The sequence below is a fragment of the Bradyrhizobium sp. LeoA1Lang genome (assembly GCF_055413685.1).
In genome coordinates this window covers 1-42,399 of the sequence record NZ_JBVAPG010000073.1, presented here as the reverse complement: position 1 = coordinate 42,399, position 42,399 = coordinate 1, and the positions used below count along the sequence as shown (strand labels likewise).

40 protein-coding genes, 1 tRNA gene and 1 pseudogene are annotated in these 42,399 nt (G+C 63.1%); 17 read left to right on the top strand and 25 right to left on the bottom strand.

Annotated features, from left to right (window positions below):
- Positions 1 to 104 (top strand): annotated as a pseudogene (locus ACZYOF_RS23685) (IS110 family transposase); the annotation flags it as partial.
- A 417-nt stretch (positions 105 to 521) separates the two neighbouring features.
- A complete protein-coding gene (locus tag ACZYOF_RS23680) occupies positions 522 to 1,220 on the top strand; it encodes a hypothetical protein (protein ID WP_463717287.1) in 699 nt (232 codons plus the stop codon).
- A 212-nt stretch (positions 1,221 to 1,432) separates the two neighbouring features.
- Here ACZYOF_RS23680 and ACZYOF_RS23675 read toward each other — a convergent pair whose 3' ends face one another.
- The 3 genes from ACZYOF_RS23675 to ACZYOF_RS23665 form a co-directional block, all read right to left on the bottom strand.
- Positions 1,433 to 1,960 carry a cupin domain-containing protein gene (locus tag ACZYOF_RS23675; RefSeq protein WP_463717286.1) on the bottom strand — a complete coding sequence of 176 codons (528 nt, stop codon included), beginning with the start codon at positions 1,958 to 1,960 and terminating at the stop codon, positions 1,433 to 1,435.
- 168 nt (positions 1,961 to 2,128) lie between these two features.
- Entirely contained in the window at positions 2,129 to 2,584 is a 456-nt protein-coding gene (locus tag ACZYOF_RS23670) for a carboxymuconolactone decarboxylase family protein (protein WP_463717285.1), read from the bottom strand.
- A gap of 25 nt (positions 2,585 to 2,609) precedes the next feature.
- Positions 2,610 to 3,026: a cupin domain-containing protein gene (locus ACZYOF_RS23665; RefSeq protein WP_394567735.1), complete on the bottom strand. Its 417-nt coding sequence runs from the start codon at positions 3,024 to 3,026 to the stop codon at positions 2,610 to 2,612.
- 89 nt (positions 3,027 to 3,115) lie between these two features.
- Between ACZYOF_RS23665 and pdxR the strand changes: the two genes are divergently transcribed.
- Positions 3,116 to 4,540, top strand: a complete 1,425-nt coding sequence (gene pdxR, locus ACZYOF_RS23660; RefSeq protein ID WP_463717284.1) for a MocR-like pyridoxine biosynthesis transcription factor PdxR — start codon at positions 3,116 to 3,118, stop codon at positions 4,538 to 4,540.
- An 88-nt stretch (positions 4,541 to 4,628) separates the two neighbouring features.
- Here the strand turns inward: pdxR and ACZYOF_RS23655 are convergent, their stop codons facing one another.
- The 10 genes from ACZYOF_RS23655 to ACZYOF_RS23610 all read right to left on the bottom strand — a co-directional run bounded on the left by ACZYOF_RS23655 (position 4,629) and on the right by ACZYOF_RS23610 (position 18,525).
- The gene (locus ACZYOF_RS23655) at positions 4,629 to 5,168 is read right to left on the bottom strand and encodes an arsenate reductase/protein-tyrosine-phosphatase family protein (RefSeq protein WP_463717283.1); all 540 of its coding nucleotides are present in this window, start codon (positions 5,166 to 5,168) and stop codon (positions 4,629 to 4,631) included.
- A gap of 139 nt (positions 5,169 to 5,307) precedes the next feature.
- Positions 5,308 to 5,841: a tetratricopeptide repeat protein gene (locus ACZYOF_RS23650; RefSeq protein WP_463717282.1), complete on the bottom strand. Its 534-nt coding sequence runs from the start codon at positions 5,839 to 5,841 to the stop codon at positions 5,308 to 5,310.
- A gap of 360 nt (positions 5,842 to 6,201) precedes the next feature.
- A complete protein-coding gene (locus ACZYOF_RS23645; RefSeq protein ID WP_130580348.1) occupies positions 6,202 to 6,516 on the bottom strand; it encodes a lipid-A-disaccharide synthase N-terminal domain-containing protein in 315 nt (104 codons plus the stop codon).
- Positions 6,509 to 7,297, bottom strand: a complete 789-nt coding sequence (locus ACZYOF_RS23640; protein ID WP_463717281.1) for a glycosyltransferase family 2 protein — start codon at positions 7,295 to 7,297, stop codon at positions 6,509 to 6,511. The genes ACZYOF_RS23645 and ACZYOF_RS23640 overlap by 8 nt, the downstream gene beginning before the upstream one ends.
- A gap of 81 nt (positions 7,298 to 7,378) precedes the next feature.
- Entirely contained in the window at positions 7,379 to 8,224 is an 846-nt protein-coding gene (locus ACZYOF_RS23635) for a phosphatase PAP2 family protein (RefSeq protein WP_394567741.1), read from the bottom strand.
- Positions 8,225 to 8,227: 3 nt separating this feature from the next.
- Positions 8,228 to 9,973, bottom strand: a complete 1,746-nt coding sequence (locus tag ACZYOF_RS23630) for an ArnT family glycosyltransferase (protein ID WP_394567742.1) — start codon at positions 9,971 to 9,973, stop codon at positions 8,228 to 8,230.
- 74 nt (positions 9,974 to 10,047) lie between these two features.
- Positions 10,048 to 12,162 carry a penicillin-binding protein 1C gene (pbpC, locus tag ACZYOF_RS23625; protein ID WP_463717280.1) on the bottom strand — a complete coding sequence of 705 codons (2,115 nt, stop codon included), beginning with the start codon at positions 12,160 to 12,162 and terminating at the stop codon, positions 10,048 to 10,050.
- 107 nt (positions 12,163 to 12,269) lie between these two features.
- Positions 12,270 to 17,477, bottom strand: coding sequence for an alpha-2-macroglobulin family protein (locus ACZYOF_RS23620; protein ID WP_463717279.1), 5,208 nt, complete (start codon positions 17,475 to 17,477; stop codon positions 12,270 to 12,272).
- Complete coding sequence (locus ACZYOF_RS23615; RefSeq protein WP_463717278.1) at positions 17,474 to 17,836, bottom strand: hypothetical protein; 363 nt, start codon at positions 17,834 to 17,836, stop codon at positions 17,474 to 17,476. The genes ACZYOF_RS23620 and ACZYOF_RS23615 overlap by 4 nt, the downstream gene beginning before the upstream one ends.
- A 29-nt stretch (positions 17,837 to 17,865) precedes the next feature.
- The gene (locus tag ACZYOF_RS23610) at positions 17,866 to 18,525 is read right to left on the bottom strand and encodes a class I SAM-dependent methyltransferase (RefSeq protein ID WP_463717277.1); all 660 of its coding nucleotides are present in this window, start codon (positions 18,523 to 18,525) and stop codon (positions 17,866 to 17,868) included.
- 478 nt (positions 18,526 to 19,003) lie between these two features.
- Between ACZYOF_RS23610 and ACZYOF_RS23605 the strand changes: the two genes are divergently transcribed.
- The 3 genes from ACZYOF_RS23605 (at position 19,004) to ACZYOF_RS23595 (ending at position 21,182) form a co-directional block, all read left to right on the top strand.
- Positions 19,004 to 19,080: transfer RNA gene (locus ACZYOF_RS23605), tRNA-Arg, on the top strand.
- Between the two features lie 411 nt (positions 19,081 to 19,491).
- A complete protein-coding gene (locus ACZYOF_RS23600) occupies positions 19,492 to 20,439 on the top strand; it encodes a hypothetical protein (RefSeq protein ID WP_463717276.1) in 948 nt (315 codons plus the stop codon).
- Positions 20,440 to 20,978: 539 nt separating this feature from the next.
- On the top strand, positions 20,979 to 21,182 hold the full coding sequence (locus ACZYOF_RS23595) for a hypothetical protein (protein ID WP_130580341.1): 204 nt from the start codon (positions 20,979 to 20,981) through the stop codon (positions 21,180 to 21,182).
- Between the two features lie 95 nt (positions 21,183 to 21,277).
- Here the strand turns inward: ACZYOF_RS23595 and ACZYOF_RS23590 are convergent, their stop codons facing one another.
- The gene (locus ACZYOF_RS23590; RefSeq protein WP_463717275.1) at positions 21,278 to 21,727 is read right to left on the bottom strand and encodes an arsenate-mycothiol transferase ArsC; all 450 of its coding nucleotides are present in this window, start codon (positions 21,725 to 21,727) and stop codon (positions 21,278 to 21,280) included.
- A 256-nt stretch (positions 21,728 to 21,983) separates the two neighbouring features.
- Between ACZYOF_RS23590 and ACZYOF_RS23585 the strand changes: the two genes are divergently transcribed.
- Together ACZYOF_RS23585 and ACZYOF_RS23580 are read left to right on the top strand one after the other, a co-directional pair.
- The gene (locus tag ACZYOF_RS23585; RefSeq protein ID WP_463717274.1) at positions 21,984 to 22,322 is read left to right on the top strand and encodes an H-NS histone family protein; all 339 of its coding nucleotides are present in this window, start codon (positions 21,984 to 21,986) and stop codon (positions 22,320 to 22,322) included.
- 220 nt (positions 22,323 to 22,542) lie between these two features.
- Positions 22,543 to 22,917, top strand: a complete 375-nt coding sequence (locus ACZYOF_RS23580) for a hypothetical protein (protein ID WP_463717273.1) — start codon at positions 22,543 to 22,545, stop codon at positions 22,915 to 22,917.
- 630 nt (positions 22,918 to 23,547) lie between these two features.
- Here ACZYOF_RS23580 and ACZYOF_RS23575 read toward each other — a convergent pair.
- From ACZYOF_RS23575 to ACZYOF_RS23560, 4 genes are all read right to left on the bottom strand, one after another.
- Positions 23,548 to 24,669, bottom strand: a complete 1,122-nt coding sequence (locus ACZYOF_RS23575; protein ID WP_394567748.1) for a helix-turn-helix transcriptional regulator — start codon at positions 24,667 to 24,669, stop codon at positions 23,548 to 23,550.
- Between the two features lie 182 nt (positions 24,670 to 24,851).
- Positions 24,852 to 25,214 carry a hypothetical protein gene (locus tag ACZYOF_RS23570; RefSeq protein WP_463717272.1) on the bottom strand — a complete coding sequence of 121 codons (363 nt, stop codon included), beginning with the start codon at positions 25,212 to 25,214 and terminating at the stop codon, positions 24,852 to 24,854.
- A gap of 169 nt (positions 25,215 to 25,383) precedes the next feature.
- Positions 25,384 to 25,617, bottom strand: coding sequence for a hypothetical protein (locus tag ACZYOF_RS23565; RefSeq protein WP_130580336.1), 234 nt, complete (start codon positions 25,615 to 25,617; stop codon positions 25,384 to 25,386).
- Between the two features lie 105 nt (positions 25,618 to 25,722).
- Entirely contained in the window at positions 25,723 to 25,899 is a 177-nt protein-coding gene (locus tag ACZYOF_RS23560) for a hypothetical protein (protein ID WP_165421239.1), read from the bottom strand.
- Positions 25,900 to 26,097: 198 nt separating this feature from the next.
- Here ACZYOF_RS23560 and ACZYOF_RS23555 point away from each other — a divergent pair, with 198 nt between their 5' ends.
- Positions 26,098 to 26,313: a hypothetical protein gene (locus ACZYOF_RS23555; protein ID WP_130580335.1), complete on the top strand. Its 216-nt coding sequence runs from the start codon at positions 26,098 to 26,100 to the stop codon at positions 26,311 to 26,313.
- 269 nt (positions 26,314 to 26,582) lie between these two features.
- Complete coding sequence (locus ACZYOF_RS23550; RefSeq protein WP_282526588.1) at positions 26,583 to 26,939, top strand: DUF6481 family protein; 357 nt, start codon at positions 26,583 to 26,585, stop codon at positions 26,937 to 26,939.
- Between the two features lie 178 nt (positions 26,940 to 27,117).
- Here the strand turns inward: ACZYOF_RS23550 and ACZYOF_RS23545 are convergent, their stop codons facing one another.
- Positions 27,118 to 27,363, bottom strand: a complete 246-nt coding sequence (locus ACZYOF_RS23545; RefSeq protein ID WP_130583056.1) for a pentapeptide MXKDX repeat protein — start codon at positions 27,361 to 27,363, stop codon at positions 27,118 to 27,120.
- A 321-nt stretch (positions 27,364 to 27,684) separates the two neighbouring features.
- Between ACZYOF_RS23545 and ACZYOF_RS23540 the strand changes: the two genes are divergently transcribed.
- The 3 genes from ACZYOF_RS23540 to ACZYOF_RS23530 are packed head-to-tail and all read left to right on the top strand — an operon-like array spanning position 27,685 to position 30,613.
- A complete protein-coding gene (locus ACZYOF_RS23540) occupies positions 27,685 to 28,707 on the top strand; it encodes a TRAP transporter substrate-binding protein (protein ID WP_463717271.1) in 1,023 nt (340 codons plus the stop codon).
- Positions 28,704 to 29,258 carry a TRAP transporter small permease gene (locus ACZYOF_RS23535; RefSeq protein WP_463717270.1) on the top strand — a complete coding sequence of 185 codons (555 nt, stop codon included), beginning with the start codon at positions 28,704 to 28,706 and terminating at the stop codon, positions 29,256 to 29,258. The genes ACZYOF_RS23540 and ACZYOF_RS23535 overlap by 4 nt, the downstream gene beginning before the upstream one ends.
- Positions 29,255 to 30,613 (top strand): TRAP transporter large permease, encoded by a 1,359-nt coding sequence (locus ACZYOF_RS23530; protein WP_463717269.1) that lies wholly within the window; start codon positions 29,255 to 29,257, stop codon positions 30,611 to 30,613. The genes ACZYOF_RS23535 and ACZYOF_RS23530 overlap by 4 nt, the downstream gene beginning before the upstream one ends.
- A 187-nt stretch (positions 30,614 to 30,800) precedes the next feature.
- On the opposite strand, the gene ACZYOF_RS23525 is transcribed toward ACZYOF_RS23530, so the two are convergent.
- Genes ACZYOF_RS23525 through ACZYOF_RS23515 form a run of 3 tightly spaced genes read right to left on the bottom strand, consistent with a single transcriptional unit; the run spans position 30,801 to position 35,313 of the window.
- Positions 30,801 to 31,700, bottom strand: a complete 900-nt coding sequence (locus ACZYOF_RS23525) for a hydroxymethylglutaryl-CoA lyase (protein WP_463717268.1) — start codon at positions 31,698 to 31,700, stop codon at positions 30,801 to 30,803.
- The gene (locus tag ACZYOF_RS23520) at positions 31,700 to 33,706 is read right to left on the bottom strand and encodes an acetyl/propionyl/methylcrotonyl-CoA carboxylase subunit alpha (RefSeq protein ID WP_463717267.1); all 2,007 of its coding nucleotides are present in this window, start codon (positions 33,704 to 33,706) and stop codon (positions 31,700 to 31,702) included. The genes ACZYOF_RS23525 and ACZYOF_RS23520 overlap by 1 nt, the downstream gene beginning before the upstream one ends.
- A gap of 2 nt (positions 33,707 to 33,708) precedes the next feature.
- On the bottom strand, positions 33,709 to 35,313 hold the full coding sequence (locus ACZYOF_RS23515; RefSeq protein ID WP_282531579.1) for a carboxyl transferase domain-containing protein: 1,605 nt from the start codon (positions 35,311 to 35,313) through the stop codon (positions 33,709 to 33,711).
- 320 nt (positions 35,314 to 35,633) lie between these two features.
- Here ACZYOF_RS23515 and ACZYOF_RS23510 point away from each other — a divergent pair, with 320 nt between their 5' ends.
- Complete coding sequence (locus ACZYOF_RS23510) at positions 35,634 to 36,284, top strand: TetR/AcrR family transcriptional regulator (protein WP_130583049.1); 651 nt, start codon at positions 35,634 to 35,636, stop codon at positions 36,282 to 36,284.
- 26 nt (positions 36,285 to 36,310) lie between these two features.
- Positions 36,311 to 36,811, top strand: a complete 501-nt coding sequence (locus ACZYOF_RS23505) for an Lrp/AsnC family transcriptional regulator (protein ID WP_282531581.1) — start codon at positions 36,311 to 36,313, stop codon at positions 36,809 to 36,811.
- Positions 36,812 to 37,005: 194 nt separating this feature from the next.
- Here the strand turns inward: ACZYOF_RS23505 and ACZYOF_RS23500 are convergent, their stop codons facing one another.
- Positions 37,006 to 37,314: an ETC complex I subunit gene (locus ACZYOF_RS23500; RefSeq protein ID WP_035691450.1), complete on the bottom strand. Its 309-nt coding sequence runs from the start codon at positions 37,312 to 37,314 to the stop codon at positions 37,006 to 37,008.
- Positions 37,315 to 37,537: 223 nt separating this feature from the next.
- On the opposite strand from ACZYOF_RS23500, the gene ACZYOF_RS23495 reads away from it, so the two are divergent.
- Positions 37,538 to 38,692: an OpgC domain-containing protein gene (locus ACZYOF_RS23495; protein WP_282531582.1), complete on the top strand. Its 1,155-nt coding sequence runs from the start codon at positions 37,538 to 37,540 to the stop codon at positions 38,690 to 38,692.
- Between the two features lie 161 nt (positions 38,693 to 38,853).
- Here ACZYOF_RS23495 and ACZYOF_RS23490 read toward each other — a convergent pair whose 3' ends face one another.
- Positions 38,854 to 40,665 (bottom strand): carbamoyltransferase family protein, encoded by a 1,812-nt coding sequence (locus ACZYOF_RS23490; protein ID WP_463717266.1) that lies wholly within the window; start codon positions 40,663 to 40,665, stop codon positions 38,854 to 38,856.
- Positions 40,666 to 41,019: 354 nt separating this feature from the next.
- On the opposite strand from ACZYOF_RS23490, the gene ACZYOF_RS23485 reads away from it, so the two are divergent.
- Positions 41,020 to 41,301 carry a hypothetical protein gene (locus ACZYOF_RS23485; RefSeq protein ID WP_130581761.1) on the top strand — a complete coding sequence of 94 codons (282 nt, stop codon included), beginning with the start codon at positions 41,020 to 41,022 and terminating at the stop codon, positions 41,299 to 41,301.
- Positions 41,302 to 41,465: 164 nt separating this feature from the next.
- On the opposite strand, the gene ACZYOF_RS23480 is transcribed toward ACZYOF_RS23485, so the two are convergent.
- Complete coding sequence (locus ACZYOF_RS23480) at positions 41,466 to 42,242, bottom strand: cyclase family protein (RefSeq protein ID WP_463717265.1); 777 nt, start codon at positions 42,240 to 42,242, stop codon at positions 41,466 to 41,468.
- Between the last annotated feature and the right edge of the window lie 157 nt (positions 42,243 to 42,399).

Genomic DNA, 42,399 nt, shown 5'->3' with positions numbered 1-42,399 from the left:
GAAAGGAAAAAATGGTCATTCGCATTGCGCTCGCCCGTAAGCTCCTGGTCCGCCTCAACGCCAAAGCACGCGAGGCGCGTGCCGCTTACGCCAATGCAACTTGACAATCCAGATAGTCGCTCATCCGCCGTGAGACGCGCGAAGTTAAATCACTGATTTGCCCGACGGGTTAAGCGATTTATTTCTTCGCCAAGGGATGGACAGACCTTTGGCTGATTTGCCCGTCGGGTCGTTTCGTCGCACCTTCGTGCCGAAATCGTCCTTGCGCCCGTAGCGAAGCAGCCACCACTGAGCCGCGATGCCAAGCTCGACAGCTCAACCGCATGTTCGACATAGCGTCAGGACAACTGACAATACGTGCTGCTGTTTGCGAATATGAACGGCTGACGTCCGCCACGCCCCATGGTACCGTCCCGATCGCTCGGATCGTGAGTTATGCCTTGTGTCGAGGTCATGCGCCGATGATCGGAGCCGCAATCCCCCACATACTTCGTCGATCTGAGGCGAAGCATCATTAGACGATGACCGCGTCGGCGTTCAGCGCCGGCGCGCAATTCGACGTTTGCAACGAAAGGCATATGCAGGTCGTCTCCAACTTTGCGGCAGTTCACGGCAGAGTCCTGAAACCGCCGCTTGATTTGAAGGAGGAACCGATGAAGTTCATTAACCTGAACATACTCGCCACATCCGCCGCAGCGATGAGACTCGCAAAGACCACGGCCCTTGCTGCGGTGCTCATGTCCTTTGCTCCCATGGCTGTCGCGGGAGACCCGATTGAAAAGAAGGGGACCACCCCCTACGTCACGCATTTTATTTTTCGGCCATTGATGACAATTGACACCGCTGAGCTCGGTAAAGCCACTACGCTGGAGGCAGTCGGGACCACGCAAAATATGAAGGGAGAGAAGATGCTGGACAAGATGTCAGCACGTTGCGTGGCGCTGAACGTCGCGTCCGGCGACAAGAAGTACATTGACGGCGCCTGCGTGCTGGCCGACAGCGACGGTGACAAGATTTTCTCGACCTTCGATACGCGCGATCTCGACAAGTCCCAGCCGAAGTTGGATTGCGGCACTCATATCATCACCGGCGGTACCGGGAAGTATAAGGGGATCACTGGGAGCGAACCATTTGCTTGCATCTCTATGCCTGCGCTGGCCGGCCCGGGTGACTATTTTGCGATGGACATCCCGCACAACACGTCGTGGGAAATCAAATAACACGGACCTCGATGCCCGGTGTCGACCACCGGGCGTCAATCACTGAACGCGCCTTGCCCGACAGCGGGGCTCCTCCTCTGCCGATACTCATCCGCGGGAGGCATGAACGTCCGATGCTGGCGCTGAGCCGAAGCAGACCTAGACTGACTCTCCCAAATGTCCGCTTTCAGAGACGGCGACCGGAGGCTTGCGGGTCGCGAAGGCCGGCGCACTCAATCGCGAAGCTCGTTCCAGTTGACATCCAGCCCTACCGCAGCATTTTCTTCCGGACTTGCCAACCAATACCCCTTTGCATGGACAAGTTCGAGGAAGCGCCGCGCGTGCTCTTCGGGCGACGTATCGGCGGCCGGAATCGAGATCTCTTGCAGAAATCGCGCCATCTTTGTTGTTGTCACGCAGATGATCGAAGCGGCGACTTGCGACGAGTTTCTCCAGGCGTGCTTGGTCCCGCCTGGTACATCGAAGATGTTGCCTGGCTCAAGCTTCTCCCACTGATCTGCCCGCAGAGCATCGAGCTTTCCGGACAGCACGTAAAACGTCTCTCGGTCGGCGTGACTATGCATCGGCACCACCGCCCCCACGGGCAAGGTGCATCGGATCACACAGTAATCTCCTTCATCATCGGAAAATTCCGTGAGATACTCGTTCGTCGGACGCAAGTGTTTCTGCGGGGAAAACACTTCACTTACATCGGTCGCGCTCGTCGACCGACGATTGTTGAGAGTGAGATTGTCAGACATCGTCAGAGACCTCTTGCATGACGCTGCAGAAGGACTGGCACGTGCCGCTCGATTGTCGACCGCAGCATTGCTCTGAGACTCACTACCACGTGTTGCAAACGCGTTTCGGCCGCGACCTACGTGGTTACATTTGAAACAGATTGCGCTCCGACGCTTGCACTCAACTTCTCAGGTTTCGAGTACCGCCTGTGGCGTGTTCCGGAAGCCGATGGCCAACCGGTTGTAGACATTCATCAGGCCGATCGCGATCGTGAGATCGACCAGTTCCTTTTCCTCAAAGACTGCGCGCGCGGCCTGGAACGCTTCATCCGGTATGCCGGTCTCCGACACACGTGTCACCGTTTCGGCCCAGGCAAGCGCGGCACGCTCACGCTCGCTGAAGAGATGGCCAGCTTCCGCCCAGGCCTGCACCAGCGCGAGCTTCTCGATCTTCACACCCTTCTTGATGAGGTCGCGGGTGTGCATGTCGAGGCAATAGGCACAGTTGTTGATCTGCGAAACCCGTAGGTAAACCAGATCAACCAGCTCGGCGGGAAGACCGCTTTGCATGATATAGCCATAGACGCCGCCAAGGGCTTTTACGCCGTTCGGCGCGACTTGGTTGTAATCGAGACGCTTGGTCATTGTTATTCTCCTTGATCTTCAGGTCTTATTTGACGGGTGTGGTCAGTGCCTTGTCGTCGGTATCGACGACGAAGACCGCGAGCAGCTTGGCCGGCTCGGTCTTGCTGGCATTGCGGCTGATGGGATGGCTGGCGCCGGGTGGTTCGGACCAACTCTCACCTGCCTTGTAGACCCGCGTCGTGCCATCGTTCACCTTCGACTCGATGCTTCCGGAAATGACGTAGGCATAGATGAACGACGATTTTGCGTGGGTATGCGGAGCCGAGGCTCCGCCCGGCGGATAGTCGACGACCACGGCGATCAGCGACTTGCCGGGAATGTTGGGTATCGTCTGCTCGAAGTTCGTCGTGACCTTGCCGCCGATATCTTGGGCCGAAGTGGGCGAAGCAGATGCAATGGCAATGGCAGCGGACGCTGCGCCGATGACAGTTCGTATCTTCATGGCTCTTCTCCTTCTCCTCGATTAGATGTCGTCCTCTTGGGTCGGAAAAAAGCACCAAGAACGCACAGAAATCGTGTACTACAGGGCACGTGACTAGGCCGCTCAAATTGGAGCTCGACCGCTCTGCGAAGGCGTCGCTGGCTGAGCAGATCCGAAAGGGTATCGGCGCGGCGATCGAGAGTGGCGTGCTCGCACCCGGCGCGCGCCTGCCGTCCTGGCAGGACCTTGCGGCGCAGCTTGGCGTCGCCCGCGGCACCGTGCGCGCGGCTTACGAAAAGCTGTCCGCAGCGCAGCTCATCGTCGCATCGCGGGCCACCGGAACCCATGTCGCGGAGCGGCCTCGCGCAGCCATCCGCTCCGAACAGCCCCCTGATCCGGGCTCGTTCATGGAGATGTACCTGGAAATGACCCAGGGACCGGCCATCTTTCAGATGGGGGTCCCTGCAAAGGAGACATTTCCGGCCACGCTGCTCGCGCGAATCCGCGCCCATGCCATTCGCACTGAGGCGCGCGCAGCACCTATTTACCCGGACCCTCGCGGCGAACTTGAACTACGGCGGGAAATCGCCGCCTATCTTGCCATTGCCCGTGGCATCGAATGTTCGGCCTCGCAGGTCATCATCACCGGGGGATATAGCGGCGGCCTGGGATTGGCGCTCCACGTGCTTGGCCTCGATGGACAGAAAGCCTGGACCGAGGACCCCGGCTTCCCGTTCACCCGTCGAGGCCTGGAGCTCGCAAGATTATCGCTTGTACCAATACCGGTCGACGACAGCGGCATCGATGTCGACCATGGGCTGCGCCACGCCTCGGACGCCAAGCTGGTTGTCGTGACCCCCGGGCAGCAGGCGCCGCTCGGGGTTACTCTCTCGCTGGAACGCCGATTGCGTCTGCTCGATTGGGCCGCTCAGGCAAGCGTATGGGTGGTCGAAGACGACTATCTGAGCGAACTGCAGCTCAAGGGGCGAGCCGCGCCGGCGCTCGCCTCACTTGATCGCGCTGGGCGCGTCATCCACATCGGCTCCTTCAGCAAGACCATCAGTCCCACGTTGCGGCTCGGCTTTCTCGTCGCGCCCGTTTCGCTGTTGTCCCGCTTCGCGGAGGTCGCCGCGTGCCTTGCGCCGCCGCCCGGGCCGTCCGTGCAACTCGCGACCGCCGAGTTCATGCGCGAAGGCCACTACCTGCGCCATCTTCGGCGCACCAAGCGAGCCTACTCCGCTCAGCGCGACGCCTTGCTGGAGTGCCTGCGGCCGCACGTCGAAGCTGCCAGCATCGCAACAGCGGGATTGGCTGTGCTGCTGCGATTGCCCGACGGCGCGCCAGACACATCCATCGCCAGGGAAACGCTTGCGTTTGGAATGGCACCAGCGCCTTTGTCGACCTGGTACGCGCGGCCGGCTTCCGGACGATCGGGGCTTCTTCTGGGCATCGCGACGGTCCCAACAAAGCATCTGGCGAGATCCTGCGACCGTCTTTGCGGAATCATCGAGCGCTTCGGCTCATGCCGGTCTTGAATCGCGTTTCCGCCGATAGCGAAAGATGGTTGCCATCCCCGGGCACGAAGAAGCGCTGCGAACGGCGAGAATGGTGTCCCGCACCGAGCTACGCCTTCCGAGCCATATTTGGGCCCGACGCATGATCATCGAAGCTGACACCTTGGCCAAGCTCTTTCAGTCGCTCGCGCAGGCTGATTTCATCGAGTGACCGGAAAGGGAGTTGCATGAAGGCCAGTATCTGTCGTTCAAGACCACCAAGCGTGGCGGCGAGGGCCGTACGCCGTTCGCGCTGGTCGGAGTACCTCGCAGGGTCGGGATAACGCCAGTCGCCGGTTACCGGACGGCCCGGCCAATGCGGCAGCGGCTCTCCGGCCTCGATATCGCACAGCGTGAACACAAAATCCAAAGGCGGAGCGTCGGCCTTCGCGAACTCTTTCCAATGCTTCGGATGCAATCCCTCAGGGCGGTATTCCGCGACCCTCAGAACGTCGATTGCCAGTTCGTCGAGCTGGCTGGCCGGGCGCAACCCGGCGCTAAAGCCAGTGAAGCGTTCGCGCCCAATGCGGTTCAACACCGCTTCGGCGAAAATGCTACGCGCCGAGTTCCGATTCGAGAGAAAGAGCACATTGTAGCGGCCGTCTGCCATGCCAAGGCTCCATCGAGTGTGAAAAACAAATCGAGAGCTGGTCTTTGAGTTCCTGGCGGCAGATACGTTTTTTCGCTCGCGACCGACGTCACGCAGATGATTGGCGCGCCACATTGGGGCTGGCTCTTGAAATTTCTCGTTATTTTACGCCGTAACGCGACATCTCGTCGGCAATTTCCGGCTTGATACGTTTCGCCACCGTTATGTCGAAAGAGCCGCGCGGTTCGTCCCCCTTCAGCAGCCTCGCCTTTCCGCGTCCAAACAGGGCGTACGCTAAATTCGCGTCGATCTGCAACGCGGCGTCGTAATCCGCAATTGCCTTATCGAGATCGCCCATCTTGAGATAAACGAATCCACGACTGTCCAACATCCCGGCGCTCCCCGGGTTCAGTCGCAGCGCCTCATTGCAATCGGTTAGCGCGGTTTGTAAATCGTCTCTGATTGCGCGAGAGTAACAACGACTGTTAAAGGCTACGAAGCAGCTTGGTGCGACTTTGATCGCTCTGCTAAATTCATCGATAGCACGATCATACTTTCGCTCGGCTCTGTAGATTTCGCCCCTTCCCACGTGAGCCAAGGCATTGTTCGGATAGAGCTTGATTGCAGTATCGAACTGGGCGGCTCGATCGTTATCCTTCTGCTTATGAGATTCGACCCCGCTATTGTAGATCATCGCGCTTTTGTGCCAGGCCTCATAGGTTGGACCGGAAGGAGGCGGCGCCATACAAGCCGAGGTGGCTGTCGAGCCCAAGTTTTTTCGGGATGCTTCGGGCGAAGTCACCAAATTACCAGCGGCGGCTATACCGGAAAATCCGACCGCTCCGACAAATCCGACGATAAGCCATAGGGTAGCTGCGCGTAGAAGCGCTCTTGATTTCATAACCGACCTAAAGGATTTCAAAGCTTGCGCTTCGTTATCTCTGTAATGTGACGCTACTGCCGTGGACACAAGCGTGCCTCATCGCGTCCTTGAGTACACGGCCTGGCCAGGCTCCGTCAGCGATCGGCATGGCTCCGTGGAATGAGGAGACCATTACTCCGACGTCACGGACGGACGGTTCAGCATGATGAAATAGAGATTGCGGATATAAACCAGCAAGCCCAGCGCCTGACCAGCGATGAAGACGGGGTCGCGGCGGTAGAGCGCGTAGACCAGAAGCAGCGCGCCACCGCCGACCGAGAAGAACCAGAACGCCACCGGGATCACGCTCTTGCGCGCGCGTTCGGATGCGATCCACTGCACGACGAAGCGCATCGTGAACAAGCCCTGCGCGATGAAGCCGAGCACAACCCAGGCGTCGAATTTCACGACGAAGACGTCATGCAGGTAGTTCAGCAAGTCATTCATTGGGCGTCACCTTGGTCGCTTCGGTCACTTCGGTGACCTCGGTCACTTCCGTGGCCACGGGCGTCGGCCTCTTACGGCGGATCAGCCACCAGACGCCGGCGAGATCCATGATCCCTATCCAGAGCCGGTCGAAGAAGCCGTAGTTCGAGACGCCGGAATGGCGGGGACGGTCGACCACGTCGACATAGGCGATCTCAAAACCCTCGCGGCGGACCAGCGCCGGCAGGAAGCGATGCAGCCCGTCGAAATAGGGCATCATCAGGAAGACCTCGCGCGGAAATGCCTTCAATCCACAGCCGGTGTCGCGCGTGCCGTCGCGCAGGATCGCGCCGCGCACGGCATTGGCGATGCGCGACTGCAATTTCTTGAAGCCGGTGTCCTTGCGCCCTACCCTCTGGCCGGCGGCAAGCCCGATGCGGCCGCTGCCGCTCTCGACCGCGGCAATCAGATCCGGCAGGAAAGAAGGATCATTCTGGCCGTCGCCATCCAGCGTCGCAACGATCGCGCCGCGCGCGGCACGGACGCCGCTGCGCACTGCCGCCGATTGCCCCGAAGAGACCGCATGCCGGAGCTGGCGCAGGTTGGAGCGCTCCTTCATGGCCGCGCCGATCCGCGATGCGGTCGCATCGGTCGAACCGTCATCGACATAGATGATCTCGTAGACCCAGCGGCGGCCGAGCGCGGCGGCGATCTCCGCAATCAGCGGCGCGATGTTCTCGGCCTCGTTGCGCACGGGCACAACGATGGAGACGGCCACCGCGGTCTGGTCGGAAGGAGGCAATTCGGCACTCTTGGCTGGATTTTTGGCTCTCTGGACGGCCTTACGGCCGGAACCGCCTGATACGGCGGGACGGCGCCGCTTTTATGGGGCGGAAGCGCCCCCGGCAACCCTTTTGAGGCGGTCCAGCGAGGGGCCGGCAAGCGGGTAGATCGTGCCATCACGCTGAATCGCAAACCCGAGCCGCCGGGCCGCAAACCAGTAGCGCACCGCCATGGCGCAGATCACGCCGACCAGCGCGCCGCCGACCACGTCGCTCGGGTGATGCGCCAGCAATACCAGGCGGGTGGCGCAGATCACGAGCGCATAAATCAGCATCACGAACCGCGCCCGCGGCCACAGTGCCGAGATCGCAAAGGCCAGCGCAAAGGCGGTGGTCGCATGCCCGGAGGGAAAGCTGGCATAGGCCTCGCTGCCGGCGAAATGCGAGAAGTTGAAGGCGTTGGGCTCGCCGCCGACAAACGGCCGGCCGCGCCCGACGATCCATTTCAGGAGGTCGCCGACCAGCACCGGGAACAAGACCGCGAAGAACAGGAACTGCAGCCGCGTTCCCATTCCCAGCAGCAGGGATCGCCGAATGCCGTGCAAGGCCGGCGCAATGATCACAACCAGGATCAACAGTCCGGCCACGGTCCACAGCACATAGGCATCCTTGCCGAAATCGGTGAGGATGCGGACCCACCACAGGCTTGCAGTGCCGCGCGGCGGCATCAGCTTGATCTCGGGCACATCGAACACAAGCATCAGCAGAATGATGGCGGCGCCGATGATCGCGATCAGCGACAGCCCGTGCCGCGCCGCGCGCCGGCCGGCCTCCGTCCGACGCGAATGCGACGGCGCACGCACAAGCTGGGCAAGCGACCGCCCCGTCAGCGTGGCCAAGCGCGCCGGATAGCTTGCGGATTCATGGCGGACGACCGGCGCCGGCATTTTCTAGTGTACGTCCTCGGAACGGTAGATGCCGATGGAGATCGGCCTGCCCTGCGAGATGTTATAGCCATCGATGCGCATCGCCGCGTTGTAGCGCAAACCGATCGCTTCGGCCCGCTGCACGAAATTGCGCTCGGAACGCGCCTCCACCAGCGCAAACCGGCATGCGCCCTGCGCCAGGAAATCCGCGGCACCCGAACCGTCGGTCAGGACGATCGAGGTGTCGGTCGAGAACACCAGGCTCGGCTCGTGGTAGCCGGCCGAGGCCAGCTTCGGACCCGGGCAATTGGCGTAGCGCAGGAGGTACCCGACCTCGCCGCTCGGAAACAGCGGCTTCAAAGACGGCACCACCAAGCCATAGATGGCGATCGCAAGCAGCATCGCCGCGATCACCGCATTCAGGAACGAGCGCTCGGCGCGGCTGTCCTCGAACATCCACCAGGCGGCCAAGCCGAAGATCATCGCACCCGCCAGGAACGGCCAGGCTGGGAACGCGGGCTGATGGGTCAGCTTGATCGCACCGGCGACCGCAATCACGGCAGCGATCGCGGGGATCGCGAACCACCAGGCCGAGCCGCGGATCAGCCAGACGGAGCGCGACAGCACGCGCCGTTCCAGCGCACCGACGGTCAGGATCGCGATCGCGGGATAGAGCGGCAGCACGTAATGCGGCAGCTTGGTGAGCACCGCCTCGAACACGATCCAGGACGGGATCAGCCAGGCCAGCAGAAACTGCGCGCCAGGCTCGCGTCGCGCACGCCACACCGCCGGTGCCGCCATACCTGCCAGCGGCGCACCCGGCCAGAACGTGATCCAGAACAGGACGAGATAGAGCCCGGGCGGCGCGCCGTGGGATTCCTGCGCGCCGAGCTTGCTCAGCATGTCGCCGCCGACGGAATCGGCGAAGAAGGTTTCGCCGGCGCGCAGGAAGATCAGGACGAACCACGGCAGCACCAGCACCAGGCACCACATCAGGCCCCAGACTGGGCGCATGCGGGAGAACCACTCCAGCGAGCGGTCGAGGATCGCCAGAGCCACGATGGCGAGCCCGACGAACATCAGGATCAGCGGCCCCTTCAGCAGGATGCCGCCGGCCAGCGCAGTCCAGAAGATCACAGGCCCTGACCACGGCGGATGCGCGGGATCCTCGCCGCGCTGCCAGGACAGATACACCCGTGCCAAAGCCCCCATCGCGGCAGTGACTGATAGCAGCAGCATCGCGTCGGTCTTCGCCAGGCGCGCCTCGGCGCCGAGCAGCACGCAGCTCGCCATCATCAGCGCCGCCAATGCCGCGCCGCGCCGGGTGACGAAGGCAAGCGCGGTCCAGTAGGTCAGAAGCACGGCGCCGATCGCGCCGATCAGTGACGGCACCCGGTAGAGCCAGATCCGTGTCTGCGCCCGCGGCATGCCGAGGGCGGAGGCCGTTTCAACGACTGCGGCCTGCAACCAGTAGATGCCGACCGGCTTCTTGTAGCGGACGTCGTCCTGGAACCGGATGTCGACGAAATCGCCGCTCTCGACCATTTGCTTGGTCGCCTGCGCAAAGCGCGCCTCGTCGCGGTCGATCGGCGGGGTCGCGAAGAAGCCGGGCAGGAACAGGACCAGGCAGCACAGCACCAGGAACAGAACCGAGCGCCGGTGATTGGCGGTCGCAAACTCGAATGCGAGCGCCAGCCTGCGGCTGGAATGCGCAGGTTTTACAGGCTGTTGCCCTGCTCCGAAACGCCTGACATTGACGGTCTCAACCATGGGCTTCGCATACGATGAAACCGTAGGCCAAACAACCGCACAGGTTCCGTTTTGTCCCCTGTGTGGGCTCTGGGTCACTGCACCCGGATAACGACCGTATCGGCGGCTCCGGTCGCGTCGATCACGGTCAATCGGGCAAAGCCGGGGCCCGGTGGCTCGATCAGGCGCTGGCGACGGCTATCGAGATCGCCAACCGCGACCCCGTTGACCAGCATGGTTAACGGCAGGACGCCGCCGGCGACCTTGACCGGCATCGGCGCGACCTCGCCGCCTACAGCGCGATCGACATCGATGCGCGAGCCGTTGATCGGGAACTGGATGTGCGGCGCCTGATCGCTGCCCGTGCGCACGAGTTCCCCCATGGGACGGAAACGGCGGAGCGGCAGCGGCAGCTTGGTGTTGCTGGCGACCAGCGTTCCCTTCGGCGCCTTCGGCAGCGCCGCAGGAATCCTGCCGGTCCGCGCAAAGGCGTCGAACAGGATCGGCGCCGCCGCGCCGCGCCCGATCAGCCCCGGCACCGGCACGCCGTCGGGACGGCCGACCCAGACGCCGATGGTGATGCGGCCATCGAAGCCGACCGACCAGGCGTCGCGGTAGCCGTAGCTGGTGCCAGTCTTGAAGGCGATCCGGTTGTGCACGCCGTTTTCCGGCGGCGGCGTGCCGATCAGGACATTGCCGACCTGCCAGGCGGCAACCTGGTCCATCAGCCGCATCGGCTCGCGCTCGTCTTGATCAAGCATGATCTCGCGGAGCGGCTTGGTGGTGCCGAGCCGGGGGAAGCCGGCATAGAGCTGCGCCAGATCCTGCAAGGTGATGCCGACACCGCCGAGCCCCATCGCCAGTCCTGGCACTTCGTCTTTCGGCAGCACGAGGCTGGTGCCCGCCTGCTTCAGGCGCGACGACAAGCGGCTCGCGCCGACGCGGTCGAGCAGCGCGATCGCGGGCACGTTGAGCGACAATTGCAGCGCTTTGCGCACCGACACGGTGCCCTGGAAGGTCATGTCGAAATTTTCGGGCGCGTAGGAGCCGAAGCGGATCGGGCGGTCGTCGATCAGGCTCTCGGGGTGCACAAAACCGTCCTCGAAGGCGAGGCCATAGATGAATGGCTTCAGCGTCGAACCGGGCGAGCGCACCGCGCGCGTCATGTCGACCTGCCCTGCCCGGCGCTCGTCGAAATAATCGGGCGAACCGACGCGCGCGAGGACGTCGCCGCTCTCATTGTCGACTGCGACGATCGCGACCGAGACGTTCGGCCCTTGCGCGACGGCACGATCACGGGCGAGAGATTCTAGATTCTTCTGCAGCGTGGCATCGAGCGTCAATCGGATGAGGCGCGCATCCTTCATCGTCGCAAGCGCCTGGTCGGCCGAATGCGGCGCCAGGATTGGCATCGGCTTGCGATATTTCGGCACGGCTTCCGACTTGGCCTGCGCCGCGTCTTCCGCCGACAGCACGCCCTCCTCCACCATGCGATCGAGCACGCGGTCGCGCCCCTCGCGCGCGGCTTGCGGATAGCGATCGAGCCGTCGCCGCTCCGGCGATTGCGGCAGCGCGACCAAGAGCGCCGCCTCCGCCAATGTCAGCCGCTTCGGCTCCTTGCCAAAATAGGCGATCGATGCCGCGCGCACGCCTTCGAGATTGCCGCCGAACGGCGCCAGCGCGAGATAGAGGTCGAGGATCTCGTCCTTATCGAGCTGCTGCTCAATCTCCACTGCGCGCACGATCTGGCGCAGTTTTGCGTAGAGCGAGCGCTCGCGCCGCGGCTCCATCAGCCGCGCGAGCTGCATCGTGATGGTCGAGCCGCCCGAGACGATGTGGCCGGAGGTGACGAGCTGCAACGCGGCGCGCGACAGCGCCAGCGGATCGACGCCGCGATGGGAATAGAAGCGCTGGTCTTCGTAGCCGAGCAACAGCTTCAGATAGGTCGGATCGACTGATGTCTTCGCATCGACCGGCAGCCGCCAGCGGCCGTCCACCATCGCGTAGGCACGCAGCAGCTTGCCATTGCGGTCGACGATGGTGGTGGAGACTTTTCGCGCCTCTGCGAGCGGCAATGGGCCGAGGGAAATGGCCCAGGCGGTGAAGGCGGTTGCAGTTACAATGAGAATAGCCGCAGCAAAAACTGCGATACGTAGAACCCGCCGCTTACCACCACGGGCGTCATGGCCGGGCTTGTCCCGGCCATCCACGTTCTTTTCCGCGGCAAGCGTGGATGCCCGGGTCAAGCCCGGGCATGACGATGGGGTGTGCGGAGACGCCGTCCCCTTCATGGCACCGTCCCTCGTCCGGCCGCCACTCATTTCGCTGCCCGCACCTCCACAGTGCCGGTGCCGGTGCGGCCGTAGCGCGAGGGATTGTACATGTCCTCGACATAGGCCTGCGGCAGCACGTATTTGCCGGGCGAGACCGCGCGCACGACATAGGCGACCGTGAACACCGACTTGGCGTCGGCGGCCCGGTCGATCGCCGCGGTGAAGCGGTCGTCGCGGAACTCGGTATGCTTGGGCTCCTCGCCGTCCTCGATCCAGTCGAGCGTGCCGGAGTCGCCGGAGGACACGAGATGCGGATTGTCAATCTCAAGGCCTGCCGGCAGATAGTCCGACACGATGATGTGCCCGTATTCCGGCTTGGCTTCGGTGATCTTCAAGACGACGGCGAAACGATCGTTCTGCTTCGCCTTGCTGACGTCAGCCGGCTTGCCGTCGAGCGTGAAATAATTGCGCTCGATCTTGAAGCCGTTGGAAGCGGCCGGCTCCGGCGTCACCGGCGAGCCCGACACGGAGACCACGACCTGCACCGGCGCTTCACCGGTGTTGGTGATCTTGATCGGCTTGCCGGCCATCGCCTCAGCCTTGTAGCTGCGGAACACCGCCGTCTTGACCGGCTGGCCGTCGACGTCGAGGCTCAGCGTTTCCTTGGCGAGCGCGCGGGCGGCGAGCACCAGCCAGGCGTTCTCCTGGGTCGAGGTGTAAGGCGTCAGCCCCCGCGCCGCCTCGACGCGCGCGACCGCGCCGACCATGGTGGCGCGCGGCGCATTGCCCTCGCCGGCGAGCGAGACCAGCGCAGCGGCATCGCGCAGCGCCGAACCGTAATCCGTGCGGCCGAACTCAAGCGCCGGCTTTGGATTGAGCGAGTCGAGCGCAGCGGCATAGACCCGCTCCGCCCTCGCCCGGTCGCCGACCAGCGCCAGCGCGGCTGCGAGCTGCGATTTCGCAATCGGAGTTGCGAGGTTGTTCAGCTTGGTGTCCGCGAGGTAGCGCAGGTCGCCGATCGGGGCCGCACCATTGCGGGCGAGCACGTAGAGGCCGTAAGCGAGATCGCGGCCGCCGTCCTTCTCCGGCTCGTTGGCATTGACGACGGCGTTACGGATGCGGTCGAGCGCGTTCTTGAACAGCACATCCGGCACCACAAAGCCCTTCTCGCGGGCGCGGGTCAGGAAGTCGGTGACGTAGGCATCGAGCCAGGCGTCGTCGCCGCCGGCCGACCACAGGCCGAACGAGCCGTTCGAGCCTTGGCGGGCGAGCAGCCGTTCGATCGCATCCTTGATGCGCTGGTCGACCGCGGTGTCCATCGCCAGATGCGCCCCGGCGGCGAGATCGTTGACATAGAGCAGCGGCATCGCGCGGCTCGTGATCTGCTCCGAGCAACCGTACGGGTAGCGGTCGAGCGCCTTGAGGATCGTGGCGGCGTCGAGCGCAGTCGACAGGCTCGCCGACACCGACACGCCGCCGGTGCCCTGCACGAGGTCGGTGAACATGTCCGACGTCAGCGTCAGGCTGTCGCCCTTGGCCAGCGTGCGAACGGAACGGCGTGCCAACACCTGCGTCGCCGGCTTGACATCGAGCGCGTAATGGCGCGCCAGCGTCAGGCCATTCGGGCCCATGATGTCGACATCGAGATTGCCGGCGCCGGCGCCGCCGGCGTCGAGTGCCAGCGACAGCGAAGTGCGCTGCTTGGCGGCGAGCCTCACCGTGGTGGCGGGATTGCCCGAGAGCTTCACCGGGCCGGAAGCCTTCACGTTGATGATGTAGTCGCCGGCTGCGCCCTCGACATTGTCGATATCCATGCTCATGGTGCCGCGGTCGCCATTGAGCAGGAAGCGCGGCAAAGTCGCGGTCAGCACCACGGGATCGCGCACGGTGACATCGGTGGTGGCGCGGCCGAGCTTGGTGGCGCTCCAGGCCACCGCCATCACCCGCGCGGTGCCGGCGAATTCCGAGATGTCGAAGCTGATCTCGGCGGTGCCATCGGCGCCGACGGTGACGATGCCGGAATAGAGCGCCAGCGGTTTCTGCGTGGGCGGCGAGCCCTGCAATTCGGCGCCGCCGGAATCGCCGCCGGTCCTGATCTGGCCGCGCGTGCCCTGCATGCCGTCAATGAGCTGGCCGTAGAGGTCGCGGATTTCGGCCGTCAGGCGACGCTGGCCGAGATAGTAATCGTCAGGCGCTGGCGGCTTGTAATTGGTGAGGTTGAGGATGCCGACATCGACGGCGGCCACCACGACCTTGGCGTCCTCGCCGGGATTGAGCCCGTCGAGCTTGACCGGAATCTTCAGCGCCGAGCCCGGCCGCACCAGCGGAGGCGGCGAGAGCGTCACCGCGAGCGTGCGGGCCTTCTTGTCGATGCCAAACCATTTCAGGCCGATCGCACGACCCGGCATGCGCTGCGCGGCCGTATCGAGCGGACGGCGCAAGGTCGTCATCACATAGGCGCCGGTGCCCCAATCCTTGCCGACAGTGAGCCTGACCTGCTGGGTGCCTTCCTTGACGTCAGCGGTCTGCGTCGTCAGCAGGCGATCGCCGAGCACGTTGACGGTCAGCCGCCCCGCCGAGCGGGCGCTGACGGTGACCAGCATGGTGTCGCCGGACTGGTATTCCGGCTTGTCGATCGAGGTTTCCAGGAGGTCCGGTGTGTCGGCGCTGCCGTCGGAATACCAGCCGACATCGAACTGCACCGAGGTCAGCGGGCCGTCGGCATCGTTCGACTTGACGTCGAGGCGATATCGGCCCGGCTGCGGCGCGAACGACAGCCGCGACGGCTTGTCGGCAGCGAGATTGACATCGCCATCGGCGACGCGGCTCGTCGACTTGACCGGTTCATAGTCCCAGGACGAGCCCTGGCGATACCATTGGTAGCGCGACTCGATCTTCAGGAGTTCGTAGCGCAGACCGTTGCGCGCGAGCTGCTTGCCGTCGGGATCGACGAACACGACGTCGAACTCGGCCTTGTCGCCTTCCGCCACGCTCTTGTCGCCGAACGACGGCTTGATGCCGATCAGCGAACTCGCCGGCGCCACGGGGAGCACGATCTTGCGCTCAACCGAGCGGCCGCCGGTCTCCGCCATGCGGATGAATATCTGCGCTTCCTGCGGCCGGGTCGAGGTCGGCGCCTTCTCCAGCTTCACCGGGAAGACGGCCGCGCCCTTCGCGTCCGACTCCGGCAGGTTCTCGATCGGGGTGCGCTCATTGCTGGCGCTCTGCTCGTCGGCGACGCCGAACTGGTAGCCGGAATAGCCGGGACGTCCCGAGGCTGCCGTCGTCACCAGCATGTCGCCTTCGAGCTGCAGCCCGGACGCCGGCGCGCCGTAAAGGAAATGACCGTCGACCTTAAGTTCCACTGGAACTTCAGCTTTGATGACCTTGTCCTTGGCGGTCAGATCGAATTCGATCCGTTCGGGAATGTAGTCCTCGACCATGAAGGTGGTCTCGCCGACGGACGCTCCCTTCGGATCGGTGAAGGCACGCACGCGCCAGGTGCCGGTCGGCACCGCCGAATTCAGCGCAACGGCCATGCTGCGGCCGCCGGCGCCCTGGTCGGGCAGCACGGCGCGGCGGAATTCGACACCGTCGGGACGCTCGATCACCAGCGTCAGCGGGCCGCCGGTCATGGCGTTGCCCTGCCCGTCCCGCAAGAGCGCGGTGAGATAGACGGTCTCGTTGGAGCGGTAGACGCCGCGCTCGGCATAGACGAAGGCATCGGCGCCCGCGGGCACCGCGCGACCCGCGACGCCGCGATCGGTGAGGTCGAAGGCATTGCTCTTCAGGCTCAGGAACGCATAGTCCGACTTCTCGCTCATGACGGTGAGCAGCGCCGGCGACAGGCCGCCCTCGCCGCGCGCCAGCCCGGCCTCGAACACCACATGGCCGGTCTCGTCGGTCTTGCGCGTGGCCAGGATCTCGTTGTTGCGAGCGACCAGCTTTACCTCGGCCTTGGCAACCGGCTCGGTGGACGCCAGCGAATTGACGAAGACATGGATGCCGTCATTGCCGGAGAACGCTGTCAGCCCCATGTCGGAGACGATGAACCATTGCGTCGCCAGCGTGCCGTCATCGTCGCTGCTCGGCCCCTTGGCGGCGGCGGTCATGACATAGACGCCGGGCTGCAGGTCGCCGAGCGCCTGGTCGACCGGGAACGCGGTGACGACGTCCTGGTTGAGCGTGGTCGCGGTCGCGAGTTCGCCGGACCAGACCTTCATCCCGCGCTGGTCGCCGAGATCCGAGAGCTGGTAGCTGCTCAGCGTGCGCTGGAAGTCGCTGTCGATCACCGTGTTGATCAGGTTGCGGTCGCCGATCCGGAACACGTTGATGGTCACGGCCGGAGTATTGACGCTGACCACCGGGATGCCGCGCTGGCCGGTGCGCGGCAGCACATAGGCGCGGCCGGTGAAGCGCACGAACGGCTTGCGGTCGCGGACATAGATGTTGAATTCGGCCGACTTCGGCAGCACCTCCTTCACCGTCGACGGCAGGCCGGCGCGCAGGTTGACATTGTAGCGCTCGCCATGCTTCAGCCCATCGACACAGAGCTGCTTGCCTTCGGTGGTGAGCGCCGGCTTGTCGGTGCCGGCAAGCGCCACGAACGGCGCGAAATCGACGCGCTTGGCCAATTCCTCGGAGAACTGGAAGCAGGCGCGCGGCGTGGCGCCATCGGAATCCACGCTGTAGTCGAGCAGCCGGAAGCCATGCTCGTCGCGCATCTTCTCATACTGGCCGCGGACTTCGGCGACCTCGCGCATGTCGAGCGACATCCGGAGCGCATCGAGCGCCGGCCGCCACAATTTGCGCTCCGAGAACGCCCGGCCGAGCACGGCCAGCGCATCGGCCTCCTCCGCCTGGTTGCCGGCACGCTGATAGGCGATATAGGCGGCGGTCGAGGCGCGCTCGAGCAGGAAGGTCTGCTCGCTCGAGCTCGACGTGCGGATCTGGAAGATGGTGCGGGCAAGCCGCAGCCAGTTGCCGCTGTCCTCCGGCGTGGTGGCGGCGATCTGGCCGAGGATCTGCAGGCCCGTGCGGAAATCGGCGCGCCTGAAAGCGGCATCCGCATCGGTCTTCAGCGTCGCCGTGCTCTTGGCGACCGGCCCCGCCTCGCTCTTGATCTGCGCCTCCAGCTTGATCGCGGAATCGGCGAGGTCGTCGCGCTTGAACGCCTTGTCAGCCGCCTGCGCCGTCGCGAGGCCAAGCGCCAGCGCTGCGCAAAAAGCTGCGACACGAACCAAACCAATCATGACGGATCTCCCGGGGCGGCAGCCGAATGCCGCGTGACGAATAAAAGGGCGCGAAAAGGTGACAGACTGATGGCGCGGAAACAAACGTAGCGAAGGAGTCGCAAACAGGCATTGCCAAACCAGTCATTATCCCCGGCCGGCGGAGCGCCGGCGCGGCAGGCGGTGACCGTGGACCGCAACCCGCGCTCCACCCGCACGCCTTTGTCGCCCGATATCAGAAAATGGTTCGGATCGGGTCGCCGAAAAATCGGATCTTTCGCATCGGCAGGCTGGGCGGCCGCCCAGCCTTGGAGCATGATCCGGAAAAGTGGAAACCGGTTTTCCGAAAAGATCATGCTCAAACAAAGAGAGAAGATCATGATCCAATTCCGTCTAATCGGATCATGATCTAATGTCGAAGGAAGCGGAACTGCTGCGTGCCGTGCTCGCGCGGATCCGGGCTGCGCTCGGCGATGCGATAGCCCTGGTGCGCAGCGAGGAAGGCTTGCGCCGGAATCCAGTTCCTCGCGTACCTGACGAGCTTGTCCTTCGACGTCGGCAGCGCTCCCGGTCCGTTGTCGCTGAGGAACGATGTCTGCACCTCTGCTTTGGGGTCGGCGTCGCTGATCGGCACCCGATACCATGCCATCGCCGCCGGCTGCGTGGCGCACAAGGCCCGGATGGTCTCAGTTGCTTCCGGAACGTATTGGATGGCGCCGTTCGAGTGCATCAGCTCGATCTCTCCGAGCCAGTCAGCGGCTTCATGGATGTCGCTGAAGAACATCAGCCGATTGGTCGCCAACTGACGCGCGCGGCGCGCCATGGCCGGCGTTTCCACCACTGCCCAGCGGATGTCCGGCGCCTGCTTGCGGGCGAGCTTGTAATGCAGGCCGGCGCCGCCTCCGAAATCGAGCACTGACTTGATCCCGGCCACCAGCGGCCAGTCGCCGGTAGGATCGTAAGCGATGGTCTTGTGCAAGATCGTCTCGACCAACTCCTCGCTCTCATAGCCCTCGATGACTTCGCGAGGCGGGAACAGCTTGCGTTTTACTCTCTGTATCAAGGTCATCGACGCCTCCCGTCCAAGCTTTTCTCGGCAGTGCCCACCTCCCTACTGTCAGAAACATTTGGAAACAATTCGACCGGGTGCGAATTCCGGTCGCGCCCCTCGCCTGGCGCAGAGGAAGAGGCGTGTGCGAGCCTTGCGGTGGACGCCACGTCGGTAACTGATGCAGCCAGCCGGGCCACAGGGACTCAGGCTTCACAATGATACCGACGGCTAAGGCAGCGGAGGCTCCCGGTCTTGAGGTCCGGGCGCTATTTTCCAGCAAATGCGTGGACACCGCCATTCGGCCCTGTCGGTTCGCCCCGAGTGGTCGTATTCCGGGGCTCGGGAGGCCCGCCTGCCGGATTTCAAGAAGGCTGGCAGTGGCCCCCAGTCGGGACCCCAGCCTTATGTTTTTCCTGTTATTTTCCGCTCTGCCATGCTGGCGACAGGCCTATGATTATATTAAAGAAAGGCCAGATGGCCGATGCCGCGCCAAGACGGTCCCATAGCTCAACTGGATAGAGTAGCGGATTTCTACTCCGCGGGTTGCAGGTTCGAATCCTGCTGGGATCGCCACTTCATTTTGGTCCGTTCCGGACACATGGGTTACGGTTGGTACCGGAGACAAGGGTAACAGTTTGGTCGTCTTGCGTCATGTGGGGCACGTTTCGATGCGACCGCATCGCGCTTTCCTTGATATCAGGGTCAGACCTAGTTTTAGGGTTGCGGCATCTGAGGAAGCAGCCAATAGTTGAGAAAACTGGGGGCCATCCATGGGGCAACAACAATTTGAGTTCACCGCATTTGCCACGAACCGTCGCCGAAAACGAAACCCTTATGGTTCTCGCGATCCCGGGTTTTGAAGGCTCGGCTGGCACGCAATATCGATTTCTTCGGAGCGCGCGCCAATTGCGCGACCACGAAGACGCGCCGCCGCCGGCCTGTGACTGACATTCGGTAAGATTCCACTCGCGTTTAGGGGGCAAGATGGATTTTCTGGAAGCTTGGCGTCAACGCGCCACGCAAGTCACATCCGGCTGGCGGGACGCCACGCGCGTGGCCTCCGGACGCGTCCGTAACTCAATAGCAGCCGGGCTGAGCGCGACCGCCTCTGTTGCCGGCGAGGCGTATACGGCCGCGCTCGATTGGAAGAACAACAGCGAATTCAGCAATTGGCTGGCAGATCACCTGAGCAACCAGTACGCGACCGTCGCCAGCAAGGCTATGGATGCTGAGTATCTTCGCACACACATCGGCGGCGGCTGGCACAGGCTCTACGATGGTGGCCACACCCTTGCGGGTAGTTGGAAGGCCGTTGGCACGGCGTTGCCCGACCTTGGCGCGCTGGACCAACTTGGCACCTGGGCGAACGAATATTGGAAAGACTTAATCACGGCTCGCGGTATGCCGATCGTAATCCTCGATCATGCCGATCAAGTCAGCGAATACTTCAAGCACTTAGATTGTGTAAACGTGGCTCAGCTTGTAGGTGGCGACATTTGCGGCGTGTCAATCTACTGCAACTGGAACGACCCGGCCAAATTAGTCGCATCGGCCACGGCTACTCAATGCAGCGGCATTGTCTACGCCAACGTAGTGGCCCCGCTTGTTGGTTTAATCGCCCTCGGGCGAGCCTATTTCCTGGTTAGGGAATCTGAGCACGATGATCTCCAAGACCTGATTGAGCCAGCATTGAAAGGTCTGGCGCGGAGCGGCGCTACCGTTTTGCTAATCACCGTCATACCGGGTGGCTTCTTGGTGCACCTTAGTAGCGGCATCGTGATTAGCCTCGCCCATGGTTACGTTTGGGACAAGGGCCGCGAGAACAAAGAGGCGATTTTGACAATGATGAAGGGCCGCCTCGCTAATTTACAAAATGGAGTGCCCGGGCTTCGGGGCCTTCCGCTCTTGCCCCAAAACGATGGGGCGGCCTAGAATTGGTCCCCAATCCTGCTCGGCGGCGCCCGGTCGGCACAAGCAAGGCGGCGCGGCAATCACTGCCCTGCTCGTCCAGGACGGCCGGCGAGTTACGCGACCAGGCACCCAAGCCTATCATTTCAAATGTAGCGCGAGGGCGGCGCACCCGCTCGACTTTCATCATGGGATACTCCAAGGGAAGGCTTGCTTGCCTCCTGTTGGGAGCATCGCCCCGAGCCTGCACCTGCTGGTCGTTCGAAGTTCTTTCCCAATCCGTTACCGGACGGGGCTGTTCGATCCGCAAGGGCAACGCGTTCGCGGACAGGTAGAACCATCGTCCCGGCCTAGCCGGCGAACGAAGCCGCGGGATCCCGGGAAAAGGTCGGCAGCGGGGCTCCCACGCAAGGGGATCAGCCCGGTCGCTCCTGAGATATCCGGTCGCTGCAACGCGGAATCTCAGCCTTAAGTAGTGGCAGTGGTTTCCCGGATATATCGCGATCACAGCTCAGCGTAGAAGGTATCCAGAGAATGCACGCGTGCGTATGGGAGTTGCGTAATTGCGGCAGAAGCTCCGGATTTCCAGGAACCAACGATCACTATTAGAGCTATTTTCACCCGATCTACTCGAACAGCTCGCCGAGTTGGAATGGTTGAGAGAGCAGGTCAGGCAAGCGGAAAAGCTGAATCCGCAGCAGATACTGACTCAATTCAAGGCTTACCGGCAGCAGAAGGCGACCAAGGCCAGGCGGACCGCGCACTAGTCTTCCACACCCACGACGGCCGGCAGATCGATCTCCGTTTGGCTGCCTTCGACGACGGCTGCGCTACGCCTGACGATGAAGACGATCCGCGCCGTTCAGGACACGCGCGCGTCCGAAAGCGAGCCCAATAGATCTTCAACGAGGTGGTCGATCAAGGCCAAGGCAATGGCAGGCTTGGCGACGTCCACGTCGTCCACATGCCAGTATCTCACCCTGTCCGCCATCTCCGGAAAACGCCGTTCGATGAGCGGCCGATGCTCTGCTTCCTTCAGCGCGATGATGAGATCCGCGCTCTCCAGGTCAGGCAGGGTACAGGGTTGAGGGTACCGCAAGTTTCCGACCGGCCGGACGCCCCTGGCCTGGAGACCATCGAGAGCGAAAGGCGACATTGGGCCGACATTGTTGGGCGATCCCCTCTCCGCGGCCCCTTTCGAGAAGGCGCGCCAGTTCAACTCGGCCAGCCCTGCGCGGTGATTGAACAGCTCCTCTGCAAACCGGCTGCGGTAATAATTGCCTGTGCACAGGAACAACAGATGATGAGCCATCGCGAAAGAATCATGAGCTGAGAGAGGGCGCCGCTACGCCGATTGATATCGATGGTCGCTTTGTTGCGCAATTGCGCGACGGCTGCAGAGCGGTTCGCAAGGTGCGAATTTGATCATCAAATCATCTTGCAGACGATGATGCACCCTTACACGGATTCGTCATTGTTGAGGCACGTTTTGTCGCAGCGTACCCGGCGGGATGCGGGTGGATAATGAGCGATCATTAATGAGGTTGGGATCGTGATGGAGTCATGTCATGAGACGAACCGAACTCAAGCGGATGAGTTCTGACCGCCTGTGGACGTTGCGTGTCGAACTCGCTGACGTCCTGCGACTGAAGATTCAGTCGATGAAGGCGCAGTTGGAAGATCGTCTGAAGAAGCTGCGGACTCCCACTTCGGCGCGCCGGCCATATCCGGAGATACAGCCCAAGTACCGCAATCCTGCTCAGCCATCAGAAACCTGGGCTGGTCGAGGCAAGAAGCCGCGATGGCTGGTCGCGCAGCTAAGGTTGGGAAAACGGATCGACGATTTCAAAATCAAGGTGCGGAAAAAGAGCCGGATCGCCGTCCGCCTGGCGCGCATCAGCAGGTAGTGTCCGCGTGCCGAGGAACGAAACCGCGGGCGTTGCGTCGAATCCCAGCTTCCGGTCGAACGCCCCCTACCCCCACCGGCCGGAGGAAAACCTCCAAGGTTGGCGGCCCCAGCGCACCTGGGGCCGTTTGATGAGGTGCACGCTCGGGCAAAGACATCTTCCGGGGCAACGCTCTGCGGCTCGCGCGACCGTTGGAGAGGCACGCGGGAGGCGCCTTGGCATGGTTAATCCCTGGTTGCCGAATTTGGCAAAGGTCTTGCTAATCGCTGCTCCGACACTGCAGCCCCGACGGGGCTGCGCCGAGTTGGATCAAGCGGGAGCAATGCCCATGGGTGCCGCGTCTCAGACTGGGAATTCCAGCATCACCGCGTTACGTGACGTCCTCGTCATCCAGACAATGCTCGAGGATCTGCAAAGGTCTGTCCGGATCCTCGATTGCGATATCGCGACGGAGGAAGCCACCGGAAGGGTCAGCAACGCTGCGGACCCGCGATATCCGCTGCTCGCCAAAACGCTTTCGACGCGCCGGGACAATCTCAAATCGACCATCCGGGCGCTGAGCGACCGCTTGGGCCAACTGACGTCGATGGCGTAGCTACCCCCTGTTTCACGCCCCCCACCCGCAACCGGGTGAAAGGCGGGCCGCCGGTTATGGGGCGGCCAGAGGGAGAGACGGGCAGGTTTGCGCCCAGCGCCTTGCTGCCATCGCCGGCATGCCTTAAGGCGGCTCGCAGATTCCCGTCCGCGATTCACTGGAACTCGATGCGAAAACTGCTTGTCACACTCTCGGCCGCCCTTCTGGTGGGGGCCTGCCTGCTCGTACTCAGGAACGAACTGCACGCAAGGCCCGCCACGCAGTGCGGCTTCTGGGGCGAGATGGAAGCCGGAATGTCCTGCCGGTGAAATTCGCCGCCGTTCGCGGCCTTGGAACAATGGCCGAAATTGGGGCAGAGCTGACGCGAGCGGCGAAGATCAATGCCGCCGCGTGGTTTGGCCCCGCCAACCACGCCCCGAGCAAAACCCGGGCGCGCCAATTCCCAAAACTTGGTCTCGTTGCCATCGTCGGAGGTGAGGTGTTGCTGGCGCCCGCCTCACCCGACCGTCGGTCAACCTGATCTCTTCACCGGTCGCGGGCGCGCCGACATTCCCCAAATGGGAACTGTCCGATGATTTTCTCTGGCGTTCGAGGGCGATATGGCCGGTCTGCCGAGTCTTGCGCCGGCAACTATCTGAGTACCAGCCGCGCCAATAGTGCCGCCAGTTCGCCCTGCCGCGACACGCCTACCTTGGAGAATACGCGCTTGAGGATGGTCCGGGCGCTCTCCTCGGTGATGCCGAGCTTGTCGGCGGCGTCGCGCGGCGACTGGCCGGTACCGACCAGCGCCGTCACCCTCGCCTCGCCCAACGTCAGGCCGAGCACATCGCGGATCAGCGAGGGGTCCGGTGGGCTGCTGTTGTCGGGGTCGACGACGAGGATAAGCAGCCTGGCCTGGGTCAGGAACTGGTTGATGCTGTTGGCCGCCATCGAGACCGGCAGGACATAGAGCGCAAGCGGCCGTCCCGACGTCCGCCGGTGCACGATGATCGGCTTTTCGCCAGCCAGAACATCCTCGGGGCGGTACGCCGCGAGACGTTTCATGGCCGCGGAGGCCGGCGAATTCAGCGCCAACGATCCCGCGGCAAGCTTCTCCTCCACGATCTCGAGACCATCCCCGAGCAGCGACTCCGCCTTCGGGTTGGAGAAGATCACGCGGCCGACCGAATCGAGCACAAAGACCCCGGTTCCCAACCTCGCCAGCGCTGCGCCGAGGCCAAGCTTGCTCAGTTCGGAGTCCATCAGGCGGATACCAAGGCGAAGCGACCGCTCGACGTGGCGGCCGAGTTGGGCCACGAGATCAAGCTCGGCGTCGCTATAGGCGGGCTTGCCGCTCGCGCGCTGGATGCTCATCGCCACCTCGATCTTCGCATCCGGCGAGACCGTTGCGGCGGCGAAATATTTCAGGCCGTGTTTCCGAAGCAGCTCGGAATAAAAGGGGTCGGTTGCGATGTCCTCGTCGGAGACGACGTCACGGTCGGTCAGGACGTCACGATTGAAGAAATAGCCGCGCTCGCGCGCACGGATCGCGCGGATATCCCGAAAAGTCCACTCGCGCATGTATTCTTCCGCGATCACATCGAGCGAGGCGGATTGGATGGCGCCAAAACTTCCGTCGTCCCTGCCATAGAGCAGGATAGCGCCGACATCGTCGAGGCAATCGGCAATGCTCTGCAGGGCCACCGGCCAATGCGACGGTTCCGCCGCGGATTGATAGATGGCGTCGATGGCCTTCAGCAGGTGATGCGACATTGGAACCGACAAACCGAACGACGAGTGAACGCGCGGCAATCAATCACGAGGATTGAATGCCCCGCACAATACATTTGGATGTCAGGAAACGATAACGGGCAAGTCCGTACGATCACGGCCTTTGCACGGGTAACCGCAACCACTGACGACCCATCGCGCTTCGTCGTCCCGTAAGGCGCCGATCACCGCTTATCGAACGGAATATATTGCTGGTACTGCTTCGGCACCGAGCTGCGGTAGCGGGCAGGCACGGTTCCGGTATCGATCGAATGCTCAATCTCCTGCTGCCGCGTCCGTTTCTTTGCGGCGGTCTTTTTCTTCTTGGGCGCAGCCTTCTCGGTGGTGGACGGATTCGTATCCGGCTGGGTGGCGGCTGGCGTTGTCGTGGCGGCCGGCGCCGTGGTCGCGGCAGGTGGTGCCGTGTTCGCGGCCGGCGCGGCGGTGTCAGTTCCGGTCGCCGGGGCGGTCTGAGCCAGTGCGTAGCTGGAATAGGACATCAACATGAGCGCCGCGGTGGCCGCGGCAAGGCTGGAAAACTTTTTCATCTGAAAACTCCAATAGTGTCGAACGCCGGGCGCTTCGTCCAATGCGCGGCATTTGACCACGAAAGCCCGCCTCGCGCCAACGCGGAGGGTCCGCGCGAATCTCAGGTGACAGCGGTTATGTTGCCGCGGTCACACTCGATGCGCGCTGACCTGTCAGTCGACGGGGAGCCTAGCCGGGCGACGGCTGTTCCGCGTGCGCACGTGCGCGCTCCGGCCTTGCATCCCTGGTGCAGGTCGTCATGACGAAGGCGATGCGGCTGCATTGCCACCCCGGCCCGAGCGCCGCGCTCGCCACCGTCTCCTGAGAAAGGCTGCCGGCCGAAAGCAGCGCCACGCCAAAACCGATCACCACGATGACGGCCAGCAGCGCTAGTCCCTTGCGGCTATAGAGTTGGTGGATCATGCGATCGTTCCTGTTCAGTTGGCGCGGAGCATACGACCGAGTCGCCCCTCTCCCTGTGATCGGCATCACAATTGCCCGCGGCGTTTTAGCGCTGGCCCCTGCGGCCTATTGCGCCGGCTGGATCACGTTGCAGTTGGTCCGTCCCGACATCAGGCAGTCCTGCATCTTGCTCGCCGCCGTCAGTTCGCGCGCCAACCAGAGGCCGGCTGCCAGCATGGCGGCCGCAATCACGAGACCGGCAATCGCGCCGCGGCGGCTGCCGCCTTCTCTCGGGTCTGTCATGATCGTGTCGGTTCCCACGCCGTCACTGTGAAAGAGATCGTGGTTGCAGTAGCTGCTTCGCAAGTAGCCATATGATCACAACAACTTCAGATCAAATCTGCAAAGTCTGGGCATAAGTGTCGCAAATCCGTTGCGCGCGTCCACGCGCTGTTCAAGAAGTAGGCGCCTTCCAAGAAGCGCGTGTGTGCGGAGCGTGCCATGGGTAAACAAGAAACGGGCTACGACTATCATCGATACAAAAAACTGCTGGTGGAAGCGGTCGACGAGAGCAAGCGGCTCGAATTGATCGAGCTTCTGATCCGCGAGAGGGCCCGCGACAAGCTCGAAGCGCAGCGGACGTCCGATCGCGTGGCCATCACGGCGCAGACGGTCGCCAGGGTGCTGGGAACCTCCCGTCAGCGCGACAACTTCTAGCTCGGCTAGAATTTTAGGGCAGTTCGACGCAAATTACCGTATTGCCCATGGCAATCACCGGCTCACTTCTGCTGCGCATCTCGTAGACCAGGAATGTGGTTGCCGCGCCACTCGTCAGCTTTAATCTCAGCAACTTGCCGCTTACGGATGGCTCCCCTGTTTGGCATGCCAATTGGACGCTGGCATTTTGCGCTGGGTTCACTTATGTGCTGCGCGAACCCGATTTTCGTCATCCCTCCAACAGCAGTGAAGATAACAAGGCTCTCTAGATGAGCGGCTTCAAGGAACCGAACTTTTCCGACCGCCAGAAGGCGGCGCAGCAGGCCCGGCAGAACATTCTGGATAAATTCCGCACCCGCCCCGGGCCCGATGATCCCACGGTGCAGGCGCGCGCCGCCGAGCGCGCGGCGATCGCGGCCGGCCGGGAGCAGGCTCGGCTTGCGCGCGAGGCGGCCAAGGCCGAGCAGCAGCGACTCGAGCAAGAGGCTGCCGCCGCGGAAGTGGCGCGAATCGCTCGCGAGAAGGAAGAGGAAGCCACGCGGCAGGCCGCGATCGAGGCCGAACAGAAGGCCAAGCGCGACGCGCGCTACGCCGCCCGCAAGGAACGCGGCAAGAAAAAGAAGTAACTCGCCGCATGCGAGGTGAAGCGGAGACCTCGTAGCCCGGGTGGAGCGTCAGCGTAACCCGGGACCGCTCGTAGACCTTAATGAAAATGTCCCGGGTTGCGCGTTCCGCGCCACCCGGGCTAGCACCTTGGCATAGTGCCCTCGCCGCGCGCCGCGCGCGGTGAAGACGAGACGGCGATCAGTTCTTCTTCATGCCGTCGTCTTTCTTCATCGCATCGTCCTTCTTCATCATCCCGTCGCTTTTCTTCATGCCGTCATGCTTCGACATGGCATCCTTGGACATGGCATCCTTGGACATCGTGTCTTTCTTCATGGCGTCGTCCTTGCCCATCTTGTCCTGAGCAAAGGCTGCGGGCGAGAGCGCGACGCTGACGGCAACGAGAGCGGCGGAGACGCCGAGGCCGATACGGGTCGAGAAGGTCATGGTGGTCATCCTTGCTGAGGGTTGATCATGGAGCGACGTCTGCCGCTCTGACCTCGACGCGGCCGGAACGGCCCTTGTTACCCCCTCACAAAGTCTTGAAGGGGCGTGCGGACCGGAGTTGCCCGAAAATCAGGCACTCGCAGCCATCGGCCGCAGTGTGCGGTGCAACAATACCGCCCCTGGTGTGACGGTTGGCGCCAATGCACCGGGCCGCCTCAAACTATCAGACTAGAGAAAATTCTGGCAAAGTTCGCCTAAATGCGGCCCTCAAGTTCCGCCTTATCGCCAATCAAGAACAGCCTTTCCAATGGGAGAAACTTTATGCTCACTCGCCGCCACCTTTTTGCCTCGGCGCTTGCCGCGCCCGCGGTCCTGCGCTTCGGCATCGGTACCGCCCATGCCGCGACCACGCTGAAAATCTCGCACCAGTTCCCCGGCGGGACCATCGACAAGGGCGATTTCCGCGACCGGCTGTGCCGGATGTTCGCCGCCGAGGTGGCGAAGCGCTCGGGCGGCGAGATATCAGCCGAAGTTTATCCGAATTCCTCGCTGATCAAGACCAACGCGCAGTTCTCGGCCATGCGCAAGGGCGCGCTCGACATCAGCCTCTACCCGATGCCCTATGCCGGCGGCGAACTGCCGGAGACCAATATCGGCCTGATGCCGGGCCTGGTCACGACCTACGACCAGGGCCTGCGCTGGAGGAAGGAGCCGGTCGGCAAGGCGCTCTCCAACTTCCTGGCGGACAAGGGCATCATCCTCCTGACCTGGGTCTGGCAGGCCGGCGGCGTCGCCAGCCGCTCCAAGCCGATCGTGGCGCCCGAGGACGCCAAAGGCATGAAGGTGCGCGGCGGTTCCCGCGAGATGGACATGGTGCTGCAGACGGCCGGCGCGGCCGTGCTGTCGGTGCCTTCCAACGAGCTCTATGCGGCGATGCAGACCGGCGCCTGCGACGCCGGCATCACCTCCTCCACCAGCCTGATCTCGTTCCGCCTGGAAGAAGTCGCGAAATCGCTGACCTCGGGCGCCGGCACCTCCTACTGGTTCATGCTGGAGCCCCTGATGATGTCGAAAGCGATCTTCGACAAGCTGCCGAAGAAGCAGCAGGACATCATCCTTGCCGTCGGCGCCGAGCTCGAGGCCTTCGGCAAGAAGGGCGCGCAGGACGACGACGTCGAGGTCGCCAAGGTCTACGAGAAGGCCGGCGCCAAGGTCAGCGCGCTTGACGCAACCACCGTCAACAAGTGGCGCGACATTGCGCGCGATACCGCCTGGAAGGACTATGGTGCTAAAACCACGACGGCTGCCAACCTGTTGAAGCTCGCAAGCGACGTCGCCGCATGATGCATGGTCCGGTCGCGGATCAAGCCGAACGCCAGACCGCCGTCACGGGCAATGTACTCGTGGCGGCGCTGTCACGCGGGCTTGGCATCTGCAACAACATCATCGTCGTCTTCGCGTCCATCGCGCTGATCGCGGCTTGCGTGATCCTGAGCTACAGCGTGCTCGGCCGCGCTTTGTTTCACAGCCCGAACTACTGGCAGGACGAGGCTGCAGTTTTCCTGCTGGTCGGCGCGACCTTCATGACGGCCGCCTATGTGCAGGGCCAGCGCGGCCATGTCAGCATCGAGGCTTTCGTCGGGCTGATGTCGCCGCTCGCCAATCGCATCAGGCTGTGGCTGGTCGATGTCGCTAGCCTCGCCTTCTGCGCCTTCTTTGCCTGGAAATCCTGGACATTGGCGCATGAAGCCTATGTCGACGGCCAGGTCTCGAACTCGATGTGGTCGCCGCCGCTCGCGATTCCCTACGTGCTGATGGCGTTTGGCATGACGCTGCTGTGCCTGCAGCTCCTGCTGCAGATCATCATTCCCCTGATCGGTGGCGCACGCCGATGACTGTGCTTGGCATCGGCATCAGTTACGGGCTTGCCACCCTGTTTGCGATGTTCTCGGGCATGCCCATTGCATTTGCTTTGGGCGCGGTCGCGGTCGTGTTCATGGCGATCTACATGCCGACCGCCTCGCTCGATACCGTGACGCAGAACGTCTACGAGGAAATGGCCTCGATCACGCTGCTGTCGATCCCGCTGTTCATCCTGAAGGGCGCGGCGATCGGCAAATCCCGCGCGGGGCAGGATCTCTATTCGGCCTTGCACGCATGGCTGCATCGCGTGCCCGGCGGGCTTGGCGTGGCCAACGTGTTCGCCTGCGCGCTGTTTGCGGCGATGGCGGGATCCTCGCCCGCGACCTGCTCGGCGATCGGCTCGGCCGGCATTCCCGAGATGCGCAAGCGCGGCTATTCTGGCGGTTTTGCCGCAGGGATCATCGCCGCCGGCGGCACGCTCGGCATCCTGTTGCCGCCCTCGATCACCATGATCCTGTTCGCGGTCGCGGCGGAGAAATCGCTGGGACGCCTGTTCCTCGCCGGCATCGGGCCGGGCCTCTTGCTGGTGACGCTGTTCGGCGTCTACGCGGTGTTCCGTTTCCGTAAAGAGTATGCGGCCGCGCGTGCCGCCTATGACGCGACCGGCGCGGACTCCGCGATCCTGCAGCGCGACGAGTTCACGATGGCCGACCGCTTCAACGCGCTGCCCCGGGTGCTGCCGTTCGTGCTGCTGCTGACCGGCGTGATGATCGCGCTCTATGGCGGCTATGCGACGCCCTCGGAGACCGCCGGCCTCGGCGGACTGTTGGCGCTCGGGCTGATCGCGGTGATCTATAGCGTCTGGAAGCCGAGCGACCTCGAGCCGATCCTGAAATCCACCATCCGCGAGTCGACCATGCTGATGATGATCATCGGCATGTCGCTGCTCTATTCCTACGTGATGAGCTACCTGCACATCTCGCAATCGGCGGCGGAGGCGATCGTCGCGATGCACTTGCCGCGCTGGGAATTGCTCGTCGCGATCCTGCTCATGGTCGTCGTGCTCGGCTTCTTCCTGCCGCCGGTCTCGATCATCCTGATGACCGCGCCGATCATCCTGCCGCCGCTCCGCGCCGCCAATTTCGACATCATCTGGTTCGGCGTGGTGATGACCATCGTGATGGAGATGGGCCTGATCCATCCGCCAGTCGGGCTGAACATCTTTGTCATCCGCAACGTCGCGCCGGATATTCCCTTGAGGGAGGTGATCTGGGGCACGCTGCCGTTCGTGCTCCTGATGATGCTGGCGGTGCTGCTGCTCTGCTTCTTCCCGGGGATCTCGACATGGCTGCCGGATCTCGTGATGGGACCGGAGGGCGTGCGGTAACTCTCATCCGTCATTGCGAGCGAAGCGAAGCAATCCATTGCTTCCACGGACGCAAGCGGCGAGATGGATTGCTTCGCTTCGCTCGCAATGACGACGGTCAGTTGTAGGGTGGGCAAAGCGAAGCGTGCCCACCACTTCTTGCGGAGTGCGGATGGTGGGCACGCTTCGCTTTGCCCACCCTACGAAGTTAGCGTTTCTTCTTGGCGTTCAGCGCATTGGCGACACGGCTCACTGGTGGACGGCCGAGCAGGCGGCTGACTTCGTTCGTCGCGGCGAGCAACCTCTCCATGTCGACGCCGGTTTTGATGCCCATGCCTTCGAGCATGTAGACGACGTCCTCAGTTGCGACGTTGCCGGTCGCGCCGGGGGCATAGGGGCAGCCGCCGAGGCCGCCGGCGGCGGAATCGATGACGCGGACGCCCTCCTCCATGCCGGCGTAGAGGTTGGCAAGCGCCTGGCCGTAGGTGTCATGGAAATGCATCGCGAGATTTTGTGCCGGTACCTCGCCCGCGACCGCGCGCATCAGGTGCCGCGCCTTGACCGGCGTGCCGACGCCGATGGTGTCGCCTAGCGAGATCTCGTAGCAGCCGAGGTCCCACAACGTCCTGGCGACGTCGACAACGGCCTGTGGCTTGACCTCGCCGTCGAAGGGGCAGCCGAGCACGCAGGAGATATAGCCGCGCACCTCGATGCCATCGGCCTTGGCGCGCGCCAGCACCGGCTTGAACCGCTCGATCGATTCTGCGACCGAGCAATTGATGTTGGCGCGCGAGAAACCTTCGGAGGCCGAGGCAAACACCGCGATCACCTTGGCGCCGGCGGCTTGCGAGGCCTCATAGCCCTTCTCGTTCGGCACTAGCACGTGGAATTCGCCGGGAAGATGGCTCACGCCGCGCAGCACCTGGTCGGAGCCGACCATCTGCGGGACCGCCTTCGGCGACACGAAGGCGCCGACCTCGACGATCGGCAGGCCGGCGCCGATCAGGCGCTCGATGAAAGCGATCCGATCGGCGACGCTGATCGGCGTCTTCTCGTTCTGCAGCCCGTCGCGCGGACCGACCTCGACAATACGGACGCTGTCGCTCATCACGCGGCCACCGGTTCGACTTCGGCGAGCTCGACGCCCTCGCCGACGATATCGCCCACCTTGCATTTCAGCTTCTTCAGCACCCCGGCATACGGCGCGCGCAACGTCTGTTCCATCTTCATCACTTCCAGTGTCAGGATCGCCGCGCCCTTCTCCAACGTCGCGCCCTCCTCGGCGAGCAGGGCGACGACGGTGCCCGGCAGCGGCGCCACGATCTTGTCCTCGCCGACATGCTCCTCGGTCTCGCCGCCGAACGGATCGACCCAGTGCAGGTCGAAGCGGCCGTTGCGGGTGCGCAAGTAGAGCTCGTGACCTTCGATGACGGCGACGACACGGGATTTCGTGCCGTCGAGCGTCAGATCAAATCCGTCAACCCCGGACGGCGCCAGCGCCAGCGCGAACTCGCGATCGCCGACCGACACCGTCGACGGCCCGTTGCCATAGCGCAGCGTCACCTTCTGTTCCGCGCCCTGCCCCTGCCGGAACGAGAACACCCGCTGCCGTTGGCCAACCGGCATCCAGCCAAACGTCTGCCACGGCGAATGCGCCCCTTTCCGTGCAGCCTTCTGTTCCTCATTCAAGATCGCAGCCACTGCAGCGCACAGCTCGAACGCACCGGCGGCCCCACGTTCTTCCGTCAGGCTCTTCAGTTCGCGCTCGATGAAGCCGGTATCGATCGCATTCGCGACCACGGCAGGATGCGTTACCAGCGCCGACAGGAACGGGATGTTGGTGACGATGCCGCGAACATCGGTCTCTTGGAGCCCGCGATTGAGCTTTTCGATCGCGACCTCGCGCGTCGGCGCCCACGCGATCACCTTGGCCAGCATCGCGTCATAGTATGGCGAGACGTTATCGCCGCTGCGATAGCCGGAGTCGATGCGCAAGCCGTCACCCTCTTGCGGCGTGCGCCAGGTCTTGATGCGTCCGACCGAGGGCATGAAATTCTTCTGCGGATTTTCCGCATAAACCCGCGCCTCGATGGCGTGACCGTTAAGTTTGATTTCGTTCTGGCTCAGCGGCAGCTTTTCGCCGAAAGCGACCCGGAGCTGCCATTCGACGAGATCGACGCCGGTGATCAGTTCCGTGACGGGATGCTCGACCTGCAGGCGCGTGTTCATCTCGATGAAGAACACGTCCTTGCCGTCGGAGACGAATTCGATGGTGCCGGCGCCGACGTAATTGACGGCCGCGGCCGCCTTCCGCGCGGCGGCGCAGACGGTCTCACGCTGGGTGGCATTCAGCGTCGGCGACGGCGCTTCCTCGATCACCTTCTGGTGCCGGCGCTGCAGCGTGCATTCGCGCTCCCATAGCGAGAGCAGATTGCCGTGGCTATCGCCGATGATCTGCACCTCGATGTGGCGCGGATTCTGGACGTATTTCTCGATCAGCATGCGGTCGTCGCCGAACGCCGCCTTGGCCTCGCGCTTGGCGCTGACGATCGCAGCCGACAGCTCGGCCGCCGAATTCACCACCCGCATGCCGCGGCCGCCGCCGCCGGCGGAGGCCTTCACCAGCACCGGGAAACCAATACGCTCGGCGGCGTTCGCCAGCGTCGCCTCGTCCTGGGCCTCGCCATGATAGCCCGGCACCAGCGGGACATCAGCCTTCTCCATCAGCGCCTTGGAGCCGGACTTCGAACCCATCGCATTCATCATCTCGGCGGTCGGGCCGACGAACACCAGCCCTGCCTCGAGGCAGGCCTGTGCGAATTCAGCGTTCTCGGACAAGAAGCCGTAGCCGGGATGAACAGCCTCGGCGCCGGTCTCGCGCGCCGCTTCGATCACGCGCTGGATGTTGAGATAGCTGTCGCGCGCCCGTGCCGGACCCAGCAGCACGGCCTCGTCGGCGAGCGCGACATGCAGGGCGTCACGGTCGGCTTCGGAATAGACCGCGACGGTGCGCAGGCCCATGGCCTTGGCGGTGCGGATCACGCGGGCTGCGATCTCGCCGCGGTTGGCGATCAGCAGGGTGCGAAAACGCCGGTAGAGCTTTGAGCGGTCCATCGTCACATCCTGAACAGGCCGAATTTCGTCGGCTCGATCGGCGCATTGGCGGCGGCCGAGAGACCGAGGCCGAGCACGAGACGCGTGTCGGCGGGATCGATCACGCCGTCGTCCCAGAGCCGCGCGGTGGCGTAATAGGGATTGCCCTGGCTCTCATATTGCGCGCGGATGGGCGCCCGGAACTTCTCCTCTTCCTCCACCGACCAGGTGTCGCCCTTGGCCTCGATATTGTCGCGCCGGACCTGGCTCAGCACCATCGAGGCCTGCTCGCCGCCCATCACCGAGATGCGGGCGTTCGGCCACAACCAGAGAAAGCGCGGGCTGTAGGCGCGCCCGCACATGCCGTAATTGCCGGCGCCGTAGGAGCCGCCGATCACGACGGTGAATTTCGGCACGCCGGCGGTGGCGACCGCAGTGACGAGCTTGGCGCCGTCGCGCGCGATGCCGCCGGCCTCGTATTTCTTGCCGACCATGAACCCAGTGATGTTCTGCAGGAACACCAGCGGGATGCCGCGCTGGCAGCACAACTCGATGAAGTGTGCGCCCTTGAGCGAGCTCTCGCTGAACAGGATGCCGTTATTGGCGATGATGCCGACCGGGAAGCCCCAGATATGGGCAAAGCCGCAGATCAGCGTCGTGCCATAGAGCCTCTTGAATTCGTCGAATTCGGAGCCGTCGACGATCCGCGCGATGATGTCGTGAACGTCGAACGGTTTGCGGCCGTCGGAGGACACCACGCCATAGATCTCCTCGGCCGGATAAAGCGGCTCCCGCGGCTCGCGCATATTGAGCGCGGCGCGCGCCGGCGGCTTCAACGTGGCGACGATACGCCGGGCAATGCCGATCGCGTGCGCATCGTTCTGCGCGTAATGGTCGGTGACGCCGGATTGCCGCGAATGCACGTCGGCGCCGCCGAGCTCCTCGGCGGTGACCACCTCGCCGGTGGCGGCCTTCACCAATGGCGGGCCGCCGAGGAAGATCGTGCCTTGATTGCGCACGATGATGCTCTCGTCCGACATTGCCGGCACATAGGCGCCGCCGGCGGTGCAGGAGCCCATGACGATCGCGACCTGCGGAATGCCCGCGGCCGACATCTGCGCCTGGTTGTAGAAGATGCGGCCGAAGTGGCGCTCGTCCGGGAATATCTCGTCCTGCATCGGCAGGAAGGCGCCGCCGGAATCGACCAGGTAGACGCAGGGCAGATTGTTCTGCCGCGCGATATCCTGGGCGCGCAGGTGCTTCTTCACCGTCATCGGATAATAGGTGCCGCCCTTGATGGTGGCATCATTGGCAACGATGATGCATTCGCGGCCCGCAATGCGCCCCACCCCGGTGATCACGCTCGCCGAATGCACGTCGCCGCCATAGAGGCCATTGGCCGCGAGCGGCGACAATTCCAGGAACGCGGTGCCGGGATCGACCAGGAGGTCGACACGGTCGCGCGCCAGCATCTTGCCGCGCGAGGTATGCCTGATACGGGACGCCTCGCCTCCCCCGCCCGCAACCTGGCTGAGCTTGTCGCGGAGCTCGGCCACCAGGCCGCGCATCACCTCGGCATTGCCGGAAAATTCCTGGGATTTGGGATCGATCGTGGAATGAAGCTGCATGTTGCGCTTTTCTGCCGCGTGTTTCGACAATCTTCAAACTAGAATATCGCGCCTTGTCGCGCGATAGGCTCCGCCGCCCAAGCCTGATGATCCCGTCTTGCGGAAATTGACCATCACCGCCGGGTTCGAGGCCATGAGTCCTCCTATCGTCTTGGGTTTTTATAACGAACGATCATACGTTTTTTTATCGCCGTCTCAAGAGGCTCGATCTTGAGCAAATGCCTACGCTATAGCACGTTGTTTTCACTTGATTTTCCGGCTATAAACATACGATCGTTCGCTAGTTTCCTTAACTTCCCAACGCTCCTGCGAGGGTTCCGATGGCGCGCACGATCGGCTCACACGGCCCAACGACGCTGGAGGCGATCCGGAAAGCTGGAACGCGCCTGATCTTCGAGCATGGCTACGAGGCCATGAGCCTGCGTCAGCTCGCCGCCGAGGTCGGCATCCAGGCGGGATCGCTTTACAACCACATCAGCACCAAGCAGGAATTGCTGTTCGACCTGGTGCAGCACCATATCAACGAACTGCTGCGACAGCTCGATCTTGCGCTCGACGGCAAGACTGGCGCGGTGGAAAAACTCCGCGCCTTCGTCGCCTTCCACGTCAGCTATCACATGACGCGCAAGCGTGAGGTCTACATCGCCAATTCCGAGCTGCGCAGCCTGGAGCCGAAGAATTACGCTGCGGTCATCGCCTTGCGCGAGGCCTATGAGCGGCGCCTTGCCGACATCCTCGAAGAAGGCGTTGCGCAGGGCGTCTTCGACCTGGTGGACGTCCAGGTCGCGACCTTTGCGATCCTGGCGATGTTGACCGGGCCCTGCACCTGGTATCGCCCGGGCGGCCGGCTCTCGAAGGAAGCCATCATCGCCACCCATGAAAAGCTGGTGCTGTCGGGCATTGCGCCGCAGGCAGCCGCTCCCCCTGCCCGCTCTCCCCGCAAGGCCACCCGGCGCGTCGCCGCCGAGTGACTCGCTCGTCAACGCACGAGGCATCCATGACAGAGCTCGACGAGATCGACCGGAAGATTTTGTCCGAGCTGCAGCGGGACGGCCGGCTGCGCTACAACGATTTGGCGCAACGGGTCGGCATCTCCGCGCCGGCCTGCCTGCGCCGCGTCCGCGCGCTGCGTAGCCGCGGCGTCATCAGGGACGTCCGCGCGAGCCTTGACGAGCGGACGCTCGGCTATGAGGTGGTGTCCTTTGTCTTGATTCAGTTGACCAGCCAGAACCAGGTTACGCTGGAGGCGTTCGAGGCATCGATCGCCCGCCTGCCGCTGGTGCAGCAGTGCTGGCGCATTTCGGGCGAAGCGGACTTCCTGCTCAAGTGCGTGGCAACCGGTGTGCAGGGCATGCACCAGCAGCTCCTGCAATTCTCGGCGATGGCTGAGGTGCGCACCATCAGGAGCTTTCCAGTGCTCGGCGTCTCCAAGGACGCACCGCTGCCGCTCCCCGACATTCCGACGGCGGCCGATCCGGCAGGGTCGCGCGACCGGTGACCGCGCCCTGGGCCGAGGCTGTCTGGGCTCCTTCCCCCTGAAAGGGGGAAGGCTGGGATGGGGGTCAGCCCCGGGCACCGGTGCCAATGGAGAGAGAATCCCCACCCGGTTTGCGCGTGTCACGCGCAAACCGACCTCCCCTTTTCAAGGGGAGGTGAAATGCAGCCAGAGCCCGCAGGACCCTGTTGCGGGCTTCAGTGCGTCCAGGGCTCGCCGCGCCGGAACGAGAAATTGTCGGCATAGGCGATCTGCCGGTGGAGGGATTCCTTCGGCTCGAGCACCTGGTAAGGGATGCCCTTGCGTTCGCAATAGGCGATCGCCTCTTCCTTGGTCTGGAAGCGCAGCGTGAGCTGCTGCTTCATGTCACCGGACGAGGTCCAGCCCATCAGGGGCTCGACCATCCGCGGCTGTTCCGGCTCGTAGTCGAGCTGCCATTCCCTGGTCTTGGCACGCCCCGATTGCATCGCGTTTTTGGCGGGCTTAAAAATGCGTGCTGTCGTCATGGATCGTCGAACCTTCGGGGATTGTGCGACATGGAGCGTGTGGAGGGAACGCCCGGGATAGTATAAAAACACCTTTCACGGATGTGATGGGTGATTCCTGAACCCGGATGTTACCTTTCCGTCTGGTATAGCCATTCTACCGCGCTGTGACAATCTGGCCGCGGATGGGCTCGAGTGCCTCGCGGCGCGGCCTTCTCGAAAGCATCACTTCGAAGCGGGACCCATGAAAATCAACGCCACCCTGCCCGAAAAGGGACGCGACCTCCGGCTCGACCTGTTTCGCGGGGTCGCGAACTGGGCGATCTATCTCGATCATATCCCCGACAATGTGGTGAATTGGATCACCACGCGGAACTACGGCTTCAGCGACGCCGCCGATCTCTTCGTCTTCATTTCCGGCTATACCGCCTCCTTCGTCTATGCCCGGATGATGCTGGAGCGCGGCTTCGTCGTCGGCGCGACCCGGCTGACCAAGCGCGTCTGGCAGCTCTACGTCGCCCATATCATCCTGTTCGTGATCTACATCGCCGCAATCAGCTACCTGGCGTTGCGCTTCGGCGATTCCAACCTCATCAACGAGTTCAACGTCGCCGGCCTCGTCGATAACGCGACCGAGACCCTGCGCCAGGGCCTGTTCCTCAAATTCAAGCCGGTCAACCTCGACGTGCTGCCGCTCTACATCGTGCTGATGGGCCTGTTCCCGCCGGTGCTCTGGTTCATGCTGCGGCAACCGAACCTGACCATGCTCGCCTCGATCGCGCTGTGGCTGGTATCGCGCCAGGTGGGATGGAACCTGCCGGCCTATCCGGCCGGCGTCTGGTATTTCAACCCGTTCTGCTGGCAGGTTCTGTTCGTGTTCGGCGCCTGGTGCGCGCTCGGCGGCGCGCGCAAGAATGCCGACATCATCAACTCGCCCTACACGCTCTGGTTCTGCATCGCCTATATGATCTTCGCGCTGATCATGACCATGGCCGGCCGCTTCCCGGATTTCGGCGCCATGTTCCCCGACTGGCTCTATTCGGCCTTCAACCCGAACGACAAGACCAACCTTGCGCCCTACCGCTTCATCCACTTCGCGGTCATCGTCATCCTCGTGATCCGCTTCATCCCGAAGGACTGGTCGGCGCTGGAGTGGAAGGTGTTCGATCCGCTGATCGTCTGCGGCCAGCAGTCGCTCGCGGTGTTCTGCGTCGGCGTGTTCCTGTCCTTTGTCGGGCATTTCGAGCTGTCGATGAGCTCGGGTTCGCTGCTCGCGCAGATCTTCGTCAGCGTCACCGGCATCGCGATCATGACGATCGTGGCCTACTACATCTCCTGGTCGAAACGGCAGGACAAGCCGCTGCCGAAAACGCCGCCGACGCCGGCGAAGGCAACGTAGCGCCATCCTCTCCCTCTCCCCGTTCTCCACGGGAAGAGGGTTGGGGTGAGGGGCCGCTTCCGCGAACACGGTAGCAGATGGATTCGCGGAGACTCCCCCTCACCCGGATTCAAGCTGCGCTTGAATTCCGACCTCTCCCCGCAAGCGGGGCGAGGTAGATCTCAGGCCGGCGGCGGGGCGGTCGAGGCGACGATGCTCGCGACATCGCCATAAGTCCTGACCAGCGGCGCGACGACCTTGTGCATCCGGCCCTTCGACACGATCGTGTCATGCAGGATCAGGTTGTCGACCCCGGTGGCGAGGAAGCAGTTCACGGCGTCCTCCGGCGTCTCGATGATCGGCTCACCCTTGACGTTGAAGGAGGTGTTGATCAGCACCGGCACCCCCGTCAGCGCCTCGAACTCCTTCAAGAGCCGGTAGAGCCTGGGATTGGTCGCCTCGCGCACGGTCTGCACGCGCGCCGTGCCGTCGACATGGACGATCGCCGGAATCTTGTCGCGCCACTCGGGACGGACGGGCTTGGCGATCAGCATGAACGGCGAATCCTCCTCGCCTTCGAAGATCTCCGTCATCCGCTCGGCCAGCACGAGCGGCGCAAACGGGCGGAACGCCTGCCGGTGTTTGACGCGGCTGTTGAGGATGTCCTTCATGTCAGCCCGGCGCGGATCGGCGATCAGACTCCGGTTGCCGAGCGCACGCGGCCCGAACTCGGACGGCCCCTGGAACCAGCCGATCACGCGCTGGTCGGCCAGCAGCTTGGCGGTGTCGCGGCAGATATCGTCGCTGCGCCTGATGTCCACCTGCACGCGCACCAAAAACTTCTGCAGCGCGGCCGCGACCTCCGCCTCGCTATAGGGCCTGCCGACGTAAGCGTGCTCCATTACGAAGTTGCGCCGCTGCTTCAGGATCTCGAGCCAGCCGTAATAGGCGCAGCCGATCGCGGTGCCGTCGTCGCCGGCCGCGGGCTGGATCCACACATTTTCAAAACCGGCTTCCCGCGCAATCCGTCCGTTGGCCACGCAATTCAGTGCGACGCCGCCGGCGATACAAAGGTTCTTCGCGCCCGTGGTCTCGCGCAGCCAGCGCGCGCGGGCGAGCAGCACGTTCTCGGTGTCGTCCTGCACGCGCCAGGCGATGTCCTCCCAGTGACGCATCGCCGGGTTCTTCTCCCAACTGCCGCTGTCGAGCAGATAGGGTTCGTGGAATTCGCTCGTCCAGGGCGGCACATACAACTTGCCGTCGTTCATATCGAGGAGATGCTTGACCTGCTCGCGGCGGCCATAGGGCGCAAGGCCCATCAGTTCGCCGCACTTGTTCCAGTCGCCGAACACGTAGGACGAGACGCGGCTGTAGAGCGCGCCGAGGCCCGGCATGTTGTAGAATTCGTCGCTGAGCATGCCGCGCGAAGGCTCCATGAAGACCTTCTTCAGGCATTCCAACTTCTCGCCCGCGAAGTGGTAGTAGCTTTCGGATTCGCGCGCCAGCGGCGACGCCGCATCAGCATTCGGATATGTCTCCATGACGTCGGACTGATAGTTGCCAACGCCGTCGACCACCATCACCACGCCCTCATCGAACGGCGACACCGCAAATGCGCTGTAGGCATGCGCCAGATGGTGGGAGACCGATCGCACCTTGCCCGAGGTCGAACGAAACAGCGGATGTTTGGACGCCTCCTGCCGCTCGGGATACGGAAGAAAGCCGGCCATGTCCTGATAGATCAGACGCTCTTCCAGCTCCGGCACCGGCAGGATGTAGCAATTGCTGACGACCAGATCGACGTCATCGAGCGTGATGCCCTCGGCCTTGAGGCAATAGTCGATCGCCTCCTTGTGGAATCCGGATGCGTGCTTCTCGCGCGTGATCCGCTCCTTGGCGATCGCAAAGGCGATCGCTCCGTCGCGCAACAGGCAGGCGCTGACGTCATGATCGTAGGTGTTGAGGCCGAGGACATAGGTGTGCTGCTTGGGCATGGGGACTCGTCAGGCGGGAATCATCGCGTGGCTTAGGAGCGCGATCGTGTCGACATCAAGTTCTCTGCGGGATTTTGTCGAAATCTTTTTCGTCTTGGTTCGGTAGCGCACAAATCACTGGGTACGACGAAGATGAACAAGATGAACGATGGATGAACAGCAGGACAAACGATGCATTTCTGCAAGCGGGACCATAACTTGACCTTACCCGACCCGCCCAATAGAGTTTTTGCGAAGCGCAAGAACGTTCGACAAAATTTTGTCTTAGTGCATCTGAACTAGTGGCTGTCTCAAACGTCTAAGCAAGACAGTTCGGATTGTTTGGATGTATGGAAGTGACCGGGAGATTACTGAATGGTTAAACGCTACAATTTCCTGACGCGCTGCCTTGCCGCGGTGGCATTGCTGTTCGTCTATGTCGCCAGCACCTCGGCGATTTTGGTCGGCGCGACCACCTCGTCGGCGCAGGCGCAGTGGCGCGGGCGCGGCGGCGGTTATCGTGGCGGATATCGAGGCGGCGGATGGGGTTATCGCGGCGGCGGCTATCGCCGTGGCTGGTATCCCCGTGGTGGCTACGGCTACTATGGTGGTCCACGCTGCTGGTGGACCCCGCGCGGCGTTCGCGTCTGCAGGTAGTAGCGTAAGTCCGACGTTACTGCACTGGATCGAAGGAAAAAATCAGGTGCGTCGGAAACGGCGCACCTGATTTTCTTTTGGCAAGGAAGCTCTGGATTCTTGTTTTGACGCGTTTTCTTCACGCGAACCGGTATCCACTTCGCTCGAAAACGCTTGCGCGCGGCTCAGCTCTCGAGGATCGCGACCGCACGCGTCCAGCCGGCCGAAGCGCGCTCGATCTTTACCGGGAAGCACGACACCATGAAGCCGGTCGAAGGCAACAGTTCGAGATTGTGCAGCTTCTCGAGGTGGCAATAGCCGATGTGACGGCCGGCCTTGTGCCCTTCCCAGATCAGGCTGGCGTCCCTGGTGTCGGCATACTTCTTCGCGGTGTAGACGAACGGCGCGTCCCAGCTCCAGCCGTCGGTGCCGGTCAGCCGCACGCCGCGCTCCAACAGATACATCGTCGCCTCATAGCCCATGCCGCAGCCCGAGACGACGTAATCCTGCCGACCGAATTTCGCGCCGGCGCTGGTATTGACGACGACGATCTCGAGTGGCTGCAGCGTATGGTCGATCCGCTTGAGCTCCTCCTCGACGTCTTTGGCGGTCGCGACATAGCCGTCCGGCAGATGCCGGAAGTCCAGCTTGACGGCGGGCTGGAAGCACCATTCCAGCGGCACCTCGTCGATGGTCCAGGAGCGCTCGCCGCGATTCATCGTGGGATGGAAGTGCCAGGGCGCATCCAGATGCGTGCCATTATGGGTGGAGAGATTGACCTGCTCGACCGCCCAGCCCTGCCCGTCCGGCAGCTCTTCCGCTCGTAACCCCTGGAAGAATTCCAGCATGCGCGGCAGGCCCTGCTGGTGATCGATATACTGGATGGTCGGGTGGTTGCCCGGCGGATCGGCCGGCACGTCGTTCTGCAGGGGAACGGAGATGTCGATCAGTTTGCGTGCCATGGGGGCTCCTCGGTTTCTAGTGAGCAGTGAGTAGATTCCATGGGGCGGTGAGCGCGCCCTTTCCGGTAGGTTTGGGTTTCCACACTCGAACCATCGGAGAGTCTGATGCAAGCATCGACCAAGAGCACGCCCACCGCCGGCCATTGTGGCACGATTT

What these genes read in the sequence shown, in the direction of transcription:
- ACZYOF_RS23680 (WP_463717287.1), top strand. Translation starts at nt 522, where the DNA reads ATGACCGCGTCGGCGTTCAGCGCCGGCGCGCAATTCGACGTTTGCAAC.
- ACZYOF_RS23675 (WP_463717286.1), bottom strand. Translation starts at nt 1,960, where the DNA reads ATGTCTGACAATCTCACTCTCAACAATCGTCGGTCGACGAGCGCGACC.
- ACZYOF_RS23670 (WP_463717285.1), bottom strand. Translation starts at nt 2,584, where the DNA reads ATGACCAAGCGTCTCGATTACAACCAAGTCGCGCCGAACGGCGTAAAA.
- ACZYOF_RS23665 (WP_394567735.1), bottom strand. Translation starts at nt 3,026, where the DNA reads ATGAAGATACGAACTGTCATCGGCGCAGCGTCCGCTGCCATTGCCATT.
- ACZYOF_RS23655 (WP_463717283.1), bottom strand. Translation starts at nt 5,168, where the DNA reads ATGGCAGACGGCCGCTACAATGTGCTCTTTCTCTCGAATCGGAACTCG.
- ACZYOF_RS23650 (WP_463717282.1), bottom strand. Translation starts at nt 5,841, where the DNA reads ATGATCTACAATAGCGGGGTCGAATCTCATAAGCAGAAGGATAACGAT.
- ACZYOF_RS23645 (WP_130580348.1), bottom strand. Translation starts at nt 6,516, where the DNA reads ATGAATGACTTGCTGAACTACCTGCATGACGTCTTCGTCGTGAAATTC.
- ACZYOF_RS23635 (WP_394567741.1), bottom strand. Translation starts at nt 8,224, where the DNA reads ATGCCGGCGCCGGTCGTCCGCCATGAATCCGCAAGCTATCCGGCGCGC.
- ACZYOF_RS23630 (WP_394567742.1), bottom strand. Translation starts at nt 9,973, where the DNA reads ATGGTTGAGACCGTCAATGTCAGGCGTTTCGGAGCAGGGCAACAGCCT.
- ACZYOF_RS23620 (WP_463717279.1), bottom strand. Translation starts at nt 17,477, where the DNA reads ATGATTGGTTTGGTTCGTGTCGCAGCTTTTTGCGCAGCGCTGGCGCTT.
- ACZYOF_RS23615 (WP_463717278.1), bottom strand. Translation starts at nt 17,836, where the DNA reads ATGATCTTCTCTCTTTGTTTGAGCATGATCTTTTCGGAAAACCGGTTT.
- ACZYOF_RS23610 (WP_463717277.1), bottom strand. Translation starts at nt 18,525, where the DNA reads ATGACCTTGATACAGAGAGTAAAACGCAAGCTGTTCCCGCCTCGCGAA.
- ACZYOF_RS23600 (WP_463717276.1), top strand. Translation starts at nt 19,492, where the DNA reads ATGGATTTTCTGGAAGCTTGGCGTCAACGCGCCACGCAAGTCACATCC.
- ACZYOF_RS23590 (WP_463717275.1), bottom strand. Translation starts at nt 21,727, where the DNA reads ATGGCTCATCATCTGTTGTTCCTGTGCACAGGCAATTATTACCGCAGC.
- ACZYOF_RS23585 (WP_463717274.1), top strand. Translation starts at nt 21,984, where the DNA reads ATGAGACGAACCGAACTCAAGCGGATGAGTTCTGACCGCCTGTGGACG.
- ACZYOF_RS23580 (WP_463717273.1), top strand. Translation starts at nt 22,543, where the DNA reads ATGGTTAATCCCTGGTTGCCGAATTTGGCAAAGGTCTTGCTAATCGCT.
- ACZYOF_RS23575 (WP_394567748.1), bottom strand. Translation starts at nt 24,669, where the DNA reads ATGTCGCATCACCTGCTGAAGGCCATCGACGCCATCTATCAATCCGCG.
- ACZYOF_RS23570 (WP_463717272.1), bottom strand. Translation starts at nt 25,214, where the DNA reads ATGAAAAAGTTTTCCAGCCTTGCCGCGGCCACCGCGGCGCTCATGTTG.
- ACZYOF_RS23565 (WP_130580336.1), bottom strand. Translation starts at nt 25,617, where the DNA reads ATGATCCACCAACTCTATAGCCGCAAGGGACTAGCGCTGCTGGCCGTC.
- ACZYOF_RS23560 (WP_165421239.1), bottom strand. Translation starts at nt 25,899, where the DNA reads ATGACAGACCCGAGAGAAGGCGGCAGCCGCCGCGGCGCGATTGCCGGT.
- ACZYOF_RS23555 (WP_130580335.1), top strand. Translation starts at nt 26,098, where the DNA reads ATGGGTAAACAAGAAACGGGCTACGACTATCATCGATACAAAAAACTG.
- ACZYOF_RS23550 (WP_282526588.1), top strand. Translation starts at nt 26,583, where the DNA reads ATGAGCGGCTTCAAGGAACCGAACTTTTCCGACCGCCAGAAGGCGGCG.
- ACZYOF_RS23545 (WP_130583056.1), bottom strand. Translation starts at nt 27,363, where the DNA reads ATGACCTTCTCGACCCGTATCGGCCTCGGCGTCTCCGCCGCTCTCGTT.
- ACZYOF_RS23540 (WP_463717271.1), top strand. Translation starts at nt 27,685, where the DNA reads ATGCTCACTCGCCGCCACCTTTTTGCCTCGGCGCTTGCCGCGCCCGCG.
- ACZYOF_RS23535 (WP_463717270.1), top strand. Translation starts at nt 28,704, where the DNA reads ATGATGCATGGTCCGGTCGCGGATCAAGCCGAACGCCAGACCGCCGTC.
- ACZYOF_RS23530 (WP_463717269.1), top strand. Translation starts at nt 29,255, where the DNA reads ATGACTGTGCTTGGCATCGGCATCAGTTACGGGCTTGCCACCCTGTTT.
- ACZYOF_RS23525 (WP_463717268.1), bottom strand. Translation starts at nt 31,700, where the DNA reads ATGAGCGACAGCGTCCGTATTGTCGAGGTCGGTCCGCGCGACGGGCTG.
- ACZYOF_RS23520 (WP_463717267.1), bottom strand. Translation starts at nt 33,706, where the DNA reads ATGGACCGCTCAAAGCTCTACCGGCGTTTTCGCACCCTGCTGATCGCC.
- ACZYOF_RS23515 (WP_282531579.1), bottom strand. Translation starts at nt 35,313, where the DNA reads ATGCAGCTTCATTCCACGATCGATCCCAAATCCCAGGAATTTTCCGGC.
- ACZYOF_RS23510 (WP_130583049.1), top strand. Translation starts at nt 35,634, where the DNA reads ATGGCGCGCACGATCGGCTCACACGGCCCAACGACGCTGGAGGCGATC.
- ACZYOF_RS23505 (WP_282531581.1), top strand. Translation starts at nt 36,311, where the DNA reads ATGACAGAGCTCGACGAGATCGACCGGAAGATTTTGTCCGAGCTGCAG.
- ACZYOF_RS23500 (WP_035691450.1), bottom strand. Translation starts at nt 37,314, where the DNA reads ATGACGACAGCACGCATTTTTAAGCCCGCCAAAAACGCGATGCAATCG.
- ACZYOF_RS23495 (WP_282531582.1), top strand. Translation starts at nt 37,538, where the DNA reads ATGAAAATCAACGCCACCCTGCCCGAAAAGGGACGCGACCTCCGGCTC.
- ACZYOF_RS23490 (WP_463717266.1), bottom strand. Translation starts at nt 40,665, where the DNA reads ATGCCCAAGCAGCACACCTATGTCCTCGGCCTCAACACCTACGATCAT.
- ACZYOF_RS23485 (WP_130581761.1), top strand. Translation starts at nt 41,020, where the DNA reads ATGGTTAAACGCTACAATTTCCTGACGCGCTGCCTTGCCGCGGTGGCA.
- ACZYOF_RS23480 (WP_463717265.1), bottom strand. Translation starts at nt 42,242, where the DNA reads ATGGCACGCAAACTGATCGACATCTCCGTTCCCCTGCAGAACGACGTG.